Source organism: Streptomyces sp. CB01201 (genome assembly GCF_002803085.1).
Lineage (GTDB): Bacteria > Actinomycetota > Actinomycetes > Streptomycetales > Streptomycetaceae > Streptomyces > Streptomyces hundungensis.
Genome location: NZ_NNBJ01000029.1, coordinates 29,625 through 75,123, shown reverse-complemented (window position 1 = coordinate 75,123; position 45,499 = coordinate 29,625). Strand labels below are relative to the sequence as shown.

Here is a 45,499-nt window from a genome sequence, read left to right as displayed (position 1 = left end):
CGGGTGCGCGGCGCCGGGGCGGCGTCGGCCTCGGCGGCGGCCGGGGCGGCCGGGGCGGTCACCTGCGCCGTGGTCTCGGCGGTTCCCGCCGTGTCGGCGGCCTCCGCGCCGGGTGCGCCCACCGGCGGACCGGCGGGTCGCGATGCCGCGCGGCGCCTGCGGCGCGGCGGCAGCGTGTCGCTGGGGCTGTTCTGTTCGTTGTCTCCGGTGGTACCGGATTCGTTCTGCTCAAGCATGCGGGCGTAGCTCCCGTCACGCTCCCGGGCGCCGCGCCTGTTCCGGTCCGGCGGCACGGCCCGCGCGGTGTGCGCGGGTGCCGCCGTCCGGGGCGCGGGCGCCGCACGGGAGCTGTTATGTCTGGCTCGCCGGTTCCGTACGCGGTGTGCGTACGGCCTGGCGAAAGTCTGTTAGGTCTGTGCGCGGCCCGACCCAGGTGGCTCCCGAGTGCCAGGGCTGCGCTACGACGACCGCCCTTACGCGGCGGGACCTTCCGGCGCCGTCGCAGAGACGGTCCCGGCGGCCGTTTGTGGAGCGGCCGGGGCTGCCTCGCGGTCGGGCGCGAGCGGGTCGGTCACCGTGCCGGACTCCTCGTCGAAGAGCCCCTGCGCCAGCCTGGTCACCGCTGCGGGGACCGGCGGCGCCAGGTCGGCCACAGCTCGGAGACCGGACAGGACGTCGTCGGGTCGTACGGCAGGTGTCAGGTGCCGCACTACCAGCCGCAGTATCGCACAGGCGTCGTCGAGCGGCCTATCGGCCTGCGGGGGAAGCGCCTGGAGGTCGGCGACGGCGCCTCTGGTGTCGAAGGTGCGCATGCCGTTCTTGGTCTGGCGCTGGACCTCGACGGTCTCGGCGGCGAGGAACGTCCGAACGGCCTTCTCGGCGGTCTCGACGGTGACGCCGTCCAGGCGCAGCTCCCACACGGAGGCGGTGAGCCGGTCGGCGAGACCCGAGGTGCGGACCTCGACGGCGTCGACGACGTCGAGCCCGGTGGGCAGCGACTCGTCGAGCAGGGCGCGCAGTTTCTCGGGATCGCGCTGTGCGGTGAGGGCGATCTCCAGGTATTCGGCCTCGGAGCCGACGCCGGTGGGTGCGGCGTTCGCGTACGACACCTTGGGGTGCGGGGTGAAGCCCGCCGAGTAGGCCATGGGGACCTCGGCGCGCCGCAGGGCCCGCTCGAAGGCGCGCTGGAAGTCGCGGTGGCTGGTGAACCGGAGGCGGCCGCGCTTGGTGTAGCGCAGTCGGATGCGCTGCACCGCAGGTGCGGGTGGCGGGCCTTCGGGCTGTCGCTTGCCCAGTGGTTCTTCTCCTCGGTGCGGGGCGGGCGCGGGTGTGCGCCGCCCACCGTCCTGTGGGGTCCCTCCGGTCACGGCGGGGGCGCCACCCGGCTCATCCCTCCGTTTTGCTGAGGGAGATCTCGGGGGCGGGCACCGCGCCGGAGGCAGTAGTTGTACTACCCAGAGTACGCGCCCGGTGCTCCACCCGTTCCCGGGGCGATCCGCCGACCAGCGCCCGCCAGGCCTCCTGCCGGGCGGTGCGTACGGTCTCGCGGGCCGAGGCGAGGGCTTCGCGTGCGGCGCGCCCCGCGCCACGGGCCGCGTCGGCCGCGATCCGCCCGACTTCGCGTGCGGCCCGTGCGGCCGGCCGGAGAACCGCGTCCCGCACCCAGTGCCCGACCGGGGTGAGCAGTGCCGCGTACACCCAGCGCAGGGGCCGTCCGAGGAGGTTGCGGGCGAGCCACTTGAGCCCCCGGCCGACCGCCCGGGACACGAACCCGGCGGCCCGCCAGGCGTGTCCGACCGCGTGCCCGATCTCCCGCACCACGACGACGAGCGCCCGCCCGAGCGGGGTGAGCAGCTGCCGGTACAGCCACACGACCGGCACCACGAAGAGCACCACGACGAGTGCGCCGAGGCCCCGCGCGACGGCCGCCAGAGCGGTGCCAACCGCCCTGCCCAGCCAGGCGGTTGCGTGGCCGAGCGGGGTGAGGGCGTTGCGGTACAGCCAGCTGCCGGGAGCCAGCAGGCCGTGGCGCAGCAGCGGTCGGAGGAGCAGGCGCCACAGCGTGGTCGGTGTCCGGACGAAGACGGCCCACAGCACGCGCCCGAGGACGAAGCCGACGGCCCGGGCGGCCAGGCCGATCCCCGTGCCGATTCCCCTGACGACCCGTCCGACGCCTCGCCCGAGCGGCGCGAGGACGGTGCGGAACAGCAGGCCGGCGGGGGCCGCGACCAGATTCACGGCGAGCCACGCCACGCCACGCCCCAGCGCGAGGATCCCGGCCCCGGCCAGGCCGGCCAGCCAGGCGATCGCCCGCCCGAGGGGGGTCAGCAGGAACCGGTACGACCACTCGAACGGGATCACGACAAGCACCCGCCACAGCGGTACGAGTACCACCCGGCGCACTGCCTTCGCACCGGCGGCGAGCAGGTCCCACGCCATGCGGACGGGAACGACGAGGACGAGCACGGCGATCCGCACGGGGATGCGGATCGCGACGGTGAGGCAGCCTTCGGGGCTCTGCGGGGCCGACCGGTTCTCCATACCCTCAGGGACGCGCGGAGGGCACCCCGCCGTTGCGACGGGGTGCCCTTCGTGATCAGTCGGTTATGCGGTGTGCGCGGGGCGCTGCGGTCAGTTCTTGACCGTCAGCGGCAGCAGCTTCTTGCCGGTGGGGCCGATCTGGATGCTGGTGTCCATCTGGGGGCACACCCCGCAGTCGAAGCACGGCGTCCAGCGGCAGTCCTCGACCTCGGTCTCGTCGAGCGAGTCCTGCCAGTCCTCCCAGAGCCAGTCCTTGTCGAGGCCCGAGTCGAGGTGGTCCCAGGGCAGGACCTCCTCGTAGGTGCGCTCGCGGGTGGTGTACCAGTCGACGTCCACGCCGAAGGCGGGGAGCGTCTTGTCGGCGCAGGCCATCCAGCGGTCGTAGGAGAAGTGCTCGCGCCAGCCGTCGAAGCGGCCGCCGTCCTCGTAGACGGCGCGGATGACGGCGCCCACGCGGCGGTCGCCGCGCGAGAGCAGGCCTTCGACGATGCCGGGCTTGCCGTCGTGGTAGCGGAAGCCGATGGAGCGGCCGTACTTCTTGTCGCCGCGGATCTTGTCGCGGAGCTTGGTGAGGCGGGCGTCGGTGTCCTCGGCGCTGAGCTGCGGCGCCCACTGGAACGGGGTGTGCGGCTTGGGCACGAATCCGCCGATGGAGACCGTGCAGCGGATGTCGTTCTGACCGGAGACCTCGCGGCCCTTGGCGATGACGTTGACCGCCATGTCGCCGATCTGAAGGACGTCGTCGTCGGTCTCGGTGGGCAGGCCGCACATGAAGTACAGCTTCACCTGGCGCCAGCCGTTGCCGTACGCGGTCGCGACGGTACGGATGAGGTCCTCTTCGGAGACCATCTTGTTGATGACCTTGCGCATGCGCTCGGAGCCGCCCTCGGGGGCGAAGGTGAGGCCCGAGCGGCGGCCGTTGCGGGTCAGCTCGTTGGCGAGGTCGACGTTGAAGGCGTCCACGCGGGTCGAGGGCAGCGAGAGGCCGATCTTGTCCTCGGTGTAGCGGTCCGCGAGGCCCTTGGCGATGTCACCGATCTCGGTGTGGTCGGCGGAGGAGAGGGAGAGCAGGCCCACCTCCTCGAAGCCGGTCGCCTTGAGGCCCTTCTCCACCATCTCGCCGATGCCGGTGATGCTTCGCTCCCGCACGGGGCGCGTGATCATGCCGGCCTGGCAGAAACGGCAGCCGCGGGTGCAGCCGCGGAAGATCTCCACGGACATGCGCTCGTGGACGGTCTCGGCGAGCGGGACCAGGGGCTGCTTGGGGTAGGGCCACTCGTCGAGGTCCATGACGGTGTGCTTGGAGACCCGCCACGGCACGCCCGACTTGTTCGGTACGACACGGGCGATCCGGCCGTCCGGCAGGTACTCGACGTCGTAGAAGCCGGGGACGTAGACCGATCCGGTCTTCGCGAGGCGGAACAGCACCTCCTCGCGGCCGCCGGGGCGGCCTTCGGCCTTCCAGCCGCGGATGATCTCGGTCATGTCGAGGACGGCCTGCTCGCCGTCGCCGATGACCGCGCAGTCGATGAAGTCCGCGATCGGCTCGGGGTTGAAGGCCGCGTGGCCGCCGGCGAGGACGATCGGGTCGTCGATGGTGCGGTCCTTGGACTCCAGCGGGATGCCCGCGAGGTCCAGGGCCGTGAGCATGTTGGTGTAGCCGAGCTCGGTGGAGAAGCTGAGCCCGAACACGTCGAAGGCGCGCAGCGGGCGGTGGGAGTCCACCGTGAACTGCGGGACCTGGTGCTCGCGCATGAGCTGTTCCATGTCCGGCCACACGCTGTACGTGCGCTCGGCGAGGACGCCCTCGCGCTCGTTCAGTACCTCGTAGAGGATCATGACGCCCTGGTTGGGCAGCCCGACCTCGTACGCGTCCGGGTACATGAGCGCCCAGCGGACGTCACACTCGTCCCAGGCCTTGACGGTGGAGTTGAGCTCACCGCCGACGTACTGGATCGGCTTCTGCACATGCGGGAGCAGCGCTTCGAGCTGTGGGAAGACGGACTCGGCAGACATCTCGACCTTCGTGGGCTGGCAGGGGGCGACTCTCTAGCGTAACGCGAGCCGGGTCGCCCCCTCGCACGTCGATGGGCCGCCGCCGGCCGGGCGATCAGGAGCCGGCGGTCCTCAGGCGCGCGCGGAGCTTCGGCCGGGACGCGCGGGCCCACACCTCGGGCAGCCTGCGTTCGCTCAGCGCGGCCGCCGCCTCCTCCCTGCCGTACACCAGTCCCCAGGTGAACGCGGACTCGCCGGCCGCGTGGGCGCGGGCGGCCAGCAGCCGCAGGGCGTCGCGGGCGACCACGCCGTCCTGGTGGTCGCCGAGCAGGCTCTGTACGGCCTTGACGCGCCGGGCGAGCTTCTTGGCGGGCCCGCCGAGCGCGGGGGTCGCGGCCTCGGCGGCGTACCGGGCGCGTTTGGCGGCCTTGCGGGCCTCGTGCAGGGCGAGGTCGCGGGCGTGGCCCGGGGCGAGGTCGAGCGCGGTGCGGATGCGTCCCGCGAGGCGCCGGTGGTCCTTGAGCACGGCGCTGGGCAGGACGTCGGCGGCGGGCCGGGCGGCGGCCGGGCGCAGGGGCGGGTCGGCGAGCAGGGCGTCGAGGGTGTCGAGCAGGGTGAGGTAGCGCTCGGAGTCGAGGACGCCGAGGGTGCGGTGCCGGGCGCCGGTGCCGCGGTCGGCGCTCCAGATCCGCAGACGGGCGCGGACCGGGCCGAGCAGCAGGGTCACGGGCAGGGCATCGATGTGGGAGCGCAGGCGCCCGGTGAGGACTTCCCGGTCGCGGTCGATGCCGAGTTCGCCCGCGAGCCATTTGAGTTCCTCGCCGACGGGGTCGGTGACGGACCGGTCGATGACCTTGGCGTACGACTTGAACGCGCTGCGCAGCCGGCGGGTGGCGACCCGCATCTGGTGGACGGCGTCGGGCAGTTCACGGCGTACGGCCGGGTCGTGGGCGACCAGCGCGTCGCGCTGGCGGCGCAGATAGCCGAGGACTTCGGCGCCGGCGGTGCCGTCGGCGGGCCCGGTGTCCTTGCCGCGGTCGCCGGCGGGCGGCTTCGGCGGGGCCGTCTCGCGCAGCGCGCGGGCGAGTTTGGAGGCGCTCGCGGAGGGCCGGATGCCCGCCTTGCGCAGGTGTTTCTCCACACCGTCCAGGATGCTCTCGTCGTGGACGCCGTCGGCCAGCTCGACCTCGATCTCGGTCCAGGCGGTGCTGGAGGCGCCCTCGGCGAGCCCTTGGGCGCGGACGGTGTCGACGCTGAGCTCGGCGAGCGCGGTGCCGTCGTCGGCCAGCAGATGGGAGACGGCCCGGGACGACAACAGCCGTACGACGGGGGCGAGTTGGGCTTCGCGGACGCGGGAGCGCAGCAGGGCGGAGAGCTCCGGCGGAGTTGCCTCGCAGAGCGGGGCGCGCACTTCGTCGCGGATGCCCTTGGCGACCGGGAACTTCAGGTGCCAGCCGGCGTCGGCGCCGCCCGTTCTGCGGCGCAGGGTGATCGAGTCGGCGTCCAGGCGCAGGTCCGGGGTGTCGTAGTAGACGGCGTCGAGGTCGACGGCACCCTGGCCGACGACGCGTGCGATGCCGGGGACTCTGGTGAGGTCGGGGAGCCGGGCCGGGGCCCCGTCCGAGGTGGGGAACTCGAATTTCCGCTCGATCTCGCGCTTCGTGTCCGCCATGTACCGACCCTAGACGCGATCGGCGCCCGGCGGCAGGGCGCCGGACCGGCCGACCTCCGCCGGTCCGGCGCCGCCGCCCGCTATGCCGTTATGGGCCGCTGCACCCGGATCGACTGGAGCAGCCCTATGGCGACCCACACCGCGAACATGGAGGACCCTCCGTAGGAGACGAAGGGCAGCGGGATGCCGGCGACCGGCATGATGCCGAGCGTCATGCCGATGTTCTCGAAGGACTGGAAGGCGAACCAGGCGATGATGCCGGCGGCGACGATGGTGCCGTACAGCTCGGTCGTCTCGCGGGCGATGCGGCAGGCCCGCCACAGGATGACGCCGATGAGCACGATGATCAGGCCCGCGCCGACGAAGCCGAGTTCCTCTCCGGCGACGGTGAACACGAAGTCCGTCTGCTGTTCGGGCACGAACTGGCCGGTGGTCTGGGAGCCCTTGAAGAGCCCGGTGCCGGTCAGTCCGCCGGAGCCGATCGCGATCCTGGCCTGGCCGGTGTTGTAGCCGACGCCGGCCGGGTCGAGGTTGGGGTTGGCGAAGGCCGCGAAGCGGTTGATCTGGTACTTGTCCAGTATCCCGAGGGCGGCGACGAGGACCGCGCCGACCACGCCCGCGCCGAGCAGCCCGAAGATCCAGCGGTTGGAGGCGCCGGAGGACAGCAGCACGCCGAGGATGATCACCACGATGACCATGGTGGATCCGAGGTCGGGCATCAGCATGATGCAGCCGATCGGGATCGTCGCGAGGCCGAGGGCCTTCATCACGGTGCGGTGGTCGGGGTGCGGCTGGTCGCCGGCGTCGACGCGGGCGGCGAGCAGCATCGCCATGCACAGGATGATCGCGATCTTCGCGAACTCGGAGGGCTGGAGGGAGAATCCGCCGCCGAGCACGATCCAGGAGTGCGCGCCGTTGACGGTGGCGCCGAGCGGCGAGAGCACCGCGAGCAGCAGCAGGATGGAGAGCCCGTACAGGATGGGCACCGCGCCGCGCAGGGTGCGGTGGCCGAGCCAGATGGTGCCGATCATCAGGCAGAGCCCGATGCCGGCGTTCATGGCGTGCCGGATCAGGAAGTAGTACGGGTCGCCCTGGTTGATGTTGGTGCGGTTGCGGGTGGCGGACCACACCAGGAGCGAGCCGATGAAGCAGAGCGCGAGGGCCGCGAGCAGCAGCGGCCAGTCGAGCCGGCGCACCACCGAGTCGCGGGCGGTCAGCTTGGCGAAGGCGCCGCGCTCCTTGGGGGCGTAGCGCGGGACGGAGAAACCTGCCATGGCGCTAGTCCCTCCGCGGGTTGCGGTTGTCGGCGTTGGTCGCCGGCGGGTTGGCCGGCTGCTGCTGGCCGTTGGGCTGCTGGCCGCCGGGCTGCTGCTTGTCCTTGGTCTTGCCGGCGTTCGGGTCGTAGGCGGCGACCGTCGGCGCGTCGATGGAGCCGTCGGGCTGGATCTTGGGCAGGGACTTCTCGGGCTCGGGGAGCATGGCGCGCTTGAGGTCCTGGTGGCCGGCGTCGTCGATGCCGTACATCGCCTCGTAGATCTTGCGCACGGCCTCACCGGAGGCGCCGGAACCCGTACCGGCCTGGGCGATCGTCATGACGACCGTGTAGTCCTTGGAGTACGTGGCGAGCCAGGAGGTGGTCTGCTTGCCGTAGACCTCGGCGGTGCCGGTCTTGGCGTGCAGTTCGATCTTGTCCTGCGGCCAGCCCTGGAACTTCCAGGCGGCGGTACCGCTGGTGACGACGCCCGCGAGGGCCTTGTTGAAGCCGTCGAGGGTGGCCTGGGTGACCGGCAGCTTTCCGTTGACCTTCGGCTTGATCTCCTGCACGGACTTGCCGTCGGCGCTGATGATCGCCTTGCCGATGGTCGGGGCGTGCATGGTGCCGCCGTTGGCGATCGCCCCGTAGATCATGGCCTCCTGGATCGGCGTGACGAGGGTGTCGCCCTGGCCGATGGAGTAGTTGATCGAGTCGCCCTCGCGCATCTTGTTGCCTTCGAGGCAGTTCTCGTACGAGATCTTCTCGACGTAGGTGCCGTCCTTCTTGCCGGTCTTGCACCAGCTGTCCTTCATGGACGCGAAGAGGGCTTCCTTCCACTGCCGGTCGGGGACGCGGCCGGTGACCTCGTTGGGCAGGTCGACGCCGGTGACCTTGCCGAGGCCGAACTGGTGGGCCGCCTTGTAGAAGTAGTCATTGGGCTGACCCTTCTTCGGGTTGATCCCGCCGTCCTTCTTCCACTCGTTGTCGGCGAGCCCGTAGAACACGGTGTCGCAGGACACCTCCAGAGCGCGGCCCAACGAGATCGGGCCGAAGCTCTCGCCCTCGAAGTTCTTGAAGACCTGCCCGCCCACGGAGTACGAGCTGGTGCAGGGGTAGCCGCCGTCCCACTTGTAACCGGCCTCGACGGCGGCGGCCGTGGAGACCACCTTGAACGTCGAACCGGGCGCGGCCTGACCCTGTATGGCCCGGTTCAGCAACGGGTAGTCGCTGTCCTTGCCGGTGAGCGCCTGGTAGTCCTTGGCGGAGATCCCGCCGACCCACACGTTCGGGTCGTAGGTCGGCGCCGAGGCCATCGCGACGACGCGGCCGGTCTTGGCCTCCATGACCACGACCGCGCCGGAGTCCGCCTTGTAGTTCTCGTTCGTGATCTTGTCGAACTGCTGGCGGGCCTCCTTCATCGCGTAGTCCAGCTCGTACTCGGCGACCGCCTGCACCCGTGCGTCTATCGACGTCACGACATTCGCGCCGGGCTGCGCCTTGTCGCTCTGCGCCTGCCCGATGACCCGCCCGAGGTTGTCGACCTCGTACCGGGTGACACCGGCCTTGCCCCGCAACTGCTTGTCGTACGTGCGCTCAAGGCCCGAGCGGCCCACCTGGTCGGAGCGCAGGTAGGGCGAATCGCTGTCCTTCGCCTTGGTGATCTCGTCGTCGGTGACGGGCGAGAGGTAGCCGAGCACCTGGGAGGTGTTGGCCTTGCCGGGCGCGGGGTAGCGGCGTACGGCCGTGGGGTCGGCGGTGATGCCGGGGAAGTCCTCGGAGCGTTCGCGGATCTGCAGGGCCTGCTGGGTGGTCGCCTTGTCGGTCACCGGGATCGGCTGGTACGGCGAGCCGTTCCAGCACGGCTTGGGCGTCTTGGCGTCGCAGAGCCTGACCTTGTCCATGACGTCCTGCGGCTTCATGCCGAGCACTCCGGCCAGCCGGGTCAGGACGGCCTTGCCCCGGTCCGGCATCTTCGACAGGTCGGTGCGCGAGGCCGAGACCACCAGACGGGTCTCGTTGTCGGCCAGCGGCACGCCCCGGGCGTCCAGGATCGAGCCGCGCACGGCGGGCTGGACGACCTGCTGGACGTGGTTGTTCTTCGCCTCGTCCTCGTACTCCTGGCCGTTGCGGATCTGCAAGTACCACAGGCGGCCGCCCAGCGTGAGCAGCAGCGAGAAGACCAGGACCTGGATGATGACGAGCCGGATCTGCACCCGGGGGGTGCGGCCGGTCTCGGGAATGTTGCTCATGCCTTGACGACCCCCTGGTTCACAGACGCTTGACGCCCTTGATGCGGCCGGCGCGGGCCGCTCTGTTCCTGGCGGCCTTGACGCGCAGGCCGCCGCGCTGGCCGCCGATGCGCAGGCCGGTGCCGCCGGCGAACCAGCCGGCGGTGATGTTGCTCTTGGAGCCGCCGGCGCCGGTCTCGCCGAGGGGATCGTTCTCGGCCCGCCGGGCGATCGCCATGATCAGCGGGACCGTGAACGGCGCGAGCAGCAGGTCGTAGACGGTGGCCGTGAACAGCAGGCTGGGCAGGCCGACATGGCGGGCCGCGGTGTCGCCCACGAGGGCGCCGACGGTGGCGTAGAGCAGCGTCGAGCCGATGGCCGCGCCGACCACGACCAGCATCGGCCCGGCCGCGGTGCGCAGCCGGCCGTGGTCGGGCTTGGCGAGCCCCGCGAGATAGCCGATCACGCACAGGACGAGGGCGTAGCGTCCGGCCGCGTGGTCGGCGGGCGGGGCGAGGTCGGTGAGCAGACCGGCGCCGAATCCGACGAAGGCGCCGCCGAGGTGGCCGTAGACCAGGGCCAGGCCGAGCACGGTGAGGAGCACGAGGTCCGGTACGGCGCCGGGCAGTTGGAGGCGGGCGAGGACGCTCACCTGGATGACGAGGGCGATCACGACCAGGGCGGCGGAGAGGATGACCCTGTTGACACGCATCTGGATCAGCTCCTACTGCTCGCCGTCGGCGTTGGCGTTGCCTTGGCCGTTCGGATCACCGTTGTTGGGATTCGGATTGGCGTTCCCGTTCGGAGGGTTGGCCTGCCCGGCCGGGGGGTTGGCGTTGCCGGCGGGCGGGTTCGGCTTCGCGTTCGGGTCGGGGTTGCCGTTGGCGTTCGCGTTCGGGTTGGTGATCTCGTTGTTGGCCAGGTCGTTCGGGGTCGGGTTCCCGGACGGGGTGGCCGTGACGGTGACCGTGGGGATCGGCGTCGGCTTGGGCTTGGCGGGCAGCACCTGGTCGCGCGGGTCGGTGCGCGGGGCCTGGACGACGACGCCGACGATGTCGAGCTTGGTGAAGCCGACGTAGGGGCGTACGTAGATGGTGCGCGTGAGGTCGCCGCCCGAGGGGTCGACCTTGACGACCTCGCCGACGGGGACGCCGGGCACGAACGGCTTGTCGGCCTGCGAGCCGAAGGTCACCAGGCGGTCGCCGGGGTTGACCTTGGCCTTGCCGTTGAGGAGCTGGACCGACAGCGGGCGGTCGCCGTGCCCGGTGGCGAAGCCCAGCTCGTCGCTGCTCTCCATGCGGGTGCCGACGGTGAAGTCGGGGTCGTTGGCGAGCAGCACGGTCGAGGTGGAGGGGCCGACGGTGGTGACCCGGCCGACCAGGCCGTCGCCGTTGAGGACCGTCATGTCGCGCTTGATGCCGTCGTTGGACCCGGCGTCGATGGTGACCGTCCAGGAGAAGCCCTGGGCCGCTCCTATGGCGACGACCTGGGCGGCCTTGATGCCGTACTGGCCTTCGCCGGCGGTCTTCAGCATCGCGTCGAGCTGGTTCAGGCGGCTGCGGTTGCGGGCGTCGCTGCCGAGCTTCTGCTTGAGGGCCTCGTTCTCGGCCTGAAGGGTGGAGATCCGGTCGTGGCGCTTGCCGGAGTCGCGCACCGCGCCGATCGCGTTGCCGACCGGGTCGACCGCGGCCGCGACCCCGTTCTCCACCGGCCCGAAGACGGCGGCGGCGGCGTGCCGAGCACCGTCCACCGGTGAATTCGCCCCGCCTCTGATGTCCACCGTGATCAGCGCGAACGCCACGGCGATCAGCAGTACCAGGAGCAGCCGGCTCTCTCGTGTGTCCCTCACGTGCGGCGGCCGTGCCTTCCTCGTAGGAATGTGGGTGATCTACAAGATCTCTTCGATCTGTATATCAACGATCCGCCGTACGGGTCGGCAGTGACCCATACGGCGGACAGCAGGCCCCGGGGGGCTATCGGCGGGGCTGCGCGTCGAGCACCTGCTGGAGTGCCTCGAACTCCTCCACGCACTTTCCGGACCCGAGGGCGACCGAGTCCAGCGGGTCCTCGGCGATGTGGATCGGCATGCCGGTCTCGCGGCGCAGCCGCTCGTCCAGGCCGCGCAGCAGGGCGCCGCCGCCGGTGAGCACGATGCCGCGGTCCATGATGTCGCCGGAGAGTTCCGGCGGGCACTTGTCGAGGGTCGTCTTGACGGCGTCGACGATCGCGTTGACGGGTTCCTCGATCGCCTTGCGCACCTCGGCGGCGGAGATCACGACGGTCTTCGGCAGGCCGGAGACGAGGTCGCGGCCGCGGATCTCGGTGTGCTCGTCCTTGTCGAGGTCGTACGCGGAACCGATCGTGATCTTGATCTGCTCCGCGGTCCGCTCACCGAGCAGGAGCGAGTACTCCTTCTTGATGTGCTGGATGATCGCGTTGTCGAGCTCGTCGCCCGCGACCCGGATCGACTGGGCCGTGACGATTCCGCCGAGCGAGATCACGGCGACCTCGGTGGTGCCGCCGCCGATGTCGACGACCATGTTGCCGGTGGCCTCGTGGACCGGCAGACCCGAGCCGATGGCCGCGGCCATGGGCTCCTCGATGATGTGCACCTGGCGGGCGCCCGCCTGGGTGGAGGCCTCGATGACGGCGCGGCGCTCGACTCCTGTGATGCCCGAGGGCACGCAGACCACGACGCGCGGGCGGGCCAGGTACCGGCGCTTGTGGATCTTCAGGATGAAGTAGCGGAGCATCCGCTCGGTGATTTCGAAGTCGGCGATCACGCCGTCCTTCAGGGGCCGTACGGCGACGATGTTGCCCGGCGTACGGCCGATCATCTTCTTGGCTTCCGCGCCGACCGCAAGGATGCCGCCGGTGTTGGTGTTGATGGCGACGACGGACGGCTCGTTCAGGACGATTCCGCGGCCCCTGACGTACACCAGCGTGTTGGCGGTCCCGAGGTCGACAGCCATGTCACGGCCGATGAACGACATTTTGTTGCTCCCCATGAGGATGCGTCCGGCCTTCCCTAATCGAGCGTTGACGGCTTCTCAGGTCGGCGAGGTGGGTGCGTTGAGCGTGAGGGCCCATCGTAGTCCGGCCTGCACGGACACGGCGCGGTGGTCCACCTCAGTATTGGTGACGTCGTGTCGGGGCGATGCGTTCCCGAAGTCGTCCCGCATATGCCCGGGGACGACCGAAATTCCTTCGGTCGCCCCAGGTAGTGAGCGCTATATGGCTGACATTGCGTCAGTAAACGGGTCAGCTGCGGCCCGGGAAGAAAATCTTCAGTTCTCGCTCCGCGGACTCCTCGGAGTCCGAGGCGTGGATGAGGTTTTCCCGGACGATGGTGCCGAAGTCGCCACGGATGGAGCCGGGGGCCGCCGCGATCGGGTCGGTGGGACCCGCCAACTGGCGTACTCCCTCGATGACGCGCTCGCCCTCGACGACCAGGGCGACGACCGGACCCGAGGACATGAACGCCACGAGCGGCTCGTAGAAGGGCTTGCCCTTGTGCTCTCCGTAGTGCTGCTCCAGGGTGTCCTGATCCAGCGTGCGCAGCTCAAGCGCGGTGATCTGCCACTCGGCCTTGCGCTCGATGCGGCCGATGATCTCGCCGACCAGCGAGCGGCGGACGGCGTCCGGCTTGAGGAGGACGAGGGTGCGCTGCGTCATGGTGTGCGGCTCCTTGGCAAACGTGTGCGGTCCGCCGAGATTACCGGGTGTAGCCGAAGGCCCGACACCCGGTCCCGCCACCGCCGCTCAGGCCTGCGGCTGGGCCTCGGCCTGCGCCGCGAATCTCGCCTTCGCCTCGTCGATCTTGCGGCCGTAGTGCACCGAGGCCCACCACAGGGCCGCGAACAGGGCGCCCATGAAGAACATCAGCGGCACCGCGAAACCGCTCGCGATCAGGGCGATCTGGAGCGCCCAGCCGAGCTCGACGCCGCCGCGCCGGCCGAGCATCCCGCAGAGCAGCACCGAGAGCAGCATGCCGATGCCGCACACCGTCCACACGGTGGTGGTGGCGAGGTCGGGGTCCTTCATCGCGACCAGGCCCGCGAAGGCGATCACGAAGAATTCACCGATCAGGGTGGACGCGCAGAGCGTACGCATCGGGTCAGCCCCTCTTCAGCAGCAGCCGGGCGTCGCCGACCGTGAACACGGAGCCGGTGACGAGGACGCCCGCGCCCGCGTACTCGTCCTCCTCCTCGGCCAGGGTGATGGCGGCCTCGATGGCGTCGTCCAGGCGGGGCTCGACCACGACCCGCTCGTCGCCGAAGACCTCGACGGCGAGCGCGGCCAGCTCGTCCACGTCCATCGAGCGCATGGAGGCGTTGGCGGTGACCACGACCTCGGCGAAGACCGGCTCGAACGCTTCGAGCAGCCCCTTGACGTCCTTGTCGGCGCTGGCGGCGACCACACCGATCAGCCGCGAGAAGCCGAACGCCTCGGTCAGGCCGTCCGCCGTGGCCCGGGCGCCGGCCGGGTTGTGCGCGGCGTCCAGGACCACGGTCGGCGAGCGGCGCACGACCTCCAGGCGGCCGGGCGAGACGACGGAGGCGAACGCCTTGCGGACGGTGTCGAGGTCGAGCGGGCCCGGCTGCTGCGAGCCGACGCCGAAGAACGCCTCGACGGCGGCGAGCGCGACGGCCGCGTTGTGCGCCTGGTGGGCGCCGTACAGCGGCAGGAAGACTTCCCCGTACTCGCCGCCGAGGCCGCGCAGCGTCAGGAGCTGGCCGCCGACGGCGACCTCACGGCTCACGATGCCGAACTCCATGCCCTCGCGGGCCACCGTGGCGTCCTTCTCGACGGCCTTCTTCAGCATGACCTGCGCCGCGTCCACCGGCTGCTGGGCCAGGATCACGGTCGCGTCCTGCTTGATGATCCCGGACTTCTCCGTGGCGATCTCGGCGGTCGTGCCGCCGAGCCGGTCGGTGTGGTCCAGGTCGATGGGGGTGACGACGGCGACGCCCGCGTCGATGACGTTCGTCGCGTCCCAGGTGCCGCCCATGCCGACCTCGACGACCGCCACGTCCACCGGCGCGTCCGCGAAGGCCGCGTACGCCATGCCGGTGAGGACCTCGAAGAAGGAGAGCCGGAACTCCTCCCGGGCGTCGACCATCTCGACGTACGGCTTGATGTCGTCGTACGTCTCGATGAAGCGCTCGGCGGGGATGGGCAGGCCGTCCAGGCTGATCCGCTCGGTGATCGACTGGATGTGCGGCGAGGTGTAGCGCCCGGTGCGCAGCTCGAAGGCGCCGAGCAGGGCCTCGATCATGCGGGCGGTGGAGGTCTTGCCGTTGGTGCCGGTGATGTGGATGGTCGGGTAGGCGCGCTGCGGCTCCCCGAGGACGTCCATCAGGGCGGCGATCCGGGTGACGGACGGCTCCAGCTTGGTCTCGCCCCAGCGGCCCGCCAGCTCGGTCTCGACCGCGCGCAGCGCCGCGTCCACCTCGGGGTCGGCCGGGCGGCCGGGCACGGCTTCGCCCTGGGGCTGGACGCCGTGGGTGCGCAGGGTGCGGCTGCCGGCCTCGATCACCGCCAGGTCGGGGTCTCGGTTGGTCTCGGCTTCGACGATTCCGTCGAAGTCATCGGCTTCACTGCGGTCGGGCTGCTCGGTCACGGGACCAGTCTACGGAGGGGGACCGACAGGACATTGGACCCGCCCCTTTCGGGACCTTCGGCCCCCGGGTCCCAGGGGCCGTCCGGGCAAACTTGGCGATCATGGACATAGGGATCGACCTCGGCACCGCCAACACGCTTCTGTACGCCAGGGGGCAGGGCATCGTGCTCAACGAGCCGTCCGTGGTGGCGATGAAGGAGGGCGGTCGCACGGCCCTCGCCGTCGGCACGGAGGCCAAGGAGACCATCGGCCGCACCCCCGGTTCGATCACCGCGATCCGGCCGCTGCGGGACGGCGTGATCAGCGACTACGAGGCGGCGGAGGAAATGATCCGCCACTTCGTGAAGAAGGCGGTGCCGGGCCGCCGACCGCGCACCCGCATGGTGGTGTGCGTGCCGAGCGGGGTGACCCCGGTGGAGCGGCGCGCGATCGTGCACGCCGCCCAGCGCTCCGGCGCGAAGGCCGTGCACCTCATCGAGGAGCCCATGGCGGCGGCCATCGGGGCCGGGCTTCCGGTCGCCGAGCCGCGCGGCTCGATGGTGGTGGACATCGGCGGCGGCACCACCGAGGTCGCGGTGATCTCGCTCGGCGGCATCGTGACCTCGCAGTCCCTGCGGGTGGGCGGCGACCGCCTGGACACCGCGATCACCGACTACGTGCGCAAGGAGCACTCGCTGCTCATCGGCGAGCGCACCGCCGAGGACGTCAAGTGCGCCATCGGGTCGGCGTGGCCGGTGCCGGGCAACGAGGAGCTGGAGGAGCGGGCCTTCACGATCCGGGGCCGCGAGAAGGTGGGCGGCCTGCCCAAGACGCTGTCGCTGACCGCGCGCGAGGTGCGGGCCGCGCTCGACGAGCCCGTCGAGTCGATCATCGCGGCGGTGAAGGTCACCCTGGAGGAGTGCCCGCCGGAGCTGTCCGGCGATGTGATGGAGCACGGCATCGTGCTGACCGGCGGCGGCGCCCTGCTGCCCGGCCTCGATCTGCGGCTGGCCTCGGCGACCGGCATCCCGGTGTTCGTGGCGGACGACCCGCTGGACTGTGTGGCGCTCGGTTCGGGCAAGTGCGTGGAGGACTTCGACCAGTTGCAGAAGCTGCTCGTCGGCACGTAGGACCGGGCGACGCCCGGGCGGGCGGGGGCACACGGGCCGCCGGTCCCGGTCCCGCCGGGCGCCCCCGTCAGCCGACCGTTCCCGCCGGGAGCGTCGCCCGCACCTCGTAGGTGGTGTCGGTACGGGTGGTGGCGAGCGAACCGCCCATGCTCTCCACCCGCTCCCGCATCGAGAAGGTCCCGGTCCCCGTGGAGACCGGGTCCTTCACCGGGGCCGAGCGCGGCAGCGGGTTCTGCACCGTCACCACGAGGTGGGCGCCGACGAGCCGGATCGTCACCGCGACGGGCTCGCCCCGGGCGTGCTTGACCGAGTTGGTCAGGCACTCCTGGACGACCCGGTAGACGGCCGCCTGGCGCAGCGGGGACAGCCGGTGCGCGGCCTCCTCTATGTCGAGGCCGACCGGGGTGCCCGCGCTGCTGCTCTCCTCCGCCAGTACGGGCAGCCCGTCCAGACCGGGCGTGGCGGTGCGTTCGTCCGCGCGCCGCACGATGATCTCGTTCAGCATGAGGTGGGCCCGGCGCGCGGTGTCCGCCAGCTCCTCGAAGTCCTTGTGGTGCGGCTCGTTCCTGGCCCGCATCGCGAGCACCTCGGAACGCACGGCGAGCATCGTCAACTCCCGTCCCACCATGTCGTGCACGTCCCGGGCCACCGAGACCCGCTCGGCCTGCACCGCCTGGAGGGCCGACGTCTCGGCGCGCTGGGCCTCCAGCTCGTGGACGAGGTCGTGGCGGTAGGCGGAGATGCCCACGCCGGAGGCGAGCACCCCCACCGGCACCACGATCGCCAGGAACGAACTGAGCGTCTCCCCCCGGGTGTCGGGCCAGCCCGGCAGGTTGAACAGGATGTACGCCACCGCGATGTACCCGATGGTGGCGAGGACGCCCGCGCGCCGGCCGCGGAAGCGGCCGACCGAGTACAGCGCGAACTGGACCAGGTTCAGCTGGTGCAGCCAGCCCAGGAAGAGCAGCGAGACCAGATACGGCAGCCACGGCCAGCGGCGCCGCAGGAGCAGCGTCGCGGCCCCCACCGCGAGAACCGGCGGGGCGGTGTAGCTGTTGAGGGAGTTGTCGGCCTTGGCCAGGCCCGGCACGTCCAGGACCATCAGGCCGAAGCAGCTCAGCGCGATCAGCGCGTCCAGGGCCCGCTGATCGCCCACCCACCGCGCGCCCACGGCACGCGCCGCCGCCAGCGCGCGCTGCGGCGCGGAGGGCGGGGGCGGGGTGTGCATGCCCTCCATCATCCAAGGTCTTTGGGCCCGATCGGTTGAGCCGAACGGCCTAAATTTAGTGATATGTCGCACGCCGGTCCCGTCCGTTCGGCCCTGCCCCCACGGCCGTCCGGATCCCTAGCGTGGAGTCCATGCCCGCCCCCTCCCCCAGCCGTTCCGCGCGCGGCACCGGCCTGCTCCTGCTGGTCGGCGGACTGCTCGGCACGCTCGCCTCCGCGGCCTTGACCGCGGACCGCGTCCACACCCTGGAGAACCCGGCCTTCTCCCCCGGCTGCAACATCAACGCGGTGCTCAGCTGCGGTGACGTCATGCAGACCTGGCAGGGCAATCTGCTCGGCTTCCCCAACATGCTGCTCGGCGTGGGCGCGTTCGCGGCCCTCGCGGCGCTGGGGCTCGCCCTGGTCGCGGGCGCGGAGTTCCCCCGGTGGCTGTGGCTCGGCGTCTGGGCCGGCGTCACGGCAGGCTTCGCCTTCACGGTGTGGCTGATCAGCCAGTGCCTGTATGTCATCGGGGCGCTGTGCCCGTGGTGCCTGCTGGTGTGGGCGGTGATGATCCCGCTGTTCTGGTACGTCACCCGGCAGGTCGCCCGGCCCCGCTCCTGGGTGCGCCGGGCGGTGCCGCACTGGCTGGTGCCGCTCGCGATGTACGCCGTGGTCGCGGCGCTGGTGTGGGCGGAGTTCGGCGACCGGCTGTTCTGAATGGGGGCGCGACCACGGGGAAGGCCCCCGGGACCTGGTCCCGGGGGCCTTCCTCGTCTCCGTACGGCGTCCTGATCAGGCCTGCGGCAGGCTCGCGATCTGGTTGCCGATGCGCTCGATGTCGGCCTCGGCCTTGGCGAGCCGGGTCCGGATCTTGTCGACCACGTTGTCCGGGGCCTTCGCGAGGAAGGCCTCGTTGCCGAGCTTCTTGTTGGCGTCCGCCTTCTCCTTCTCGGCCGCCCCGAGATCCTTGGTCAGGCGCTTGCGCTCGGCCTCGACGTCGATCGTGCCGGACAGGTCGAGCGCGACCGTGGCGCCCGCGACCGGCAGCGAGGCGGTGGCGTGGAAGCCCTCGCCGGCCGGCTGGAGGCGGAGCAGCTGACGGATGGCCGCCTCGTGCGGGGCCAGCGCGGTGCCGGTCAGGGTGAGCTCGGCCGGGACCTTCTGGCCGGGCTGGAGGCCCTGGTCGGAACGGAAGCGGCGGACCTCGGTGACGACCTGCTGGACCAGCTCGATCTCGCGCTCGGCGGCCTCGTCGCGGAAGCCGCTGTCGCGCGGCCAGTCGGCGATCACGAGGGACTCGCCGCCGGTCAGGGTCGTCCACAGGGTGTCGGTGACGAACGGGACGACCGGGTGCAGGACCCGCAGCATCACGTCGAGGACCTCGCCGAGGACCCGGCCGGAGACCTTGGCCTGCTCGCCGCCCGCGAAGAACGTCGTCTTCGACAGCTCGACGTACCAGTCGAAGACCTCGTCCCACGCGAAGTGGTAGAGCGCCTCGCTGAGCTTGGCGAACTGGTAGTCCTCGTAGTACGCGTCGACCTCGGCCACGGTCTTGTTGAGCCGCGACAGGATCCAGCGGTCGGTCGCCGACAACTGCTCCACGGGCGGGAGTTCGCCCTCGACGGTCGCGCCGTTCATGAGCGCGAAGCGCGTGGCGTTCCAGATCTTGTTGGCGAAGTTGCGGGACGCCTGGACCCAGTCCTCGCCGATCGGCACGTCCGCGCCGGGGTTGGCGCCCTTGGCGAGGGTGAAACGGACCGCGTCCGAGCCGTAGTTGTCCATCCAGTCCAGCGGGTCGACCGCGTTCGGGTTGGACTTCGACATCTTCTTGCCGAACTCGTCACGGACCAGACCGGTCAACGCGACCGTCTTGAACGGGACTTCGCCGTCCATCGCGTACAGGCCGAACATCATCATCCGGGCGACCCAGAAGAAGATGATGTCGTGGCCGGTGAGCAGGACGTCGGTCGAGTAGAACTTCTCCAGGTCGGCGGTCTTCTCCGGCCAGCCCAGCGTGGAGAACGGCCACAGGCCCGAGGAGAACCAGGTGTCCAGGACGTCGGGGTCCTGGTGCCAGCCCTCGCCGGTGGGCACCTCGTCGTCGGGTCCGACGCAGACGACTTGGCCCTCGGGGCCGTACCAGATCGGGATGCGGTGGCCCCACCACAGCTGGCGCGAGATGCACCAGTCGTGCATGTTGTCGACCCAGTCGAAGTACCGCTTCGACATGTCCTCGGGGTGGATCTTGACCCGGCCGTCGCGGACCGCGTCACCGGCGGCCTGCGCGAGCGGGCCGACCTTGACCCACCACTGCATCGACAGGCGCGGCTCGACGGTGGTCTTGCAGCGCGAGCAGTGGCCGACCGAGTGCATGTAGGGGCGCTTCTCGGCGACGATGCGGCCCTGCTCCTTGAGCGCGCCGACGATCGCCGAACGGGCCTCGTAGCGGTCCAGGCCCTGGAAGGGACCGGGGACCGTGATGACCCCGCGCTCGTCCATGACCGTGATGGATTCGAGGTCGTGCCGCTGCCCGATGGCGAAGTCGTTCGGGTCGTGCGCCGGGGTCACCTTGACGCAGCCGGTGCCGAACTCGGGGTCGACGTGGGCGTCCGCGACGACCGGGATGGAGCGGTCGGTCAGCGGGAGCTTGATGAGCTTGCCGACCAGGTGCCGGTAGCGCTCGTCGTCGGGGTGGACGGCGATCGCGGTGTCACCCAGCATCGTCTCGGCGCGGGTGGTCGCGACGACCAGCGTGTCGTCCCCCTCGCCGTACTTCAGCGAGACGAGCTCGCCCGGGTCCTCCTGGTACTCCACCTCGATGTCCGAGATGGCGGTCAGACAGCGCGGGCACCAGTTGATGATGCGCTCGGCCCGGTAGATCAGCTCGTCGTCGTACAGGTTCTTGAAGATGGTCTGGACGGCCTTCGACAGGCCCTCGTCCATGGTGAACCGCTCGCGCGACCAGTCGAGGCCCGCGCCGAGCCGCTTGAGCTGGCCGAGGATGCGGCCGCCGTACTCGCCCTTCCACTGCCAGACGCGCTCGGTGAACGCCTCCCGGCCGAGGTCCTGGCGGGACTTGCCCTCCTCGGCGAGCTGCTGCTCGACCTTGTTCTGCGTGGCGATGCCCGCGTGGTCCATGCCGGGCAGCCACAGCGTCTCGTAGCCCTGCATCCGCTTGCGGCGGGTGAGCGCGTCCATGAGCGTGACCTGGAAGGCGTGGCCCAGGTGCAGCGCGCCCGTGACGTTCGGCGGCGGGATGACGATGGTGTACGGGTCCTTCTCGGACGCCGCGTCGGCGGTGAAGTAACCGCGCTCTACCCAGCGCTCGTACAGCTTCCCCTCTACCTCGGCCGGCGCGTACTGGGTCGGCAGTTCGGTGATGGGCGCTGGATTCTGCTGCTGAGAGTTCTCGGTCACTGGGCCAGTTTAGAGGTGTCACCGGCCCGTACTGAAACGGGAATCTTTGGTAACGGTGAGCCCCCCGATGCACCACGCCGCCGCCTCTTCGGTCAGGATGTCCGGATCGGATAAGCATTCCTAGGGGGAACCCAGCAATGAGCTACAACCAGCCGGGCCCGTACGGCGGTCAGCAGCCTCAGCAGCCCGGCCCGTACGGCCAGCAGCCGCCGCAGCAGCCCAATCCCTACGGGCAGCCCGGTCAGCCGCAGCCCGGTTACGGCTATCCGCAGCAGGCGCCGCAGGGCGTTCCCCCGCAGCAGCCGGGACCCTACGGGCAGCAGCCGCCGCAGCAGCCGTACGGCTACCCGCAGCAGCAGCCCGGCCCGTACGGCCAGCCGCCCCAGCAGCCCCCGTACGGCCAGCAGCCTCCGTACGGCGGCCCGATGCAGCCCGCGCCCCCGGCGCCGAAGAAGAAGACGGGGCTCATCGTCGCCTCGGTCGTCGTGGCTCTCGCGGTCATCGGCGGCGGGGTGTGGTTCCTCACCAAGGGCGGCGGCGCGAGCAACAGCGATGTGTCGGCGAGCACCAAGGGCTACAAGATCGTCCCGCCGGCGACGGTCGAGGACTTCAAGAAGAGCCCCCAGGGGGACGTCAAGACGCCCATGACGGCGGACCAGAAGAGCAAGGCCGAGGCCCTCGGCGTCAAGAACCCGCAGCAGCTCGGCGCGCAGTACCAGGCCGGTGACAGCGCCAACCCGCTGACCACCAAGGCGCTCAGCTTCCAGGGTGTCTGGGGCGACATCGCCGACCCCGCCAAGGTGATCGACGCCTCGTTCGTGAACGCCAAGAACAACACCAGCAAGGACCCGAGCATCAAGGCCGAGCTCGTCGGCGAGGCCAAGATCGTGAAGCCGGCCGGGTTCTCGGGCGCGCTGATGAAGTGCCAGAACATGAAGCTGACCAACTCGGCCGCCGACGGGACGCCCGCGAAGGGGCCGAAGGAGGCCCTGATCCCGATCTGCGTCTGGGCCGACTACAGCACGTACGCCGTCGTGGACGTGGTGGACCTGGGCAAGGCCGCCACCGGTGGCGGCCCCAGCCAGGAGGAGGTCGCCAAGCTGACGGCCTCGCTCTACAACTCCTCCCGCCAGAAGATCTGACGGTCCGTCCAAGCGGTACGCCAAAGGGGCGCCCGGTCAAGGAAGTTGACCGGGCGCCCCTTTGCGTTGCGAAGGTGCGCGCTACGCGCTCTTCTCGTGCCGCCCGTCGTTCTTCACGATGCGGGGCTCGCGCGGGACCAGCGTCGGGTTGACGTTGTTGCGGACCACGTCGGCGGTGATGACGACCCGGGCCACGTCCTTGCGGGACGGGACCTCGTACATCACCGACTGGAGGACCTCCTCCATGATGGCGCGCAGACCACGCGCGCCGGTGCCGCGCAGGATGGCCTGGTCGGCGATGGCCTCCAGGGCCGGGCGGTCGAAGTCCAGCTCCACGCCGTCGAGTTCGAACAGGCGCTGGTACTGCTTGACGAGCGCGTTGCGCGGCTCGACCAGGATCTGCAGGAGCGCCTCGCGGTCGAGGTTGTGGACCGAGGTCAGCACGGGAAGGCGGCCGATGAACTCGGGGATCATCCCGAACTTCACCAGGTCCTCCGGCATGACCTCCTGGAACTGGTCGCTCGCCTCGATCTCCCGCTTGGAGCGGATCGTCGCGCCGAAGCCGATGCCCTTGGCGCCGGCCCGGGACTCGATGATCTTCTCAAGACCCGAGAAGGCACCGCCCACGATGAACAGCACGTTCGTCGTGTCGATCTGGATGAACTCCTGGTGCGGGTGCTTGCGTCCGCCCTGCGGCGGGACGGAGGCGGTGGTGCCCTCCAGGATCTTGAGCAGGGCCTGCTGGACGCCCTCGCCGCTCACATCGCGGGTGATCGACGGGTTCTCGCTCTTGCGGGCGACCTTGTCGATCTCGTCGATGTAGATGATCCCGGTCTCGGCCTTCTTGACGTCGTAGTCGGCGGCCTGGATCAGCTTGAGCAGGATGTTCTCGACGTCCTCGCCGACGTACCCGGCCTCGGTGAGCGCGGTCGCGTCCGCGATCGCGAAGGGGACGTTGAGCATGCGCGCCAGGGTCTGCGCGAGCAGCGTCTTGCCGGAACCGGTGGGGCCGAGCAGCAGGATGTTGGACTTGGCCAGCTCGATCGCGTCGTCGCGGCCCGTGCCGCCGCCGTTCTCGCCGGCCTGGACGCGCTTGTAGTGGTTGTAGACCGCCACCGAGAGGGCCTTCTTCGCGGGCTCCTGCCCGACGACGTACCCCTCAAGGAACTCGTAGATCTCGCGCGGCTTGGGAAGTTCCTCCCACCGCACCTCGGAGGACTCGGCCAGCTCCTCCTCGATGATCTCGTTGCAGAGGTCGATGCACTCGTCGCAGATGTACACCCCGGGGCCTGCGATGAGCTTCTTCACCTGCTTCTGGCTCTTTCCGCAGAACGAGCACTTGAGCAGGTCGCCGCCGTCACCGATGCGTGCCACGAGGTGCTTCCCCTTCGCCTGGGAGACGCCATGTGCGCCGCCTCCTGGTGCCTACTGCGTTTTCCGGGGGGACACCCCCAGACCCCCTACCGACGGTACCTTGCCGAGCCCCTCGTTCGGGCCCCCCTTGGCGCGGTTCACTTCTCCGTGGACCGCGCCAAGGTCGCCGAAGCGGCTCAGGCCGCCGCGGCGGAGGTCGTCTTGCGGGTCGAAACGATCTGGTCCACCAGACCGTAGGCCAGCGCGTCCTCGGCCGTGAGGATCTTGTCGCGCTCGATGTCGTCGCGGATCTTCTCGATCGGCGTCGTCGAGTGCTTGGCCAGCAGGTCCTCCAGCTGCGTACGCATCCGGAGGATTTCGTTGGCCGCGATCTCCAGGTCGGAGAGCTGCTCGCGGCCGGTGCCGCCCGAGGGCTGGTGGATCAGGACGCGGGCGTTCGGCAGCGCCATGCGCTTGCCCGGCGTGCCGGCGGCGAGCAGGACGGCGGCGGCGGAGGCCGCCTGGCCCATGCAGACCGTCTGGATGTCGGGCTTCACGAACTGCATCGTGTCGTAGATCGCCGTGAGGGCGGTGAAGGAACCACCCGGGCTGTTGATGTAGATGGAGATGTCGCGGTCCGGGTCCATCGACTCCAGGCACAGGAGCTGCGCCATCACGTCGTTGGCGGACGCGTCGTCGATCTGCACGCCGAGGAAGATCACGCGCTCCTCGAAGAGCTTCGCGTACGGGTCGTACTCACGCACGCCCTGCGAGGTGCGCTCGACGAAGCGCGGAACGATGTAGCGGTTGTCGACCTGGGGGCCGGTGTAGAGGCCGCTCGCGTTGGCCGAGGGGCCGGAGAAGTTGCTCATGGGGGTGTTCACCATCCTGGTGGCGTTCAGTGGGCGGGGGAAGCGGTGCGGGCGGGGGCTCAGACCCCGGTGCCGCCGCCACCCGGAACGCCCGAGGCGGCGGAGATGATCTCGTCGATGAGGCCGTAGTCCTTGGCCTCCTCCGCCGTGTACCAGCGGTCGCGGTCGCCGTCGCGGATGATCGTCTCGACGGTCTGGCCGGAGTGCGCGGCAGTGATCTCCGCCATGCGCTTCTTCGTACGGATCAGGTACTCGGCCTGGATCTTGATGTCGGAGGCGGTGCCACCGATGCCGGCGGAGCCCTGGTGCATCAGGATGTCGGTGTTGGGGAGCGCGAAGCGCTTGCCCGCGGCGCCGCCGGTGAGCAGGAACTGGCCCATCGAGGCGGCCATGCCCATGCCGATGGTGACGACGTCGTTCTGGATGTACTGCATGGTGTCGTAGACCGCCATGCCGGCCGTCACCGAACCACCGGGGCTGTTGATGTAGAGGTAGATGTCCTTGTCCTGGTCGGCAGCGGCCAGGAGGAGCATCTGGGCGGTGATCTTGTTGGCGATCTCGTCGTCGACCTGCTGGCCGAGGAAGATGATGCGGTCATTGAGCAGTCGGCTGTAGACCTGGTCGCCGAGGCCACCACCGAGGGACGGCTCACCGGCGGCGTAAGGCATCAGATTCGTCACGTATCCACCTGCTCGTCTCTGACGGCTTCGGCCGTCTCATCGTCTTCGTTCCGGGGGCGCGGACTCCGGCTCGCCAGACTCCACCACCCTCGTATTCATGGACCCTAACGCGCAGGTGGGACAACGCCATCCCGGTTCCCGAACTGTTCGCTCGGAGCGCAAGGTGGTTGAAGCGGAATCCCGTACGAGCAAGGGCCCGTACGCGACTGCGCACGGGCCCTTCCCCAGAGGTACTGCGGAGGTGTTGCAGAGGTCGGACGGAGGCTCAGGCCTCGGTCTTCTCCGCGGCCTCGCCCTCGGCGGCCTCGACGACGGCCTCGGCGAGCTCGGTGTTCTCGTCCTCGGCGTCCTCCAGGTCGACGACCTCACCGTTGGTGTCGGTGACCTTGGCGGCCTCGACGACGACGGCGAGCGCCTTGCCGCGGGCGACCTCGCCGACGAGCATCGGCACCTGGCCACCCTCGACGACGGCCTGGGCGAACTGGTCGGGGCTCATGCCGGAGGAGGCCGCACGCCGCATGAGGTGCTCGGTGAGCTCCTCCTGGTTGACGTTCAGCTTCTCCTTGTTGACGAGCTCGTCCAGGATGAACTGCGTCTTGATGCCCTTGACCGCCTGCTCCTCGGTCTCGGCGGTGAACTCTTCCTCGGTCTTGCCCTGGATCTCCAGGTACTTGGCGAGGTCGATGCCCATCTGGCCGAGCTGGTGGTGCTCAAGGTTGTGCTTGCGGGTCTGGATCTCGTCCGCGAGGAGCTTCTCGGGGATCGGGACCTCGGCCAGCTTGAGGAGCTCGTCGAGGACGCGCTCCTGGGCCTGGGTGGCCTGGTCGTACTGCTTCATGTTCTCAAGGCGCTTGCGGCTGTCGGCCTTGAGCTCGTCCAGGGTGTCGAACTCCGACGCGAGCTGCGCGAAGTCGTCGTCCAGGGCGGGCAGTTCACGGGCGGCGACCTGGGTGACCTTGACGGTGACCTCGGCCTCCTTGCCCTCGGCCGAGCCGCCCTTGAGCTCGGAGGTGAAGGTGGCCTCGCCACCGGCCTCCAGGCCCTTGACGGCCTCGTCGATGCCCTCAAGGAGCTCGCCGGAACCGATGGTGTACGAGACACCCTCGGCCACGCCGTCCTCCAGGACCTCGCCGTCGACCTTGGCCTCCAGGTCGATCGTCACGACGTCGCCGTCCTCGGCGGCACGCTCGACCGGGGAGGTCGAGGCGAAGCGCTCGCGGAGCTGCTCCACGGACTTCTCGACGTCCTCGTCGCTGACCTCGACGGCGTCCACGGTGACCTCGATGCCGGAGTAGTCCGGGATCTCGATGGTCGGGCGGATGTCCACCTCGGCGGTGAAGTTCAGCGTCTCGCCGTCCTTCAGCTCGGTGATGTCGACCTCGGGCTGACCCAGCGGGTTCAGCTCCGCCTCGTTGATCGCCTCGGTGTAGAACTTCGGGAGCGCGTCATTGACGGCCTCTTCGAGCACGGCGCCACGACCGAACCGCTGGTCAATCACTCGGGCCGGGATCTTGCCCTTACGGAAGCCCTTGACCGTGACCTGCTGGTTGATCTTCTTGTACGCCGCGTCGAGGCTGTCCTTGAGCTCCTCGAAGGGCACCTCGACAGTGAGCCGAACCCGAGTCGGGTTCAGGGTCTCCACGGCGCTCTTCACGGTTCGGTCTCCTTGTGGCTGACTTCTTGGGAGTTCTGCCGGAGACCGAGCGGTCCCCGACGGATGGGGCCCGGTACATCATTCATCAGACACACGGGCACGCAGCTTGCATAGTAACCGCAAGCGGGATGCCACCCACAATGTGATCTTGTGCGCGGAGATCGAACGCCGGTGACGGCGGAGATCGAATGCCGGTGACGCTGGTCGGGGTGGCGGGATTTGAACCCACGGCCTTCCGCTCCCAAAGCGGACGCGCTACCAAGCTGCGCCACACCCCGTCGGTGCGAGACGTAGGGTACATGCCCGCGGGGACCGCGTCGGCCGCTTTGTCCTGGGCGGCCCGCCGGGCCCCGATCCGGCCGCTCCGCCTCCGCTTTCGCACCCGACGCCGGTGGCCGGGATCCACCGCCCCGGCGCCTGCCGTGCGGACGCCGGAGTACCGCGGTGTGCACGGCCGGGGTGCGACCCGCTACGATGCTCTACGTGCCGGGGTCGCGCTGACGCGATGACCTGCGGCGCGGTGCTTGCGGGCGTAGCTCAATGGTAGAGCCCTAGTCTTCCAAACTAGCTACGCGGGTTCGATTCCCGTCGCCCGCTCTCGAAGGCCCGAAGGGCCCGGCAGCCAAGCTGCCGGGCCCTTCGGCGCGTTCAGAACTTGATCTGGTTGATCGTGTCCGCTATCGAGTTCAGGAAGCGCTGGATCGAGGGGGCCATGCCCGTCGAGGCCAGGAAGAAGCCGAACAGTATCGCGACGATGGCTGGGCCGGCCTTGATGGAGCCGCCGCGGATGAGCACCACGAGGACGACCGCCAACAGCACCACGGCTGACAGTGAAATGGCCACAACTGATCACACACCCTTGGTCGGTCCGCCTTGCCGGCCCGGGAGCATGCCGCGCACACCCCCGCGAGCTCTATCGTGCCACCAACACCCCTGTGGTTGTTCCCGGGTGACGGTTCGCCAAGGCAAGAATCCGGTCAACAGCCGTGAAATCGCCGTGACGTTTGATGACGTGCGGGATCAACTGGCCTTCCTGTGACGGATGTTCATCGCGTATCGGCCACCGCGACCGCTGTTCTTCACGCCGCCGCGCGCGCGGGCGCACGGCGGGCGGTCAGCGTCGTCATCCGCGCCGCGATCCGGTCGGCCAGCATGGCCGGCAGGGCGTCCGCGATGGAGCCGTCGGCCAGGAAGAGGACCTGGTCGGCGTGGGCGGCGGCCGTGGGGTCGTGGGTGACCATGACCACCGTCGCGCCCAGGGTGTCCACCGCGGCGCGGAGCAGGGACAGGACCTCGGCGGCGGTGGTGGTGTCCAGGGCCCCCGTCGGCTCGTCCGCGAAGATCACGTCGGGGCTCGTGACCAGCGCCCGCGCGATCGCCACGCGCTGCTGCTGGCCGCCGGACAGCTCGCCGGGGCGGCGGTCGCCCTTGCCGTCCAGGCCGACCTGCGCCAGGAGTCGCGCCGCGTGGCGCCGGTCGGGGCGCACCCCGGCGAGGCGCGCCGGAAGCAGGACGTTCTGCTCGACCGTGAGCGAGGGCAGCAGGTTGAAGGCCTGGAAGACGAAGCCGAGGCGGGAGCGGCGCAGTTCGGTGAGCCGGTTCTCGCTCATGCCGGTGATCTCGGTGCCGCCGAGCCGCACCGAGCCGCCGGTGGGGCGGTCGAGGCCCGCCGCGCACTGGAGGAACGTGGACTTGCCGCAGCCGGAGGGTCCCATGACCGCGGTGAAGCTGCCCCGGGGCAGCGCGAGGTCGATTCCGCGCAGCGCGTGCACGGCGGTGGCGCCGCGGCCGTACTGCCGCCGCACATCGCGCAGTTCGACGGCCCAGTCGGCTCCGGGCACCGCCTCCGCGGTCGTCCGGTGGGTCTTTCCGGCCCGTCGCAGCGCCATGGTTCCCGCCCTTTCCTCGCCCCGCCCGGCACGCTCGCGCCGGCCCTTCGAACCTAGGGAGCGGGAAGGGCGCCGGCCATGGCGGCCACCGGTGGATCGGGGGTGGGGCTGACCCCACCCCCGGTGCCGGCCGCGGGGCGGTCAGGCGTCGCGTCTGATCAAAAGCAGCGCGCGGTCGTCGTTGACGTCCTTGGCGACCGCCTCGATCAGGTGCCAGGCCGCCCCGTCGAAGCCCGTCGAGACATAGCGGTCGGCCTCGCCGGTCAGGCGGTCGATGCCCTCGGCGATATCGCGCTCGGAGGTCTCCACCAGCCCGTCCGTGAAGAGCATCAGGACGTCGCCGGGGGCCAGCGAGCCCTTGGCGGGGTGGAACTCGGCGGCGTCGTAGACGCCGAGCAGGGGGCCTTCGGCGGCCTGCTCCTGCCAGCGTCCCGAACCGGCGTGGAGCTGGAGGGCCGGGGGGTGGCCCGCCGAGAGGAGTTCGTAGTCGCCGGAGTCGAGATCGAGGACGAGGTGGATGGCGGTGGCGAAGCCCTCGTCCCAGTCCTGGCGCAGCAGATAGCCGTTGGCCGCGGGCAGGAAGGCGTGCGGGGGCAGCGAGCCGAGGAGCCCGCCGAAGGCACCGGAGAGCAGCAGGGCGCGCGATCCGGCGTCCATGCCCTTGCCGGAGACGTCGGTCAGGACGATCTCCAGGGTGCGGCCGCCGCCGGTGCGGGCGGCGACCACGAAGTCGCCGGAGAAGGACTGGCCGCCCGCGGGCCGCAGCGCCATCTCGCGGTGCCAGCCCCTGGGCAGCTGCGGGAGCGAGCTCTGGACGCGGATCCGTTCGCGCAGGTCGAAGAGCATGGTGCCGCCGCGCCGCCAGGGCACCCCCACCCGGGCCCGGAACTGGGCGATGAGCAGCCCGAAGAGCCCGCACGCGGCGACCACGAGGACCGTGCCGGGGGTGACCCGCGAGGGCCCGGCGGTGTACGGGCCGAGCCGTACCGATTCCACGATCAGCGCGGTCGCGGCGGCCGCGTACAGGCCGAGGAGGTTGGCGGGCCGCAGCAGCAGCCCGCCCGCCACGATCGGCAGGACCAGGGCGGAGGGGGCGCACCAGACGGGGGCCAGAAGTGTGGCGCAGGTGATCGCGGGCACGGTGAGGAGCAGACCGGCCAGGGCGATCCAGTCGGAGCCGTCGCCGCGGAAGTAGTCGACGCCGGATCTGCGCACCGCGTTGCGGACCCGGTGCAGCGCCTTGCGCCACCGGGCGGTGAACGAGTCCGCTCTCATCGCACGTGCCATTGCCGAGGACCCTATCCAGCCGGTGGGGCCGCGTGCAGGTGGCCCCCGGCGCCCGGACCGGGCGCCCCGGTGGAAATCGGGTCGCTCGCACGGCGTACTCCCTGCTAGTCATGCACTCATGACGATGGAGTTGCGGGTTCTGGACCCGGCGGAGTGGGACGAGTGGTACGGGGCCGTGGTGGTGGCCTTCGGCGGGATCCCGGACGACCCCGAGGAGCTCGGCTGGTGGCGCAGGCTGATCGACCCGGAGCGGTCGATCGCCGTGTGGGACGGCTCGACGTGCGTGGCCGCCACCAGCACCTTCCCGTTCCGTCTGAGCGTGCCGGGCGGCGCCGTCGTCCCCGCCGCGGGCGTGACGGCGGTCGGCGTCATGGGCACCCACCGCCGCCGCGGCATCCTCACGTCGATGATGCGGCGCCAGCTCGACGACCTGCGCGAGCGGGGCGAGGCGCTGGCCGTCCTGACCGCGTCCGAGCCCGCGATCTACGGGCGGTTCGGGTACGGGATCGGCACGATGGCGCTGTCGGCCGAGATCGACACGGCCCGGGTCCGCGTCGAGCTGCCGCCCGGTGCCGAAGAGGTGAGCCTGCGGTACGCGAAGGTCGACGAGTCGCTGGCCCGATGCGAGGAGCTGTACGCGCGCCTGGTGCCGCGCCGCCCGGGCATGCTGGCCCGCCTGCCGGGCTGGGACCGGCTGAACACGATCGACCCGGAGTCCTATCGGGAGGGCGCCTCCCCGCTGCAGTGCGTCCTCGCCGAGCGCGACGGCGAGCTGGTCGGGTACGCCCGCTACCGGGTCGCCGTGGAGGCGGAGCCGGGGGGTGTGAAGGGCACGGTGCGGCTGAAGGACCTGGAGGCCGAGGATCCGGCGGTGGCCGCGACGCTGTGGCGCTATCTGTTCGAGATCGACCTGACGAGCACGCTGAAGGTGCGGACCCGGCCGGTCGACGACCCCTTCCAGCACCTGGTGTCCGATGTGCGGCGCTGCGGGATCCGGCTGCGGGACTCGCTGCACGTGCGCCTGGTCGAGGTGGGCGCGGCCCTGGAGGCGCGGACGTACGCGGCGCCCGTGGATGTGGTCCTGGAGGTCGAGGACGCGTTCTGTCCGTGGAACGCGGGCCGCTGGCGGCTGACCGGCGACGCCAAGGGCGCGACCTGTGTACGCACCGAGGACCCGGCCGAACTCGCCCTGTCCGTAAGGGAGTTGGGCGCCGCCTATCTCGGCGGGGTCACGCTCGCCTCACTGGCGGGGGCGGGCCGGGTGCGCGAGCTGCGGCCGGGCGCGCTGGCCGGGGCCTCGACGGCCTTCGGCAGCGAGCTCGCGCCGTGGCTGCCTCACGGCTTCTGACAGCCGGGGCACCAGAACAGGTTGCGGGCGGCGAGGCCGGCGGTGCGGATCTCGCTCCCGCAGAGGTGGCAGGGCATGTTCGCCCGGCGGTAGACGTACACCTCGCCGCCGTGGTCGTCCACGCGCGGCGGGCGGCCCATGGCCTCGGGGGTGTGCTCGGGGCGGACGGTGTCGATGCGGTTGAGCCGGACGCCCTCGCGCATCAGCTCCACCAGGTCGGCCCAGACCGCGTCCCACTCGGCGCGGGTCAGGTCCTTGCCGGGCCGGTAGGGGTCGATGCCGTGCCGGAACAGCACCTCGGCGCGGTAGACGTTGCCGACGCCCGCGATGACCTTCTGGTCCATGAGCAGGGCGGCGACGGTGGTACGGCTCTTCGAGATCCGCTGCCAGGCCTTGTCGCCGGTGTCGTCGGGCCGCAGCGGGTCCGGGCCGAGCCGGTCGTGTATCGCCTGCTTCTCGCCGTCGGTGATCAGCGCGCAGGTCGTCGGCCCGCGCAGATCCGCGTAGCCGGCGTCGTTCAGCAGGCGCAGCCGGACGGTGTCGGTGGGCGGCGGGGCCGGGGCGTCGCCGAAGCCGTACTTGCCGAACAGGCCGAGGTGGATGTGGACCCAGCCCGAGGGTCCGAAGCCGAGGAAGAGGTGCTTCCCGTGGGCTTCGGCGTCCTCCAGGACCTGGCCGTCGACCAGGGCCGCGCCGTCCGAGAACTTGCCCTGGGGGCTGGACGCGCGCAGCGGCCGGCCGCCGAACCTCAGGTCGTGGTCGGCGGCCAGGCGGTGGATGGTGTGGCCCTCGGGCATGGGCCGGGCTCAGCCCTGCTGCGGGTGGTGGGCCGGGATCTCGGGGAGCTTGCCGGTGGTCTCGTACTCGGTGAGCATCTCGATGCGGCGGGTGTGACGCGCCTCACCCGAGTACGGGGTGTCGAGGAAGATCTCGACGAACTTGGTCGCCTCCTCCTCGGTGTGCATCCGGCCGCCGATGGAGATCACGTTGGCGTCGTTGTGCTCACGGCCGAGGGCCGCGGTCTGCTCGCTCCAGGCCAGCGCGGCGCGGACGCCCTTGACCTTGTTGGCGGCGATCTGCTCGCCGTTGCCGGAGCCGCCGATCACGATGCCGAGGGCGTCCGGGTCCGCGGCCGTCTTCTCGGCGGCCCGCAGACAGAACGGCGGGTAGTCGTCCTGGGCGTCGTAGATGTGCGGACCGCAGTCCACGGGCTCGTGCCCGTGGGCGGTGAGCCACTCGACGAGGTGGTTCTTGAGTTCGAAGCCGGCATGGTCGGAGCCGAGGTACACGCGCATGTACCGAGTGTGGCATGCGCGGGGCAGGGCAGGGCTTAGCGGGGGGAGGACTTTGGTCCCCGCACTTGGTCCCGTCTAACGATCCGGATTCAGGCCTTCCGTCCCGAAGCGGACCAGGTTTGAATACCCGGGCTCGTAACCCGAGTGCTCCGAAGACTTAAGGAAGCGTCTATGACCTCGCAGCCGTCCCTTGCGAAGGAAGACCGCCTGCCCGGTGAACCCGGTGATCCGCAGGTGCCCGACAGCGGCCTCAAGGCTGGTCTGAAGAACCGCCATCTCTCCATGATCGCCATCGGTGGCGTGATCGGCGCCGGCCTGTTCGTGGGCTCCGGCTCCGGCATCGCCGCGGCGGGACCCGCCATTCTGCTCTCGTACGCACTCGTCGGCGTGATGGTCGTCTTCGTGATGCGGATGCTGGGCGAGATGGCCGCTGCCCGCCCGTCGTCGGGCTCGTTCTCCGCGTACGCCGACCGCGCGCTCGGCCGCTGGGCCGGTTTCTCGATCGGCTGGCTCTACTGGTTCTTCTGGGTCGTGGTGCTCGCGGTCGAGGGAACGGCCGGCGCGAAGATCCTGCACGACTGGGTGCCGGGGGTCCCGCAGTGGGGCTGGGCGCTCATAGTGATGCTGGTCCTGACCGCCACCAACCTGGCCTCGGTCTCCTCGTACGGCGAGTTCGAGTTCTGGTTCGCCGGGATCAAGGTCGTCGCGATCGGCGGCTTCGTGATCATCGGCCTTCTCGCGGTGTTCGGCGTGCTGCCGGGCTCGGACAACCCCGGTGCGGGCTTCGCCCACCTCACGGACACCGGCGGTTTCTTCCCCAAGGGGTACGGCGCGATCCTCACCGGCGTCCTGATGGTGGTCTTCTCCTTCATGGGCTCCGAGATCGTCACCCTGGCCGCCGGCGAGTCCGAGGACCCGCGGCGCGCGGTGACCAAGGCCACCAACAGCGTGATCTGGCGGATCGCGGTCTTCTACCTCGGTTCGATCTTCGTGGTCCTCACCCTGCTGAAGTGGAGCGACCCCTCGATCGTCGCGGACGGCTCCTACGTCGCGGCCCTGAAGACGATCGGCATCCCGCACGCCGACCAGATCATGAACGTGATCGTCCTGACGGCGGTGCTGTCCTGCCTCAACTCCGGCCTCTACACGGCCTCCCGGATGGCGTTCTCGCTCGGTGAGCGCGGCGACGCGCCGAAGTCCTTCGCCCGCACCAACCAGCGGGGCGTGCCGCAGGTCGCGATCCTGTCGTCGGTCGTCTTCGGCTTCGTGGCGGTCTTCTTCAACTACAAGTGGCCGGACACCGTCTTCGCGTTCCTGCTCAACTCCTCCGGCGCGGTCGCCCTGTTCGTGTGGCTGGTGATCTGCTTCACCCAGCTGCGGATGCGCGGGATCATCCTGCGCGAACAGCCGGAGAAGCTGACCGTGAAGATGTGGGGCTTCCCCTATCTCACCTGGCTGACGATCGGGATGATCTCCTTCGTCCTCGTCTACATGCTGTTCGACAAGTCCGGCCGCGAGCAGGTGCTGCTCTCGCTGCTCGTCGCGGCGCTCGTCATCGTGATCGCGGTCGTCAAGCAGCAGGTACTGGCGCGACGCGCGCCCGCGCAGAGCGGCGTAGAGGAGGAAGTGGCCGCGTCTTAGGCGTGCTACGGCCGCCGGCTTCCGAGTTCGCCGCTTCGTACGGATGCGTACGGGGCGGCGAACTGGTTTTAGCGGCAGGCGAGTTCAGTCCACGGCGGTCAGCCCTGGGCTACAGGAGCGAGGTGTCCAGGGCCGGATACGGCGCGGGGAGCAGGAACTTGCCGCCGAGCTCGGTGACCGTCGTCGTCCGGTAGTGGCTCTTGGTGGGCTGCTCCTTGTCCGGCACCGGCTCGGAGTGGACGTACACCTTGCGTTCGTAGCGATGCACGATCACGTACAGCGGGACCCCGGCTGCGGCGTAACTGCGGTACTTGGGGCCGGTGTCCGTCTCGTGGTTGGTCGAGGTGACCTCCCCCGCGAGGTGCAGCAGCTCGATCGGATACCAGCCCCGATTGGTCCTGCGGTACGCCTCGTCCAGATCGGTCGGCTCACGCCGCATGACGTAGAAGTCGGGGACGAGCAGACTCAGCGTCTTCTCGGCCGTCACACCGGTTCGGTAGCCGTTGCCGATGCCGACGTGGTCGACTCCGCCGGTGCGGAGCTGAAAGTACAGCTCCGTGGCCGCGCGGTTGTGGTTGTGGTCGGGCTGAGGCGGCACAATCACCATTCCCTCGACGTACTCGGCCCGAATCGGCTCCTTGGAAGCCTTCTCGAACTCGATCAACAGGTCGATGGGGTCCTGTGCCTCGTTCACCGGCTCGGTGATGGGGTCGGCGCTCATGCTGGCGTTCCTCCCTCGTCGCTGGTGTCAGGCTACGCCCGGTGGGCGGCCCCGAGCAGGAGCGTGGAGGAAGCGCGGGCCCGTCCGTCGTGGCATCGGGAGACGTTCACTCGTTCGGGGAACGAAGGATCCTTCCTGCTGGAAAGGCCCGCAACGCGAAGAGGGCCCGGCGAAAGCCAGGCCCTCTTCGTCGCGTACGCGCCGGGGTCAGCCCTTGCGGCCGAGGAGCTTCCACGCGGCCGGCAGCAGGCCCATCGCCAGGGCGGCCTTCAGGGCGTCGCCGATCAGGAAGGGGGTGAGGCCGGCGGCGATCGCGGCGGTCAGGGACATGCCGGTCGAGGCGGCGAGGTAGGGCACCCCCACCGCGTAGATGATCGCCGAGCCGAGCGCCATCGTGCCCGCCGTGCGCAGCACCGAGCGGTCGGCTCCGCGGCGGGCCAGGGCGCCGACGACGGTGGAGGCGAGCAGCATGCCGAGGACGTAGCCGAAGGAGGCGCCGCCCGCACCCGAGGTGCCGTCCGCGAACCACGGCATCCCGGCCATGCCGATCAGCGCGTACAGCGCGAGCGAGAGGAAGCCGCGGCCGGCGCCGAGGCCCGCGCCGACGAGGAGGGCCGCGAAGGTCTGCCCGGTGACCGGGACGGGCGAGCCGGGGACGGGCACGGCGATCTGCGCGGCGATCCCGGTGAGCGCGGCGCCACCGACGACGAGCGCGATGTCGCGGGCACGGGAGGCCGGCAGCAGGTCGGCGAGGACCGATCCGGTACGGGGGGCGGCGGACGCAGTGCTCATCGGAACTCCGGCAGGTGTCGGGGGCAGCGGGACGTGCTGGGGACACGGTGACGTTAGCCCACGGAATCTCGCCGGATCACCAGCAGCCGCCCACAAAGCGGGCGTTGGACCCTTGGTGGGGTCCGGACAAAGAGCGCGATCCATGCCACGCCCGGCGTGACCCTCATCACTGCGGTGATGGTCTCGGGTATCCCTTTTGCGCAGGCGGTCCCTGCTCGGCGAGACTGTGGATTCCCCATAAAACGAAAGTTACGAGCACCATGCACGAGTCCCCGCCCGCCGAACCCCTCTCGCATGGCCTCAAGCAGCGCCATCTGACCATGCTCGGCCTCGGCGGGGTGATCGGCGCGGGACTCTTCGTGGGGTCGGGCGCCGGCATCGCGGTGGCGGGGCCCGGCATCGTCGTCTCGTATCTGATCGCCGGTGCCATCGCGATGCTGGTGATGCGGATGCTCGGCGAGATGTCGGCGGCGATGCCCGCGTCGGGCTCGTTCTCGGTGCACGCCGAGCGGGCGCTCGGCCGCTGGGCCGGGTTCAGCGTGGGCTGGCTGTACTGGTTCCTGCTCGTGGTGGTGCTCGCCGTGGAGGCGACCGGCGCGGCGAAGATCGCGAACGGCTGGGCGCCGGCGGTGCCGCAGTGGGCCTGGGTGCTGATCTTCATGGTGGTGTTCACGGTCGCCAACCTGGCCGCGGTCAAGAACTTCGGCGAGTTCGAGTTCTGGTTCGCCGCCCTGAAGATCTTCGCGATCGTGGCGTTCCTGGTGCTGGGCCTGCTCGCGGTCTTCGGCGTGCTGCCGGACACCTCGGCGGTCGGCCTCGCCAACCTGACCGGCCAGGGCGGTTTCCTGCCCGCCGGGTGGAGCGGGGTGGTCTCCGGGGTGCTCGCGGTGATCTTCGCGTTCGGCGGCCTTGAGGTCGTCACGATCGCCGCCGCCGAGTCCGACGACCCGGTGCGCGCGGTCGGGCGCGCGGTGCGCAGCGCGGTGTGGCGCATCCTCTTCTTCTACGTGGGCTCGATGCTGGTCATCGTGACGCTGCTGCCGTGGACGTCGATGAAGCCGGGCCAGAGCCCGTACGTCGCGGTCCTCGACTCGATCGGCATCCCGGGAGCCGGCCAGATCATGAACATCGTGGTGTTCGTGGCGCTGCTGTCCGCCCTCAACGCCAATCTGTACGGCTCCTCGCGCATGATCTTCTCGCTCGCCGAACGGGGCGAGGCGCCGAAGGGCCTCCTGAAGGTGTCGGGCGGCGGCGTGCCGCGCCGCGCGGTGCTCGCCTCGGTGGCCTTCGGGTTCGTCTCCGTGCTGCTGAACCTGAAGTGGCCGGACTCGGTGTTCCTCTACATGCTCAACGCGGTCGGCGCGGTGCTGCTCTTCGTGTGGGCGCTGATCGCCCTGTCGCAGCTGCGGCTGCGCCGCCGCATCGAGCGCGAGGCACCCGAGACGCTGGCCCTGAAGATGTGGGCCTTCCCCTATCTCACCTGGGCCGCGCTCGCCGCGATGGCCGCGGTGCTCGTCCTGATGCTGTTCGACTCCTCGGCCCGGCCGCAGCTGCTGTGGTCGGCAGGGGCGACGGCGCTGGTACTGGTGGTGGCGGGGGTACGGGAGTGGCGGACGCGGCGCGTGTGAAGTTCACGTAAACAAAACGCACGTGTCTCTTCACGCTGTGTGAGTCGAGTGTCCGCATAGCGGTCGGGTGTTCCCTCTGAGCGGGGCCGCCCTAAGACTGTGGGCTCCGTGCCGCCGACCCGGTGGATCAGCTACTGAACAGGGCATGCCCATGTCTCGGACAACCGCGCCCGCGCCGGACGACAGCCGGCCGAAGACCGACTCGCCGCTCACGCACGGCCTCAAGCAGCGCCATCTCTCGATGATCGCCCTCGGCGGTGTGATCGGCGCGGGGCTCTTCGTCGGCTCCGGCACCGCGATCGCCGCGGCCGGCCCGTCGATCATCCTCGCGTACGCGATATCGGGCGCCCTGGTCATGCTCGTCATGCGCATGCTGGGCGAGATGTCGGCCGCCAACCCCGCGTCCGGCTCCTTCTCGGTGCACGCCGAGCGGGCGATCGGCCCCTGGGCCGGGTTCACCGCGGGCTGGGCCTTCTGGTTCCTGCTGTGCGTGGCCGTCGGCCTGGAGGGCATCGGCGCGGCGGGCATCGTGCACGGTTGGCTGCCGGGGGTCCCGGAGTGGGCCCTGGTCGCCGTGTTCATGCTGCTTTTCTGCGGCACCAACCTGGCCGCCGTGAAGAACTTCGGCGAGTTCGAGTTCTGGTTCGCCGCGCTGAAGATCGGCGCGATCACGCTCTTCCTGGTCATCGGCGTCCTGGCGATCATCGGGGTGCTGCCCGACACCAACGCGCCGGGGATGACCAACCTCACCGGCCAGGGCGGCTTCATGCCCAACGGCAGCGAGGGCCTCATCGTCGGACTGCTCGCCTCCGTCTTCGCGTACGGCGGCCTGGAGACGGTCACCATCGCGGCGGCCGAGTCCGAACACCCCGTCCAGGGCGTCGCGAAGGCCGTGCGCACCGCGATGTGGCGGATCGCGATCTTCTACGTGGGCTCGATGGCGGTCGTCGTGACGCTGCTGCCGTGGACCACGAAGGAGATCGCCACCAAGGGCCCGTACGTCGCGACCCTGGACCACCTGGGCATCCGCGGGGCGGGCCGGATCATGGACGTCGTCATCCTCGTCGCACTGCTCTCGGCGATGAACGCGAACATCTACGGCGCGTCCCGCATGGCCGGCTCGCTCGTCTCGCGCGGCCAGGGCCCCAAGGTGCTCGGCAGGATCTCCGGCGGGGTGCCGCGCGTCGCCGTGCTCACGTCCTCGGCTTTCGGCTTCGTGTGCGTGCTGCTGAGCTACTGGCGCCCGGACGACATCTTCCAGTGGCTCCTGAACACCATCGGCGCGATCATCCTGGTCGTCTGGTTCTTCATCGCCGCCTCGCAACTGCTGCTGCGCCGCCGCATCGAGCGCGAGGCCCCGGAGAAGCTCGTCGTGAAGATGTGGCTGTACCCGTGGCTCACCTGGATCGCGCTGGCCGGCATGGCGGCGGTGTTCGTCCTGATGGCCCGCGAGGACGGCACGCGCGTCCAGCTCTACTACACGGGCGGCCTCACGCTGCTGCTCGCGATCATCGGCTACATCCGCCAGCGCACCTCGACGAGCACCCCCATCGACGCCTGACCGGTACCCACGGGGTCAGCGCGTACGGAAGTGGGTCAGCGCGTACCGAAGTGGGTCAGCGCGTACCGAAGTGGGTCAGCCAGGCCCAGAGCACCAGCACGGCCGAGCAGGAAACCGCCAGCTGGACAGTGATGCTCGTGCTGTTCCGGGGCTTGTCCCTCCCGGATTCCACCATCTCCGCCATGAGCTCGCGGACCTTCGCCCCCCGCCCGAGCAGACCGAGCAGGAGCCCGCACAGCGCTGTCGCGTACATCGGCAACAGCCGCTCCAGGGGCACCCCTTTCCCGAGCACCGACGCCGTCACGAAGACAGCCCCGAGGACGGGTATCGCGGCGACTCGCAGCTTGTAGGCGCGCTGGGGCATGAGCGGGACCAGGTACAGCCAGAGCCAGACAGTGCTCACGACGGAGAGGGTCCACCAGGCCCCGATGCCGATGGCGGGCGGCTCCACGGGAACTCCTGTCACTTCTGTGCGGGGGGATGGTCGTCTGCCGATTTTATCGAAGCCGCCTCGGCCCGCCGGCCGCCGCTCCCCTGCCCGCACCCCGCACCCCGCACCCCGCACCCCGCACCCCCTACCCCTCACCCCGCCCTACGCCCCGGGACCCAGGACCTATTACTGAGGTCGCCCTTAGCTGCGAAGCCGTATTGCTGCTGATAGCGTGCACTTGCACATCAGTTGCAATAAGCATTTGCAGTGAGCAGTCGGAGGGCTCGGACATGGCCATTTACACGCTTCCTGAACTTCCGTACGACTACGCGGCGCTCGAACCCGTCATCAGCCCGGAGATCATCGAGCTGCACCACGACAAGCACCACGCGGCGTACGTGAAGGGCGCGAACGACACCCTGGAGCAGCTCGCGGAGGCTCGCGACAAGGACTCCTGGGGGGCGATCAACGGCCTGGAGAAGAACCTCGCGTTCCACCTCTCCGGCCACATCCTGCACTCGATCTACTGGCACAACATGACGGGCGACGGCGGCGGCGAGCCGCTGGAGAAGGACGGCACCGGCGAGCTGGCCGACGCCATCGCCGAGTCCTTCGGCTCCTTCGCCAAGTTCAAGGCCCAGCTGACCAAGGCCTCGGCGACGACGCAGGGTTCGGGCTGGGGCGTCCTCGCCTACGAGCCCGTCAGCGGCCGCCTCGTGGTGGAGCAGATCTACGACCACCAGGGCAACGTGGGCCAGGGCTCGACCCCGATCCTGGTCTTCGACGCCTGGGAGCACGCCTTCTACCTCCAGTACCGGAACCAGAAGGTCGACTTCATCGAGGCCATGTGGCGGGTCGTCAACTGGCAGGACGTGGCCAAGCGTTACACCGCCGCCAAGCAGGCCGGCAACAACCTGCTCCTCGTGCCGTAGTCCCATACGGACCGATCGGCTTGGTTCAACGCCCTTCAGAACAGGCCCACTTGGGCTCCAGACGTCCTGCTCGTGATCGTCTTCTCAACCTTCACCTGCGGACGGAATGACCGGCCGGCCCCCGCGAGGACATGACTCGCGGGGGCCGACCGCGCAGGCCACTCGGCGCGGCGCCGGGCGGCATGGGCCTCCTCAGCCCCCCGGCGCCGGACGCCATAGGCACCCCCAGCCCGCCCGCGGCCAGCCTCCCGGCGCCGGGTGGCATGGGCATCCTCAGCCCGTCCGGCGATTGAGGACGAGCGCCGTCAAGGCGCGAACGGGGTCTGGGGCGGAGCCCCAGCAACCCCGATCACGCCTGCGGACCGTGCGTGGCCGATCGCGCAGTTCCCCGCGCCCCTCAGCCACTCGATGCCGGGCAGCATGAACATCCTCAGCCAGCCTCCCGGTGCCGGGTGGCATGGGCATCCCCAGCCCGTCCGGCGATTGAGGACGAGCGGCCTCAAGGCGCGAACGGGGGCTGGGGCGGAGCCCCAGGGGGAGCCGCCTGGGTCAGAGGTTGCTGAAGTCGGGGCCCTTGGTGCGGCTCCGCTTGAGCTCGTAGAAGCCGGGCGTCGCGGCGACCAGCAGCGTGCCGTCCCACAGCTTGGCCGCGGCCTCGCCCTGGGGGGCGGGGGTGACGACCGGGCCGAAGAAGGCGATCTGCTCGCCGTCGGCGCCCGGCACCGCGATGACGGGGGTGCCGACGTCCTGGCCGACCTTCTCGATGCCCTCCTTGTGGGAGGCGCGCAGCTGGACGTCGTAGGTGTCCTGGTCCGCGTAGTCGATGAGGTCGGCCGGCAGGTCCACGTCCTTGAGGGCCGCGGCGATGGACTCGCGGGTCACGCCGCCGCCCTCGTTGTGGATGCGGGTGCCGAGCGCGGTGTAGAGCTTGCCGACGACCTCGTCGCCGTGCAGTTCGCCGGCCGCGACCACCACGCGGACCGGGCCCCAGGCCTTGCCGCCGGGCCGCATGTTCTCGGCGTACTCCTCGGGCAGCTCGTCCAGGCGGTCCTCGTTGAGCACCGCGAGGCTCATCACATGCCAGCGCACCTCGACGTCACGGACCTTCTCGACCTCCAGCATCCAGCGCGAGGTCATCCAGGCCCAGGGGCACAGGGGGTCGAACCAGAAGTCGACGGGGGTCTTGACGGAGTCGGACATGTCTCTCCTCGGGAACAGCGTGCGACAGCGGACAACAACGTCGGAAAACAAGCGTCTGTACCGGCGAACGCCGAAGGCCGCCGAAAGCATTCCGCCGCCCGCCCGATGCGGCCGATCCCCCTCGCCACCGCCCTGCCCATCGGCTCCCGCCCGGCTCCCCCTCGGCTCCCGCTCCGGTGACATGGGAGGATCGAGTCCGTTCGAACGAGACACGAAGGAGTGCCCGTGCCCGGTGAGAATCTGTCCCGCGACGAGGCCCGCGAGCGGGCCGAGCTGCTGTCCGTCGAGGGCTACGACGTCTCTCTCGACCTGCGGTCCGCGGTCGGTGAGGCCCCGGCCGGGCCCCGCACGTTCCGGTCCCTGACCACGATCCGCTTCCGCTCGGCCCGCCCCGGCGCCTCGACCTTCGCCGACCTCATCGCCCCGTCGGTGACCTCGGTGACCCTGAACGGCCGCGCGCTGGACGTGGCCGAGGTCTTCGACGGGAGCCGGATCGCCCTGGACGACCTGGCCGCCGACAACGTCCTCGTCGTCGACGCGCAGTGCGCGTACAGCAGGACCGGCGAGGGCATGCACCGCTTCGTCGACCCGGAGGACGGCGAGGTCTACCTCTACACGCAGTACGAGCCGGCCGACTCGCGCCGGGTGTTCGCCAACTTCGAGCAGCCCGACCTCAAGGCCCGCTTCACCTTCGAGGCGCAGGCCCCCGAGGGCTGGACGGTGTGGTCCAACGGCGCGGGCGGCCAGGTACAAGAAGGGGCGCGCGAAGCGCTTCCGAACAAGGGTGGTGGCGGGCGACGGGCGGGCGGCGTGTGGCGGTTCGCCGCCACCGAGCCGATCTCGACGTACATCACCTGCGTGGTGGCCGGCCCGTACCACTACGTGACCGACTCCTACACGCGCGCCCTCGACGACGGCCGCACACTGGAGATCCCGCTCGGCGCGCTCTGCCGCAAGGGGCTGGCCAAGCACTTCGACGCGGACGACGTCTTCCTGGTCACCAAGCAGGGCCTGGACTTCTTCCACGACAACTTCGACTTCCCCTACCCGTTCGGGAAGTACGACCAGGCGTTCGTGCCGGAGTACAACCTGGGCGCGATGGAGAACCCGGGTCTGGTGACCTTCCGCGAGGAGTACATCTACCGCGGCAAGGTGACCCAGGCCGCCTACGAGCGCCGGGCCAACGTCATCCTGCACGAGATGGCCCACATGTGGTTCGGCGACCTGGTCACGATGGTGTGGTGGGACGACCTGTGGCTGAAGGAGTCCTTCGCCGACTTCATGGGCTCGTTCTCGCTGGCCGAGGCGACCCGCTTCACCAACAGCTGGGTGACCTTCGCCAACAACCGCAAGGCGTGGGCCTACCGGGCCGACCAGCTTCCCTCCACGCACCCGATCACGGCCGACATCCGCGATCTGGAGGACGCCAAGCTCAACTTCGACGGGATCACGTACGCCAAGGGCGCCTCGGTGCTCAAGCAGCTCGTCGCGTACGTCGGCCGGGACGACTTCCTCGAAGGGGCCCGGCGCTACTTCAAGCGGCACGCCTACGGCAACACCCGGCTCGGCGATCTGCTGGCGGTCCTCGAAGAGGTATCCGGCCGCGACATGGCGACCTGGTCGCAGTCCTGGCTCCAGACCGCGGGCGTCAACTCCCTTACGCCGGTGGCCACTTATGACGCCGGGGACCGCATCACCGAGCTGGCCGTGCTCCAGGAGGCGGCGGCCTCCCACCCCACGCTGCGCCCGCACCGGGTCGCGGTGGGCCTGTACCGCAACGAGGCCGGCGCCCTGGTGCGCTACGCCCGCGCCGAGGCCGACGTCGAGGGTCCGCGGACCGTCGTCACCGAGCTCGCCGGGGCCGAGCGGCCCGATCTGATCCTGGTCAACGACGACGACCTGACCTACTGCAAGATCCGTTTCGACGAGGCCTCGCTCGCCACCCTGCGCGCCCACCTCGGCGACATCAGCGACCCCCTGGCGCGCGCCCTGTGCTGGTCGGCGCTGTGGAACCTGACGCGGGACGCGCTGATGCCCGCCCGCGACTTCGTCGCGCTCGTCCTCGCGCACGCGGGACGCGAGTCCGACATCGGCGTGCTCCAGATGCTGCACGCCTGGACGCAGTCGGCGGTCACGCACTACGCGGCTCCGGCCTGGCGCGAGGAGGGCGGCCGGCTGCTCGCCGAGGGCGCCCTGCACGAGCTGCGGCTCGCCGAGCCGGGCAGCCAGCACCAGCTGACCTGGGCCCGCTTCTTCGCGGCGACGGCCGCCACCGACGCGGACTTCCAGCTCCTGCGGGGGCTGCTCGCGGGCACCGCGAAGATCGACGGCCTCGACGTGGACCAGGAGCTGCGCTGGGCGCTGCTCGAACCGCTGGCCGCACACGGCATCGCCGACGAGGGCGTCATCGACGCGGAGCTGGCCCGCGACGACACCGCCTCCGGCAAGCGCCACCACGTGCGCTGCCTGGCGGCGCGCCCGTCCGAGGCGGTCAAGGCGCAGGCCTGGGCGCAGGTCGTGGAGTCGGACGCGCTGTCCAACGCCCTGGTGGAGGCCACGATTTCGGGCTTCAACCAGCCGTCGCAGCGCGAGCTGACCGCCCCGTACGCGGCGAAGTACTTCGCGGCGATCGAGCGGGTGTGGGCCGAGCGTTCGATCCAGATCGGCATGGATGTCGTCAAGGGCCTGTTCCCCGGGCTCCAGGACGACGAGGCCACCCTCGCGGCCACCGACGCGTGGCTCGCCGCGCACGAGGGCGCGGCGCCCGCGCTGCGCCGGCTGGTGCTCGAAGCCCGCGACGACCTGGCCCGCACCCTGCGCGGCCAGGCGTGTGACGCGACGGCCGCGGCCCGCTGACGCCGGTTCGGGGGGCCCGGGACCGGGCCCCCTGATCGGCACTCGAACGCCCGTACTTTAGGACGGGGTTGTCCGGATTTGTCGACGGGCTTGTAACAGCGGTTAGCGGGCCCTCCGGGTGCGGAAAACCCTGCGGCATGAACCACAACACCCCGCTCTCCCCCCGCCCCCTGAGCCACCTCACCGATGTCCAGCGGCGGGTGCTCTCCGCCAACCAGCTGCGCGCGCACGGGGTCTCGGCCGCGCGCACCACCGCCCAGTGCCGACCCGGCGGCCCCTGGCAGCAACTGCTTCCCGGCGTGTATCTGCTGCACGCGGGTCCGGCCACCAGCGAGGAGCGGTTGCACGCCGCGCTGCTGTACGCGGGGTGGCCGGCCGCCGGGCGCGCCAAGGCCATCCCGGCGCAGGGCCAGGCCCACGACGAGCCGCCACAGGCCGTCGTCACCGGGCTCGCGGCGCTCGCGATGCACCGGTTCTCGGCCGCTCCCCCGCTGCACTCGCTCGACCGGATCGACGTGCTGGTGCCGCGCACCCGGCGGCTGCGCTCCACGGGCTTCGTCCAGCTGGTGCGTGCGGTGGCGATGCCGGGCGCGGAGATGATCGCGGGCGTGCCGGTGGCGCCGGTACCGCGGGCGCTCGCGGACGCGGTCGCGGTCCTCGACGACGCCGAGGCGGTGCGCCGCCTGCTCACCGAGGCCGTGCGCTGCGGCCACACCGAACCGGCCGCGATCGTGCGGGAGTTGACCCAGGCACGGCTGCTGACCCGGGCCCACGTGGTGGACGCGGTGGACGCGCTGCTCGCCGAGGGGCGCTCGATCGCCGAGGAGCGGCTCTACGCGATGGTGCGCGGGTTCGGCCTGCCGGATCCGCTGTGGAACGTGGACCTGCGGCTGCCGGGCGGCCCGCACCTGGGCGGCCTCGACGCGTACTGGCCGGAGCAGGCGGTCGCGGTGGAGCTGGACACCCGGGCGGCCCGGCAGGACGATGACGCGCTGTTCTCGGAGTGCGCCCGCAAGCGCGAGGCCCTGGAGCGGCTCGGGATCACCGTCGTGCACATCACGCCGAAGAAGCTGCGCACCTCGCTCGAACAGCAGGCGGCCGTGGTGCGGACCGCGCTGATGGCGTCCGCCGAACGGGAGCCGGCCGCCTATGTGGTGGTCCTCCCCCGC

38 protein-coding genes and 2 tRNA genes are annotated in these 45,499 nt (G+C 70.4%); 11 read left to right on the top strand and 29 right to left on the bottom strand.

The window, feature by feature from the left end; all coding sequences use genetic code 11:
• From CG740_RS37020 to folC, 13 genes are all read right to left on the bottom strand, one after another.
• On the bottom strand, window positions 1–236 hold a 236-nt coding region (locus CG740_RS37020; protein WP_159030527.1), incomplete at its 3' end, for a hypothetical protein.
• 237 nt (window positions 237–473) lie between these two features.
• On the bottom strand, window positions 474–1,253 hold the full coding sequence (locus tag CG740_RS37015) for a TIGR03936 family radical SAM-associated protein (protein WP_100579712.1): 780 nt from the start codon (window positions 1,251–1,253) through the stop codon (window positions 474–476).
• A gap of 133 nt (window positions 1,254–1,386) precedes the next feature.
• Entirely contained in the window at window positions 1,387–2,541 is a 1,155-nt protein-coding gene (locus tag CG740_RS37010; RefSeq protein WP_100579711.1) for a hypothetical protein, read from the bottom strand.
• Between the two features lie 90 nt (window positions 2,542–2,631).
• Window positions 2,632–4,557, bottom strand: a complete 1,926-nt coding sequence (locus tag CG740_RS37005; RefSeq protein ID WP_100579710.1) for a TIGR03960 family B12-binding radical SAM protein — start codon at window positions 4,555–4,557, stop codon at window positions 2,632–2,634.
• 94 nt (window positions 4,558–4,651) lie between these two features.
• On the bottom strand, window positions 4,652–6,208 hold the full coding sequence (locus CG740_RS37000; protein ID WP_100579709.1) for a CYTH and CHAD domain-containing protein: 1,557 nt from the start codon (window positions 6,206–6,208) through the stop codon (window positions 4,652–4,654).
• An 80-nt stretch (window positions 6,209–6,288) separates the two neighbouring features.
• Window positions 6,289–7,482 (bottom strand): rod shape-determining protein RodA, encoded by a 1,194-nt coding sequence (gene rodA, locus CG740_RS36995; protein ID WP_100579708.1) that lies wholly within the window; start codon window positions 7,480–7,482, stop codon window positions 6,289–6,291.
• Between the two features lie 4 nt (window positions 7,483–7,486).
• On the bottom strand, window positions 7,487–9,712 hold the full coding sequence (gene mrdA / locus CG740_RS36990) for a penicillin-binding protein 2 (protein ID WP_100579707.1): 2,226 nt from the start codon (window positions 9,710–9,712) through the stop codon (window positions 7,487–7,489).
• Between the two features lie 19 nt (window positions 9,713–9,731).
• Window positions 9,732–10,403, bottom strand: a complete 672-nt coding sequence (gene mreD / locus CG740_RS36985) for a rod shape-determining protein MreD (RefSeq protein ID WP_100579706.1) — start codon at window positions 10,401–10,403, stop codon at window positions 9,732–9,734.
• Between the two features lie 12 nt (window positions 10,404–10,415).
• Entirely contained in the window at window positions 10,416–11,540 is a 1,125-nt protein-coding gene (gene mreC / locus CG740_RS36980; protein ID WP_100579705.1) for a rod shape-determining protein MreC, read from the bottom strand.
• Between the two features lie 124 nt (window positions 11,541–11,664).
• Complete coding sequence (locus tag CG740_RS36975; protein ID WP_053727412.1) at window positions 11,665–12,684, bottom strand: rod shape-determining protein; 1,020 nt, start codon at window positions 12,682–12,684, stop codon at window positions 11,665–11,667.
• Window positions 12,685–12,952: 268 nt separating this feature from the next.
• Window positions 12,953–13,366: a nucleoside-diphosphate kinase gene (gene ndk / locus CG740_RS36970; protein WP_100579704.1), complete on the bottom strand. Its 414-nt coding sequence runs from the start codon at window positions 13,364–13,366 to the stop codon at window positions 12,953–12,955.
• Window positions 13,367–13,453: 87 nt separating this feature from the next.
• A complete protein-coding gene (locus CG740_RS36965; RefSeq protein WP_053727410.1) occupies window positions 13,454–13,804 on the bottom strand; it encodes a DUF4233 domain-containing protein in 351 nt (116 codons plus the stop codon).
• A gap of 4 nt (window positions 13,805–13,808) precedes the next feature.
• Complete coding sequence (gene folC / locus CG740_RS36960; protein WP_100579703.1) at window positions 13,809–15,314, bottom strand: bifunctional tetrahydrofolate synthase/dihydrofolate synthase; 1,506 nt, start codon at window positions 15,312–15,314, stop codon at window positions 13,809–13,811.
• A 101-nt stretch (window positions 15,315–15,415) separates the two neighbouring features.
• Between folC and CG740_RS36955 the strand changes: the two genes are divergently transcribed.
• A complete protein-coding gene (locus CG740_RS36955) occupies window positions 15,416–16,423 on the top strand; it encodes a rod shape-determining protein (RefSeq protein WP_100579702.1) in 1,008 nt (335 codons plus the stop codon).
• A 67-nt stretch (window positions 16,424–16,490) separates the two neighbouring features.
• On the opposite strand, the gene CG740_RS36950 is transcribed toward CG740_RS36955, so the two are convergent.
• Window positions 16,491–17,651, bottom strand: a complete 1,161-nt coding sequence (locus tag CG740_RS36950) for a sensor histidine kinase (protein WP_100579701.1) — start codon at window positions 17,649–17,651, stop codon at window positions 16,491–16,493.
• 131 nt (window positions 17,652–17,782) lie between these two features.
• Here CG740_RS36950 and CG740_RS36945 point away from each other — a divergent pair, with 131 nt between their 5' ends.
• Entirely contained in the window at window positions 17,783–18,349 is a 567-nt protein-coding gene (locus CG740_RS36945) for a vitamin K epoxide reductase family protein (protein ID WP_100579717.1), read from the top strand.
• Between the two features lie 75 nt (window positions 18,350–18,424).
• Here CG740_RS36945 and CG740_RS36940 read toward each other — a convergent pair whose 3' ends face one another.
• Window positions 18,425–21,049 (bottom strand): valine--tRNA ligase, encoded by a 2,625-nt coding sequence (locus CG740_RS36940; RefSeq protein ID WP_100579700.1) that lies wholly within the window; start codon window positions 21,047–21,049, stop codon window positions 18,425–18,427.
• A 137-nt stretch (window positions 21,050–21,186) separates the two neighbouring features.
• Here CG740_RS36940 and CG740_RS36935 point away from each other — a divergent pair, with 137 nt between their 5' ends.
• Complete coding sequence (locus CG740_RS36935; protein ID WP_100579699.1) at window positions 21,187–22,191, top strand: hypothetical protein; 1,005 nt, start codon at window positions 21,187–21,189, stop codon at window positions 22,189–22,191.
• An 81-nt stretch (window positions 22,192–22,272) separates the two neighbouring features.
• Here the strand turns inward: CG740_RS36935 and clpX are convergent, their stop codons facing one another.
• The 5 genes from clpX to CG740_RS36910 all read right to left on the bottom strand — a co-directional run bounded on the left by clpX (window position 22,273) and on the right by CG740_RS36910 (window position 27,028).
• Window positions 22,273–23,565: an ATP-dependent Clp protease ATP-binding subunit ClpX gene (gene clpX / locus CG740_RS36930; RefSeq protein ID WP_100579698.1), complete on the bottom strand. Its 1,293-nt coding sequence runs from the start codon at window positions 23,563–23,565 to the stop codon at window positions 22,273–22,275.
• Between the two features lie 176 nt (window positions 23,566–23,741).
• Window positions 23,742–24,431 (bottom strand): ATP-dependent Clp protease proteolytic subunit, encoded by a 690-nt coding sequence (locus tag CG740_RS36925; protein ID WP_100579697.1) that lies wholly within the window; start codon window positions 24,429–24,431, stop codon window positions 23,742–23,744.
• 44 nt (window positions 24,432–24,475) lie between these two features.
• Window positions 24,476–25,084, bottom strand: coding sequence for an ATP-dependent Clp protease proteolytic subunit (locus CG740_RS36920; protein ID WP_100579696.1), 609 nt, complete (start codon window positions 25,082–25,084; stop codon window positions 24,476–24,478).
• 277 nt (window positions 25,085–25,361) lie between these two features.
• Window positions 25,362–26,750, bottom strand: coding sequence for a trigger factor (gene tig / locus CG740_RS36915; protein WP_100579695.1), 1,389 nt, complete (start codon window positions 26,748–26,750; stop codon window positions 25,362–25,364).
• Window positions 26,751–26,951: 201 nt separating this feature from the next.
• Window positions 26,952–27,028 (bottom strand) — tRNA-Pro (locus CG740_RS36910).
• 248 nt (window positions 27,029–27,276) lie between these two features.
• On the opposite strand from CG740_RS36910, the gene CG740_RS36905 reads away from it, so the two are divergent.
• Window positions 27,277–27,347 (top strand) — tRNA-Gly (locus CG740_RS36905).
• 51 nt (window positions 27,348–27,398) lie between these two features.
• Here CG740_RS36905 and CG740_RS36900 read toward each other — a convergent pair.
• The 3 genes from CG740_RS36900 to CG740_RS36890 all read right to left on the bottom strand — a co-directional run bounded on the left by CG740_RS36900 (window position 27,399) and on the right by CG740_RS36890 (window position 29,926).
• Complete coding sequence (locus CG740_RS36900) at window positions 27,399–27,593, bottom strand: hypothetical protein (RefSeq protein ID WP_100579694.1); 195 nt, start codon at window positions 27,591–27,593, stop codon at window positions 27,399–27,401.
• Between the two features lie 236 nt (window positions 27,594–27,829).
• Window positions 27,830–28,639, bottom strand: a complete 810-nt coding sequence (locus tag CG740_RS36895; RefSeq protein WP_100579693.1) for an ABC transporter ATP-binding protein — start codon at window positions 28,637–28,639, stop codon at window positions 27,830–27,832.
• Window positions 28,640–28,780: 141 nt separating this feature from the next.
• Window positions 28,781–29,926 carry a PP2C family protein-serine/threonine phosphatase gene (locus CG740_RS36890; RefSeq protein ID WP_100579692.1) on the bottom strand — a complete coding sequence of 382 codons (1,146 nt, stop codon included), beginning with the start codon at window positions 29,924–29,926 and terminating at the stop codon, window positions 28,781–28,783.
• Between the two features lie 118 nt (window positions 29,927–30,044).
• On the opposite strand from CG740_RS36890, the gene CG740_RS36885 reads away from it, so the two are divergent.
• Window positions 30,045–31,274 (top strand): GNAT family N-acetyltransferase, encoded by a 1,230-nt coding sequence (locus CG740_RS36885; protein ID WP_100579691.1) that lies wholly within the window; start codon window positions 30,045–30,047, stop codon window positions 31,272–31,274.
• Here the strand turns inward: CG740_RS36885 and CG740_RS36880 are convergent.
• Complete coding sequence (locus CG740_RS36880) at window positions 31,262–32,071, bottom strand: Fpg/Nei family DNA glycosylase (RefSeq protein ID WP_100579690.1); 810 nt, start codon at window positions 32,069–32,071, stop codon at window positions 31,262–31,264. The two genes, CG740_RS36885 and CG740_RS36880, sit on opposite strands and share 13 nt — an antisense overlap.
• Window positions 32,072–32,080: 9 nt before the next feature.
• Window positions 32,081–32,569, bottom strand: coding sequence for a ribose-5-phosphate isomerase (locus tag CG740_RS36875; protein WP_100579689.1), 489 nt, complete (start codon window positions 32,567–32,569; stop codon window positions 32,081–32,083).
• 171 nt (window positions 32,570–32,740) lie between these two features.
• Here CG740_RS36875 and CG740_RS36870 point away from each other — a divergent pair, with 171 nt between their 5' ends.
• Entirely contained in the window at window positions 32,741–34,210 is a 1,470-nt protein-coding gene (locus CG740_RS36870; protein ID WP_100579688.1) for an amino acid permease, read from the top strand.
• A 109-nt stretch (window positions 34,211–34,319) separates the two neighbouring features.
• Here the strand turns inward: CG740_RS36870 and CG740_RS36865 are convergent, their stop codons facing one another.
• Together CG740_RS36865 and CG740_RS36860 are read right to left on the bottom strand one after the other, a co-directional pair.
• Entirely contained in the window at window positions 34,320–34,931 is a 612-nt protein-coding gene (locus tag CG740_RS36865) for a Uma2 family endonuclease (RefSeq protein ID WP_100579687.1), read from the bottom strand.
• Between the two features lie 207 nt (window positions 34,932–35,138).
• Window positions 35,139–35,723 (bottom strand): biotin transporter BioY, encoded by a 585-nt coding sequence (locus tag CG740_RS36860; RefSeq protein ID WP_100579686.1) that lies wholly within the window; start codon window positions 35,721–35,723, stop codon window positions 35,139–35,141.
• A 260-nt stretch (window positions 35,724–35,983) separates the two neighbouring features.
• On the opposite strand from CG740_RS36860, the gene CG740_RS36855 reads away from it, so the two are divergent.
• Together CG740_RS36855 and CG740_RS36850 are read left to right on the top strand one after the other, a co-directional pair.
• Window positions 35,984–37,351: an amino acid permease gene (locus CG740_RS36855; protein WP_100579685.1), complete on the top strand. Its 1,368-nt coding sequence runs from the start codon at window positions 35,984–35,986 to the stop codon at window positions 37,349–37,351.
• 151 nt (window positions 37,352–37,502) lie between these two features.
• The gene (locus CG740_RS36850) at window positions 37,503–38,912 is read left to right on the top strand and encodes an amino acid permease (RefSeq protein WP_100579716.1); all 1,410 of its coding nucleotides are present in this window, start codon (window positions 37,503–37,505) and stop codon (window positions 38,910–38,912) included.
• A 55-nt stretch (window positions 38,913–38,967) separates the two neighbouring features.
• On the opposite strand, the gene CG740_RS36845 is transcribed toward CG740_RS36850, so the two are convergent.
• The gene (locus tag CG740_RS36845; protein ID WP_100579684.1) at window positions 38,968–39,363 is read right to left on the bottom strand and encodes a hypothetical protein; all 396 of its coding nucleotides are present in this window, start codon (window positions 39,361–39,363) and stop codon (window positions 38,968–38,970) included.
• Window positions 39,364–39,632: 269 nt separating this feature from the next.
• On the opposite strand from CG740_RS36845, the gene CG740_RS36840 reads away from it, so the two are divergent.
• A complete protein-coding gene (locus CG740_RS36840; protein WP_100579683.1) occupies window positions 39,633–40,274 on the top strand; it encodes a superoxide dismutase in 642 nt (213 codons plus the stop codon).
• A 549-nt stretch (window positions 40,275–40,823) separates the two neighbouring features.
• On the opposite strand, the gene CG740_RS36835 is transcribed toward CG740_RS36840, so the two are convergent.
• Window positions 40,824–41,474 (bottom strand): DsbA family protein, encoded by a 651-nt coding sequence (locus CG740_RS36835; RefSeq protein WP_100579682.1) that lies wholly within the window; start codon window positions 41,472–41,474, stop codon window positions 40,824–40,826.
• A gap of 225 nt (window positions 41,475–41,699) precedes the next feature.
• Here CG740_RS36835 and pepN point away from each other — a divergent pair, with 225 nt between their 5' ends.
• Together pepN and CG740_RS36825 are read left to right on the top strand one after the other, a co-directional pair.
• Window positions 41,700–44,330, top strand: a complete 2,631-nt coding sequence (gene pepN / locus CG740_RS36830) for an aminopeptidase N (RefSeq protein WP_100579681.1) — start codon at window positions 41,700–41,702, stop codon at window positions 44,328–44,330.
• 137 nt (window positions 44,331–44,467) lie between these two features.
• On the top strand, window positions 44,468–45,499 hold a 1,032-nt coding region (locus CG740_RS36825), incomplete at its 3' end, for a hypothetical protein (protein ID WP_100579680.1).

Bases quoted from the DNA above. Each gene is read 5' to 3' on its own strand.
- mrdA (WP_100579707.1), bottom strand. From the start codon at position 9,712: ATGAGCAACATTCCCGAGACCGGCCGCACCCCCCGGGTGCAGATCCGG.
- CG740_RS37010 (WP_100579711.1), bottom strand. From the start codon at position 2,541: ATGGAGAACCGGTCGGCCCCGCAGAGCCCCGAAGGCTGCCTCACCGTC.
- CG740_RS36950 (WP_100579701.1), bottom strand. From the start codon at position 17,651: ATGCACACCCCGCCCCCGCCCTCCGCGCCGCAGCGCGCGCTGGCGGCG.
- CG740_RS36880 (WP_100579690.1), bottom strand. From the start codon at position 32,071: ATGCCCGAGGGCCACACCATCCACCGCCTGGCCGCCGACCACGACCTG.
- CG740_RS36875 (WP_100579689.1), bottom strand. From the start codon at position 32,569: ATGCGCGTGTACCTCGGCTCCGACCATGCCGGCTTCGAACTCAAGAAC.
- CG740_RS36965 (WP_053727410.1), bottom strand. From the start codon at position 13,804: ATGCGTACGCTCTGCGCGTCCACCCTGATCGGTGAATTCTTCGTGATC.
- CG740_RS37000 (WP_100579709.1), bottom strand. From the start codon at position 6,208: ATGGCGGACACGAAGCGCGAGATCGAGCGGAAATTCGAGTTCCCCACC.
- CG740_RS36895 (WP_100579693.1), bottom strand. From the start codon at position 28,639: ATGGCGCTGCGACGGGCCGGAAAGACCCACCGGACGACCGCGGAGGCG.
- CG740_RS36925 (WP_100579697.1), bottom strand. From the start codon at position 24,431: ATGGTGAACACCCCCATGAGCAACTTCTCCGGCCCCTCGGCCAACGCG.
- CG740_RS37005 (WP_100579710.1), bottom strand. From the start codon at position 4,557: ATGTCTGCCGAGTCCGTCTTCCCACAGCTCGAAGCGCTGCTCCCGCAT.
- CG740_RS36945 (WP_100579717.1), top strand. From the start codon at position 17,783: ATGCCCGCCCCCTCCCCCAGCCGTTCCGCGCGCGGCACCGGCCTGCTC.
- CG740_RS36885 (WP_100579691.1), top strand. From the start codon at position 30,045: ATGACGATGGAGTTGCGGGTTCTGGACCCGGCGGAGTGGGACGAGTGG.
- rodA (WP_100579708.1), bottom strand. From the start codon at position 7,482: ATGGCAGGTTTCTCCGTCCCGCGCTACGCCCCCAAGGAGCGCGGCGCC.
- CG740_RS36865 (WP_100579687.1), bottom strand. From the start codon at position 34,931: ATGAGCGCCGACCCCATCACCGAGCCGGTGAACGAGGCACAGGACCCC.
- CG740_RS36850 (WP_100579716.1), top strand. From the start codon at position 37,503: ATGTCTCGGACAACCGCGCCCGCGCCGGACGACAGCCGGCCGAAGACC.
- CG740_RS36870 (WP_100579688.1), top strand. From the start codon at position 32,741: ATGACCTCGCAGCCGTCCCTTGCGAAGGAAGACCGCCTGCCCGGTGAA.
- CG740_RS36975 (WP_053727412.1), bottom strand. From the start codon at position 12,684: ATGTCGTTCATCGGCCGTGACATGGCTGTCGACCTCGGGACCGCCAAC.
- ndk (WP_100579704.1), bottom strand. From the start codon at position 13,366: ATGACGCAGCGCACCCTCGTCCTCCTCAAGCCGGACGCCGTCCGCCGC.
- CG740_RS36840 (WP_100579683.1), top strand. From the start codon at position 39,633: ATGGCCATTTACACGCTTCCTGAACTTCCGTACGACTACGCGGCGCTC.
- mreD (WP_100579706.1), bottom strand. From the start codon at position 10,403: ATGCGTGTCAACAGGGTCATCCTCTCCGCCGCCCTGGTCGTGATCGCC.
- CG740_RS36935 (WP_100579699.1), top strand. From the start codon at position 21,187: ATGAGCTACAACCAGCCGGGCCCGTACGGCGGTCAGCAGCCTCAGCAG.
- CG740_RS36955 (WP_100579702.1), top strand. From the start codon at position 15,416: ATGGACATAGGGATCGACCTCGGCACCGCCAACACGCTTCTGTACGCC.
- CG740_RS36860 (WP_100579686.1), bottom strand. From the start codon at position 35,723: ATGAGCACTGCGTCCGCCGCCCCCCGTACCGGATCGGTCCTCGCCGAC.
- CG740_RS36890 (WP_100579692.1), bottom strand. From the start codon at position 29,926: ATGGCACGTGCGATGAGAGCGGACTCGTTCACCGCCCGGTGGCGCAAG.
- CG740_RS36835 (WP_100579682.1), bottom strand. From the start codon at position 41,474: ATGTCCGACTCCGTCAAGACCCCCGTCGACTTCTGGTTCGACCCCCTG.
- CG740_RS36920 (WP_100579696.1), bottom strand. From the start codon at position 25,084: ATGCCTTACGCCGCCGGTGAGCCGTCCCTCGGTGGTGGCCTCGGCGAC.
- CG740_RS36855 (WP_100579685.1), top strand. From the start codon at position 35,984: ATGCACGAGTCCCCGCCCGCCGAACCCCTCTCGCATGGCCTCAAGCAG.